We start from the raw sequence: 56245 nt of genomic DNA, 5'->3' as shown, positions 1-56245 counted from the left end.
CAGCGGCTCGCGATCGCGGTCGCGCTGATGCAGCCGCGCGACCTGCTGGTGCTCGACGAGCCGACCAACGGACTCGACCCGCAGGGCACCCGCGAGGTGCGTTCGCTGATTCGCGAACTCGCCAAGGACGGCACCACGATCTTCACGTCGACCCACCTGCTCACCGAGGTCGAGCAGCTCTGTACCCACGCGGCCGTGATGAGCCGCGGTCGCCTGCTTCGGCAGTCGACGATGACCGAGCTGCGGTCCGAGCTGCGCCCGCGCTTGATCGTGCGCACACCTGATCTCCAGCAGGCACAGCAGACACTGAGCCGACTCGGCGTCACCGACCTGAAGCTGAGCGAGGAGTTCGTCGACGGAGATCCCGGAGAGCTCCCGATCGAGAAGCTCGCCGCCGCCCTTGTCGGCGCCGATGTCCGCATCCACGGCTTCGGCCTGGAACGCCCAAGCCTGGAAGACGCCTTCGTAGCCCTCACCGGAGAAGGCTTCGATGTCGCCGAATAAGCCGCGCAGAGGGAGAAGCTGATGGCAACGGGTGAGCTCTCCGCCCGGGGGTGGCGAAGGAGCGGCTCCTTCCGGTGCTGCCTCCTCCGGTTGTGCGTGCAGGGGAGAAGTGATGACGGCGACCGAGCTGTGGCGGGGTGGAACTGATGGCGACTGAGGTGGTGGAGCGCGTTCCGGTCGGGCGGCCTAGTGCGGGGCGGCATACGGTGGCGTTGTTTGCTTCGGAGCTGCATCTGGTGTTTGGGCGGGCGCGGACGTGGGTGCTGCTCGCCGTACTGGCTGCGGTGCCGGTGCTGATCGGGGTTGCGATCAAGGTATCCGGGTCGTCCGGGGACGCTGAAGGGTTTCTCGGTCAGGTTGCCGGCAACGGGTTCTTCCTGGTGGTCGCGAGCCTCGCGCTCTCGCTGCCGTTCTTCCTGCCGACCGCCGTCACGGTGATCTCGGGGGAGTCCCTCGCCGGTGAAGCCAGCCTCGGCACCCTCCGCAACCTGATCACCGCACCCGCCGGACGATCACGCCTGCTCGCCGCGAAGATGGTCGCGCTCGCATCGTTCTGCCTTGCCGCGACCATGACGATCTGGATCTCCGGGCTGATCGTCGGCGTCGTCCTCTTCCCGGTCGGTGATGTCGTCCTGCTCTCCGGTACGACGGTGTCGCTCGCCGACGGACTGCTCCGTGCCCTCGGCATCGCGCTGCTGGTCGCGCTCTCGCTGCTCGGCCTCGCCGGGATCGGCCTCTTCGTCTCCTCGCTGACCTCGACGCCGCTAGCTGCGATGGCGGCGACCTTCTGCTCGTTCATCGTGTTCGGCATCCTCGGCGCGATCCCGCAGATCCACGTGATCCACCCCTGGCTGCTGATGTACGGCTGGACGTCCTTCGCCGACCTCCTCCGCGACCCGCCGTACTGGCACGAGATCGTCCGCAACCTGCTGATCCAAGCCGCCTACCTGGGCGTCTTCTACGCAGCAGCCTGGGCACGCCTAACCAGCCGAGACGTCAACGGCTAACCCTCAACACCGGTCAGTCAAGGCAACCGTTGCCCACCAGGCGGCCGAGTCCGCGTCTCGACGAGGCGGCTTAGCTCCCGCAGGCGGGGTCCGCCCCCTGCTATAGCGGGGGGCTAAGCATCAGACGAGGAGCGAACCCCCAAAGCCGGGCACGTTCGCTCGGCGGATCAGGACAATGGGCGGCTCGAGGAGAGGGGAACGAGGAAAGTTGGGGAGGTCGGGCGGCGGTTCACGGCGTCCGGCTCGTCTTGACCGACCGGCAGGGCTCGTCTTGACCGACCGGCATTGCGGCTAACCTGCCTCTTGTGCGCCCGGATCTGGTTTCTCTCCTGCGTTGCCCGGTCTGCGGTGACGGCTTGGCTCTGATAGCCCGTACGGCGAAGTGCTTGCGCGGGCATGCGTTCGATCTCGCCAAGCAGGGTTACCTAAACTTGTTGCCCTCTGCATCAACCGGCATCGAAGGCGACTCGGCCGCGATGCTCGAGGCGCGAGCGAACTTCTTGGCAGGCGGACACTACGCACCCATCCGCAATGCGCTGATAGCCCACACCCCGCATGCTGCTGTCCGCTTCGTGGAAGTAGGAGCGGGAACGGCGTACTACCTCGCCGGAGTGATCGCCGGAGGCGGAGCCGGGCTGGGGAGTGTGGGGGAGCGCGTCGGGGTAGCCCTCGACGTGTCGAGATATGCCGCGCGGCGGGCGGCGAAGGTTGGTGAGGGGATCGGGGCGGTGGTTTGTGATGCGTGGAAGGAATTGCCGCTGAGGGATGGGGTGGCTGATGTGGTGCTTGATGTGTTTGCGCCACGGAATGCGGTCGAGATGCGGCGGATACTCAAGCCCGGGGGGACTCTGCTGGTGGTCACGCCTAACCAGGGGCATCTCGCGGAGCTGATTCCCGTGCTGGGGATGGTGAAAGTCGACGAGGAGAAGGAGCGTCGGCTGCGGGAATCGCTGGCCGGGAACTTCGTGCAGACCGGCTCGGAGAAGGTCGAGGCAACTATGCGGCTCGATCACGACTCGGTCCAGCAATTGGTGGCGATGACGCCGAGTGCGCGGCACGTGCAACCGGCCGAGTTGACGGAGCGCATCGCAGTACTGGCTGATCCCGTCGATGTAACGCTGTCGGTGACGTTGTCGATCTGGCGGGCACTGGCCGGTGCCGACTCGAGTACGGCGCCGATCAGGAGGAATTAGGCCGCTGCGCTGGTGAGGTCGCGCGCGACGACGGTCGCGTGCTTCTCGGCCTCGGCGTGCGCCTCTTCTTCAGAGACCTTCGATGCGTCGATCAGTGTCTCCATGCCCGGAGTGACCGGTGCCAGGGTGAGCTCGGCGACCGCCTTGCGGATGTTCATGTTGAGGACCTCGCCGAAGATGCGCTCCAGGTACGGCGTGGCGTGGTCCCAGCCTTCCTTCGGCGTACCGGGGCTGTAGCCGCCGCCCCGGGCCAGCGTGAAGATGACCGGCTTGTCGCGCAGGATCTCGCCGGCCAGCAGTTCGCGGTCGGACAGCAGCAGGTCCATCCAGGTCTTCACGTGCTGCGAGATGCCGTAGTTGTACAGCGGGATGGCGAGCAGGACGGCGTCGGCGTCCCGGATCTCCTGGCTGAGTTCGGCGGCCAGCGCCCGGGCGGCGGCGACGTCGCCGTGCGAGGCATCGGGGATCGGCGGGAAGCCGAACTCGGCGTTGATCAGTGCGGGCCAGGCGTCACCCGGGAGCGGGTGGCGACCGAGATCACGCCGTACGACGATGCCGTCCGGGTGCTCCGCCTTCCAGGCGGCCTCGGCGCTGTCCGCGAGCGCGCGGCTGACAGATCCGTCGACCCGGATGCTGGCGTCGACGCGAAGAAGGGTGGTCATGTGGTGGTTCTCCAGAGTTTGTCGGGGCTGGCTCATATGAGCTGTCTCGAAGATAGTCTGTCGGGCAGAACATATTCAAGTCAGATCGTATTTTGGGTGGCATAGACCACGTAGACTGAATCCGTGACCAGTTCTCCGCCGGAGTCGGACCTCCGGAGCCGCCAGGCGCGCGGGATGTCGGTCGAGGACGACCTCGGCTGGGCGCTCGGCGTCGTCTTCCGGCGGTATGCGAAGCGGTCCGCGGAGGCGCTGGACGATCTACCGGGCGGCCCGCGCGGGTACCAGGTGCTCGCGACCGCGGCCGGTGAGGCGAAACGGCAGCTCGATCTGGCTGCGCAGCTGGGCGTCGACCGCACGGTGATGACGTACCTGCTGGACGATCTGGAGAAGGCGGGGCTGGTCGAGCGGCGGCCCGATCCGTCGGACCGGCGAGCACGTCTGATCGCGCCGACCGAGAAAGGTTTCGAGGCGCTTTGTGATCTCGAGCGGCGGCTGCAACTCGCCGAGGACGAGGTCCTCGGCGGCCTCGCGGAGGGCGAGCGGACGGTCTTCCGCACCCTGCTAGCGCGTCTCGCGGTGAAGGCGGACGCCGTCGAGCACGTGCCGAACGCCTGCAGCATCGCCGAAGGTCTCGACGCCTGACCAGCCGGCGCCCCGCAGCACGGGCGGAGCCGAGTCGGCGCCTGGAGTTCCGGGCGCTGACCAGCCGGCGCCCCGCAGCACGGGCCGAGCCGGGCCGGCGCCCGGAGTTCCGGGCTGAACGAGCCAGCGCCTCGTAGTACCGGTTAGTGCAGGGGGACGAAGCCGGATTCGTAGGCGAGGATCACTGCTTGGGTGCGGTCGCGGGCGCCCAGCTTGGACAGAGTGTTCGCGACGTGGGTCTTGATGGTCTGTACGCCGAGGATCAGCTCCGCGGCGATCTCGGCGTTGGACAGCCCCTTCGCCATCAGCCGCAGCACCTCCTGCTCCCGCTCGGTCAGCTGGTAGCGCTCGAGCCCGGTCGGCCGATGAGCCTGGGCTGAGGCGTGCGCCAGCGCGAGCGCCCGGATCGCCTCCGGGAACAGCAGCGACTCGCTGCTCGCGACGGTACGGATGGCGGCGATGATCTCGTCCGGGGGAGTCCGCTTCAGCAGGAATCCGGAGGCGCCGACCCGCAGCGCGTCGTACACGTAGTCGTCGTTCTCGAAGGTGGTGACGACCAGGACGCGGGGCGCCGGATCGACCCCGTCGAGCAGCAACCGGGTCGCCTGGATGCCGTCGACCGCGGGCATCCGGACATCCATCAGTACGACGTCCGGCCGGGTCCGGCGGACGACCGCGAGGACCTCGGCGCCGTCACCGGCCTCGCCGACCACGGTCAGGTCCGGCTCCGCGTCGATGATCGCGCGCAGCCCGCTGCGGATCAGCGGCTCGTCGTCGACCACGACCACCGATACGTCGTTCACGGTCATCCCTTCGTCGTGACGGCGACCGGCAGGGTCACCGCCAGCCGCCATTGGTCCCCGACCAGGCCCGCCTCGACGGACCCTCGTAGTACGGCGACCCTTTCACGGATACCGGCCAGCCCGGTGCCGCCGCCGGTCCGGGTGGACTGGCCGGCGCTCGCGCTGACCGGATTGGTGAGTTCGAGCAGCAGCCCGTTGGTGCCGAGGTTGATCGACAACGCGACCTCGAGCTGATCGGCCTGGCGGCCGGCGTGCCGGATCGCGTTGGTGAGGCCCTCCTGGACGATCCGGTAGGCCTCCCGGGAGACCGCGGCCGGGAGTTGCTCCAATCGTCCCTCGCGCTGAACCGTCACGGTGATGCCACCGGCGCGCGTCGATTCGACCAGCCGGGTGATGTCGCCGAGCGTCGCCTGTGGTGCCTTCTCCGCGCCGGGTCGACGATCCTCCCGCAACAGCCCGAGAACGTGGTCGAGGTCGGCGAGAGCGGCCCGCGCGGACGTCTCCATCGCCGCGAGAGCGTTCTCTGCGAAGGCGGGATCGGTGGCCAGCACGCGCCGGGCGGCGGCCGCCTGGATCGTCACGAGACTGAGTGCATGCCCGACGCTGTCGTGCAGCTCGCGGGCCAGACGGTTGCGCTCGGCAAGGGTCGCGGTCTGCCGTTCGAGCAGCTCGATTCGTTCGGCGGGCGTCGGACCGAGGACGCGCGGAGCGGTGTAGGCGAGCAGCGAACCGATTGCCGAGGACAACAACAGCAGCGCCAGGATCCCGGCGATCGCGGTCAGCGGCATCCAGTAGTCGGTCCAGCGCCCGTGCACCGTGTAATCGACGCCGGGGACGAGTTCGTGCGGCCCGACGTCGCGGAAAGGGGCCGAGAGCAACACGGCGCCGAGGCCGAACACAATGGTGCTGAGGACGCCGACGAGGCCGCCAGCGGCCAGATGCAGGCAGAACCAGGTGGCCGTCCGGCGGCGCTGCGGCCAGGTCCGCGCCGGGCTGAGCGGCCGTTCCTCGAAGGCGATCCCGAGCAACGACTCGACCGCGATGCCCTCCACCTCGCGGACGGCGGGCAGGGTGCCGAGCAGCACCGGCGGGACGACGACGATCAGGGCGATGATCACCCCCGCCGGTACGGCGGGCAGGTCGAGCTCGTCGAGCAGCGTGACCAGGGCGCTGTCGACCAGGATGAAGGCCAGCACCAGCGCGGCGCCGAGCAGCAGGTAGACCCACCGCAGATAGGTCGACCCCCGGATCAGCACGTTCACCACCCGACGATCTTCCCAAACCACCGGCCCGCCCGAATCCCTCTACCGGGGGAGAAAGGGGGAAGCGGGAGAGAGCGGTCTCATGACCCAGATCACAGTGCAGATGGGTTTACACAAATTTGTCCTGCTCCGGACACGAAGTGTCCGATCGGACGTCGCGATCTGCTGTCCGGACGGGTACGGTCTGTGGTCGGGGCGGGATGCCCGTCCGGTGCGGACAGGCATGGGGAACGGCTCCAGGACGGGCGGCAATCGGGCTCTGAGGGGAGCCGGAACGGTGTACGTAAAGACACTGTGAAGTCCCCGGGGGCCGATTGACCACCCTTCCATATTTGATGTTTGATCAAATATCGGAGAGGAGAAGTCCAGGATGAGGTTCAGGCGCTCTGCCGCCGCCATTGTGGCGGTACTCGCACTTGCTCTGGTGAGTGCGTGCAACAACGACAAAGCGGGCCAGAACGGGGACGAATCGCTTCAGAAGATCACCTATCTGACGTCATTCAACACTTTCGGCCGCGAGGCCTATGCGTATGTCGCCCTGGACAAGGGGTACTTCAAGGACGCCGGGTTCGACGTCACCATCAAGCCGGGCACCGGCACGGTCGACGTGCTGAAGCTCGTCGCCGGCGGCCAGGCCGACTACGGGATCGGTGACTTCACCGCGATCCTGCTGACGATGGGCAAGCAGAAGATGCCGGTCACCACCGTCGGCATGATCCACCAGCGCTCGATGGCGGCGATCGTCGCGCTCGAGGGCGGCAGCATCAAGGGTCCGAAGGACCTGCCCGGCAAGAAGATCGGTGACACTCCGGGCTCCACCAACACGGTGATGTTCCCGTTGTACGCCAAGGCGGCCGGGATCCAGGGCTACGAGACCACCAAGTTCGTGCCGTCGCCGCCCGCCTCGCTGCCACAGCTGCTGTCGGCCGGCACCGTGGACGGCATCGGCCAGTTCGTGGTCGGCGTCCCGACCGTCGAGAAGGCGGACTCCAAGCACCGCAAGGCGATCGTCATTCCGTACGGCGATGTGCTGAAGAAGCTGTACGGCAACGCGATCATCACCCGGTCGGACATGGCCAAGGATCACCCGGACCAGGTGAAGAAGTTCACCACCGCGCTGCTCAAGGGCCTGCAGGACACCATCGACGACCCCGAGGGCGCCGCGAAGATCCTGCAGAAGTATGTGCCGGAGCGCAAGGTCGAGGGGTCCGTCGCCGAGCTGAACCTGATGAAGCCGTACGTCAAGCCGGACGGTTTCAGCGGCCCGCTCGGTGCGGCGAGCTTCGAGCAGGTCGAGGGCATCATCAAGGACCTCGAGGACGCCAAGCAGATCGCTCCGGGCGCGGTCAACCCGTCCGACGTGGTCGACCGCGACCTGGCGCCGAAGGGCTGAAATGATCCGGCTGGACGGTGTGGGACAGGTCTTCGAGGGCCGCGGGGGAAAGATCCAGGCCCTCGAGGGAATCGACCTGCACGTCCAGGAGAACGAGTTCGTCACGTTGATCGGCCGGTCCGGGTGTGGCAAGTCCACCCTGCTCCGGCTGATCGCGGGACTGCTGCCGCCGACGTACGGCGGGGTCGAGGTGGCCGGCGAGGCCGTCAAGGGACCCCGCCGGGACGTGTCGTTCATGTTCCAGCGCCCGGCCCTGCTGCCGTGGCGCTCGGTGGTGTCGAACGTCCTGCTGCCGGTCGAGATCTCCGGCGGCAAGGACAAGAGCAGGGACAAGAAGGCGTACCGGGACCGGGCGCACGAACTGCTCGAAATGGTCGGGCTGTCCGGGTTCGAACGCCGGCTCCCGCACGAGTTGTCCGGGGGCATGCAGCAGCGGGTGTCGTTGTGCCGCTCGCTGATCCGTGACCCCAAGGTGATGTTGATGGACGAGCCGTTCTCGGCGCTCGACGCGCTGACCAGGACGGAGCTGTCCGAGGAGCTGCAGCGGATCCAGATGGAGCTGGCGACCACGATCGTGTTCGTCACCCACTCGATCGAGGAGGCCGTGCTGCTCGCCGACCGGGTGGTCGTGCTGAGCCCGCGGCCCGGCCGGCTGCGGGAGATCGTCGAGATCGACATCGCCCGGCCGCGCAGCCTCGGCCAGGACGCCCAGGTGGCCGACGTGGCCCGGATCAGCAGCCGGCTGCACAGCCTGCTGTCCGAGAAGGCACCCCTGCCGGACAGCGCGGAGAACGCGCCCCAGCTGTCCGGGAACGGGAGCCGCCCGCCGGCCGATGTCCCCGAGGGGCGGCGATGACGAAGAGATCCTGGCTGACCACCTCCCGGTCGGCGGCGATCCTTCTCCCGGTGGCCGGACTGATCGCCGCGATCGGTCTGTGGTGGCTGGCCGTGATCGTGTTCTCGATCGAGCCGTTCCTGCTGCCGACCCCCGGTCAGGTGGTGAGCAAGTTCTTGGAGCAGCCGGTCTATCTGCTCAAGCAGACCGGGGTGTCGTTCCTGGAGACCACCGGTGGCTTCCTGCTGGCGATCGCGGCCGGGCTGCCGATCGCCTTCCTGATCGTCCGTTCGGTGCTGGTCGAGCGGCTGCTCTACCCGTTGCTGCTGGCGGTGAACTCGATCCCGAAGATCGCGGTCGCGCCGCTGCTGGTGGTCTGGATGGGCTTCGGCTCCTGGCCGAAGGCCGTGATGGTGCTGCTGGTCTGCTTCTTCCCGATCGTCATCTCGACCGCCACCGGGATGAAGTCGACGCCGACCGAGCTGGTCGAGTTGCTCCGCTCGCTGAACGCCAGCAAGACGCAGGAGTTCTTCCGGCTGCGCTTCGTCTACGCGCTGCCGCAGATCTTCACCGGTCTCAAGGTCGCCATCTCGCTGGCGGTGATCGGTTCGGTGATCGCCGAGTTCGTCGGCGCGACCGGCGGCCTGGGCTACGTGATCCAGAGCTCCGGCTCGAGCGCCGACACCGCACTGGCGTTCGCCGGGATCACCCTGCTGAGCATCATGAGCGTGATCCTCTTCTACGCACTCGTCCTGCTGGAGCACTACCTGCTGCCGTGGGCCCGGGAGAACAGATGACCACCCAGGCCCCGGACGCCGATCGCCGCGTGCTCGTCCGGCCCGCTTGGCTGGAGGCGACCGTCTCGGCCGTCTTCACGGCGGTCGGGTTCGATCCCGGCGACTCGGCGAAGATCGCCGGTGCGCTGGTCGAGGCCGATCTGCGCGGCGTCAGCTCACACGGGGTGATGCTCGTCCCGATGTACGTCGAACGCCTGAACGCCGGCGGCGTCACCCGGGAACGCGATCTGGACATCGTCCACGACGCGGGGGCGGCGATGGTCGTCGACGCCCGCGGCGGGATGGGGCAACTGTCCAGCCCGCAGGCGATGGGACACGCGATCGAACGCTCCGGCCGGTACGGGATCGGCCTGGTCTCGGTGCGGAACGCGCACCACTTCGGTGCGGCCAGCCGGTGGGCGATGCAGGCCGCCCGGGCAGGCCGGCTCGGCATCGCGATGTCGAACACCACCCCGCTGATGCCGGCCCCCGGCGGTGCCGAGCGGATCGTCGGCAACAACCCGCTGGCGATCGCCGTACCGACCGATGCCGGACCGGAGATCGTGCTGGACATGGCCTTGTCGGCCGTTGCCCTGGGCAAGATCCGGCTCGCCTCGTCGGCCGGCCGGCCGATCCCGGAGACCTGGGCCACCGACTCGCAAGGGGTGCCGACCACCGATCCGGAGCAGGCGGTGCTCGGGATGCTGCTGCCGGCCGCCGGGCACAAGGGGTTCGGTCTGGCGTTGATGATCGACGTGCTGACCGGCGTACTGAGTGGTGGTGGCTGGGGCGATCAGGTGCGGCCGCTGTATCGCGAGCCGGGGCGGCCGAACGACTGCGCGCACATGTTCCTCGCGATCGACCCGGAACTGCTGGGCGGGATCGAGGGTTTCAAGGAGCGCTCGTCGGCGCTGGCGGCGCGGGTACGCCGGAGCGCTACCGCACCGGGGATCGACCGGCTGCATCTGCCCGGGGAGATCGAGGCCGAGCGCGCCGAGCACCAGCGGCGCAACGGCGTACTGATCGAGAAGTCGGGGCTGGACGGGCTGCTGGCGACCGCGCACGCGGTCGGCGCCGTCGTACCGGCCGGAGGGGTCCTGAACTGATGGCGAAGACACAACTGAGCACCGCCGCGCTGCACAGCCCGAACGGGGTGTTCTCGCAGGCGACCGTGATCGAGGCGACCGGGCGGCTGGTGTTCGTCTCCGGGATGACGGCGCGCCGGCCCGACGGCAGCATCGCCGGGGTCGGCGACGTCTCCGAGCAGACCCGGCAGGTCTGCGAGAACGTGCAGACCGCCGTCCGCGAGGCCGGTGGCAGCCTGGCCGACGTCTGCCGGGTGGACGTGTACGTGCGCAACATGGAGGACTTCGCCAAGATCCACGCGGTCCGGGCGCAGTACTTCAGCGAACCGTTGCCGGCCTCAACGATGGTCGAGGTCAGCAAGCTCGCGCATCCGGACTACCTGATCGAGATCAACGCGATTGCGGTGATCTCATGAACGAGTGGCTCTGAGATGCGCTGCGTGACGGTGGAGTACGCCGGGCGCGAGCGGCCCGGCGTACTGGACGGCGCTGACGTCATCCTGTTGCCGCAGGCCGATCTGGTCGCGGTGATCGAGGACGGGATCGGTGCTGTCGGCAACGAACGGGTGCCGCTGGCCGACGTGACGCTGCGGGCCCCGCTACGGCGGTTCCGGCGAGACATCTTGTGTACTGGGTGGAACTACTGGGACCACTTCGAGGAGAGCAAGGGCAAGCGCGACGGTCAGGACGTCGACCGGCCGGAGCACCCGACGTTCTTCACCAAGGGCCCGGACGTGGTGATCGGCCCGTACGACGAGATCGCGTACGACCCGGCGATCTCGGCCAAGTGGGACTACGAGGCCGAGCTGGCCCTGGTGATCGGCAAGACCGGCCGGAGCATCCCGGTCGCGGAAGCGCTCGATCATGTCTGGGGTTACACGCTGGCCAACGACATCTCGCAGCGCGATCTGCAGAGAGCGCACGGAGGTCAATGGCTGAAGGGCAAGAGCATCGACCAGACGATGCCACTCGGACCATGGATCGTGACGGCCGACGAGCTCGGTGATCCGCAGGATGTGCAGCTACAGTGCCTGCTCAATGGCGAGGTCATGCAGGACGCGTCGACCAAGCAGATGGCGTACGACGTGGCGACGCTGGTCAGCGAGCTCTCCTTCGGGATGACGCTGCGACCGGGCGACCTGTTGCTCACCGGGACGCCGGCCGGCATCGGGAACGCCCGCGAACCACAGGTGTTCCTGAAAGAGGGCGACGAAGTGATCACGCGCTCCGACAAGCTCGGTGAGTTGCGGAACACCCTTGTCTACCGGGAGCTCTCATGAGCAGCTCGCTGGAGTTGCTGCCCGGCGGTGGCCGAGGTGGTCGGCGTACGTTGGCCGAAACCGCAGCGGCCGAGTTGCATCAGCTGATCCTGTCCGGAGAGCTTCCCAGCGGTACGCCGCTCCGCTTGGTCGAGCTGGCGAATCGCCTGGAGATGAGCCAGATGCCGGTGCGCGAAGGGCTGCGCCGGCTGGAGGCGCTCGGCCTGGTCGACATCATTCCGCACCGGGGAGCCTGGGTCCGCGAGTTGTCGCTCGAGGATCTGCATGACACTCATGAGACCCGGCTGGCGCTCGAGAGCCTCGCAGTACGGGCTGCTGCTGAGCACTTCGGCGCGGATGACGAGCGGCAGGCGACGGTCGCTCTGGCGGATCATCTGCGGTTGTCGCGCAGCGAGGACTCGATCGGTGCGCGGCAGTCGCATGCGGACTTCCATTTCGCGATCTACCGGGCCGGTGGGTCGCAGTGGCTGGCCCGGGCGATCGAGCCGGTCTGGCAGAACAGTGAGCGATACCGGTTCAGCACCCGGCAGACCGCGGCCCAGATCGAGCGCAACCGGCAGGAGCACCAGGCGATTCTCGATGCCTGCGTCGCCCAGGATCCGGACGCGGCCGAGGCGGCTCTGCGTGAGCACCTGGCCGGCGCCGTTCAGCGCATCACCGAGACGATGACTGCCCGGCAGAAGGGGACGTCATGAAGGTGAGGTTCGACGCTTCCGGCGAGGTCGTGGTCGTCACCGGTGGCGCCGCCGGTATCGGCGCTGCGCTGGCAGCTGCTGTCGTTTCGTGTGGCGGGACTGCGGTTGTTTTCGACGTGCAGCCACCTCAGAATCCGGCAGTCGAGTACGTCGAGGTGGATGTCTCCGATCGGGAGGCCGTCTTTGGTGCTGTCGGCAAGGTGATCGAGCGCTTCGGGCGGATCGACGGGCTGGTCGCCGGGGCCGCGGTTCAGCCGCGGGCATCGGTACTGGAGATGGATCCGGCCGAGTGGTCCCGGACGCTTCAGGTGAACCTGGATGGCGTCGTCTGGGTCTGCCAGGCGGTGGTTCCGCAGCTGGTCGAGCAGCAGGCGGGCTCGGTGGTCGTGTTCACCTCGGGGATGGCGGCGACCGGGTTTCCCGGCGCCGCGGCGTACGCGGCCAGTAAGGCGGCCCTCGTCGCCTTCGCCAAGACGCTGGCCGCCGAGGTGGCCGGCCACCGGGTGCGGGTGAACGTGATCGCGCCGGGCGTGATCGACACGGATCAGTTCCGTACTGCGAACCTCGGTGCGGACCGCGAGCACTGGCAGGACACGATAGGGATCGGCGACCCCGAGGACGTGGTCGGCCCGCTGTTGTTCCTGCTGTCCGACGCCGCGGCGATGACCGGCTCCCAGCTGACCCGGGAACGGGCCTTCGCCCGGCTCGAAGAGTTCTAGGAGATCCCGAGTTGACCTCTGACCAGACCCAGCTTCCTGTCGCCGTCGTCGGCGCCGGGCCGATCGGCCTGACCACCGCGCTCGGTCTGGCCCACTACGGCGTGCCGTTCGTGCTGCTCGAGGAGGACGCCACGCTGTCGGCCGACACCAAGGCCGGTACGACGCTCACCCGGACCCTGGAGATCTGGAACCGGTACGGCTGCGTCGACGAGATCCTCGCGGCGGCCCTGCGGATCGACGAGATCGGCGACATCGACCGGGCGACGAACACACCGCGCGCCTCGGTTCAGCTGGCCGAGCTGGTGAACGACACCCAGTTCCCGTTCGTGATCAATCTGCCGCAGCAGACGATGGAGCCGATCCTGGCAGGCGCTCTGGAGCGAGCGGGTGGATCGGTGCTCACCTCACATCGCCTGGAGTCCTTCGAGGTGCTCGAGGACCGCGTGGTGCTGACAGTCGAGACGCCTGAAGGAACGCAGCAGCTTGAAGCGTCCCATCTGCTCGCATGTGACGGTGGTCGATCGAAGGTGCGTGACGCGCTCGGTGCGACGGTGTCCGGCGAGACGCTGCCCGAGCGGTACATGCTGATCGACGTCGTGGTCGACCTGGACGTCAACAACGCCCGCGACTATCCGTACCTCGCCTACTTCTCCGACCGGTCGGAGTGGATGGTCCTGATCCGACAGCCGGAGTGCTGGCGGTTCCTGTTCCCACTGGCTCAGGGAGCTGAACAGCCGGGGGACGAGGACCTGCTGGTGAAGGTGAAGCAGTTCATCGGTGAGGTGGACAAGATCTCGCTGCTGGGCACGGTCGTGTACAACGTGCATCACCGGGTGGCCGATCACTGGTCTGCTGAGCGCAAGGTGTTCCTGATGGGCGACGCGGCTCACCTGATCACTCCGATGTGGGCACTGGGTCTCAACACCGGGGCACTGGACGCCTCCAATCTCCCGTGGCGGCTTGCCTGGGTACTGCGGGGCTGGGCTTCTCCTGAGCTGTTGGACGGTTACGAGCAAGAGCAGCGGCCGGTAGCGATCAACGGGTCGGGGGAGATGGCCGAGGCGGCCCGCAAGTACATGTCGCACCAGCGGGGCGCCGTCACGGCTGCCGGGAGCGACTGGGCTACCGCTTACACACGCACGCTTCTCGGCGTACGGCTGGATGTTGACGGTGAAGGTGACTGGTCGATGGTGATGACCAGTGCTGAGCCACCTGCTGTCCGGGCGGGTGACAGGGCTCCTGACCTCGCACTGCACGGTCCGCTGGAGCGGGAGACGATTCACGGGCTGTGCCGCGACTCCTTCGTGGCGCTGTACTTCACCGATGTCCGGCGGCGTCCGGAGATCCCGGTGAACGACTCACCGGCGCTACGGCACTTCGCGGTCTCCCGATGGGATGCACCACTCGACTCCGGGCTGCGGGACAGGTCGCTGTTCGACCCGGGCAGCATCGCGACCAGCCGGTACGGCGTACCGGGGGAGACCGTCGTACTGATCCGGCCTGACGGGCATATTGCGGCAGTGGCCCCGATGCGTCCCGGTGTGGCCGAGGAGCTCTACAGTGGCATCACCGGCCGCCCAGTACCTCGGGAGGGCTGATGACTATGGACGAGCGTTTCCAAGAGATTCTGTTGCAGACGGATGACCTGCAGTGGGTGGAGAAGTCCCTTGCGGGGCTGTCCCACAAGATGCTCTGGCGGGATGAGAAGACCGAAGCGTCGATTGCTCTGGTGCGGTTCGAGCGGGGCACCGGGATCCCCTCGGCGCACAGTCATGCTTCAAACCAGTTCATGTTCTGTCTGTCCGGGCGATACGTGTATCTGCCGACCGGAACGACGCTGACCAAGGGAAGCTTCTACTGGAACCCCAAGGGATCCGTCCACGGGCCGACACTGGCCGAGGAAACCTCTGTCCTGCTGGAGATGTACGACGGACCGCACTACGCCGAGCGGCCTTCGTACTACGACAACGACGAGGACGCACGCTGACATGGCCGGCTGGGACGTGCATACGCACCTGATACCGCCCACTGTGCTGGCAGCGGTCGGCAGCTTCGGGCTGTCCATCGACGGGGACCAGCTAGTTGTCGACGGTCATGAGCGGCTGCCGCTGCGGAGGCTGGGCGATCCTGCCGCACTGTTGTCTTGGATCGACGAGCAACAGCTGGACGGTGCTGTGGTGTCCGTGCCTCCTGCACTCTTCCGGTACGACCTGGGTGTCGAGTGGGCCTCGCTGGTCAATGAAGGACTGCGCGAGTTGGCTGGGCCGCGCGTGCGGGTGCTCGGTCAGCTGCCGTTGCACGACCCTTCCGCTGCTGCAGTTGCCACATCGCTTGCTGCTGAGGGAGCCTTCAGCGGCTTCGCGCTCGGTACTGCGGGCTTCGCCGGGCTGGACGAGGTGTGGGAGGTGCTGGACGCGCTGGAGGCGTTCACCTTGATCCACCCGGGACACAGTCCCGACAAGAGACTGTCTGCGTACTACCTCTCGAACCTGCTCGGAAACCCTTATGAAACAGGGCTTGCGGCGGCTGAGCTGGTGTTCGCGGATGTCCCCGGGCGATTCCCGGGGATCAAGTTCTGCCTCTGCCACGGTGGCGGAGTGACGGCGGCGCTGGCCGGCCGTTGGCAGCGGGGGATCGATACGGCCCGGCCGGGGATCTCGGCGCCGTCCTTATCGGTCGCTGCAGCGTTGCGGCGGTTCTACGTCGACGACCTGGTGCACGACCCCGCCGTACTGGCTCTGCTGGAGTCGACATTCGGGGCCGATCGGGTGCTGGCGGGGAGCGACTGGCCGTTCCCGATGGGCAGCGATCAGGTCGATCCAGACCGGGCAAAGCTCGCGGAGCGGCTGACCAGGCCGCTCGGCCAGGGGGTGGCCGAAGGGTGAGAAGGACTTTTCGTCAGGACCGAGATGTGATCAGATATCAAATCGTAAGCGGGGGCACCGGTATGAGTGGGGTGGGTGGATGAGCGCGCAGAAGGGCATCGTGCTGCGCAGCTACGGGCCCGGCCAGCAGTTGAAGGCCGAGGAGACCGAGCTGGTCGCGGGACCTGGGGAAGCCTTGGTCGAGATGCGGGTGGCGGCCGTCACCTCGCTGGACCGGACCGTGCTGGCGGGCAAGCTGCCCCAGCAGCTGCAGGTTCCGTTCGTGCCCGGCTCAGAGGGTGCGGGCGTGGTGCTGAGTTCGGAGAAGTATCCGGCCGGCACCGAAGTGGTGATCCGTGGTGGCGGCGTCGGGGTCTCCCTGCCGGGCACCTGGGGACAGCTGGCCGTAGTACCGGATGGGTCTTTGCATGCGCTGCCGGAGGGGCTGGACCCTGCTGCGGCGGTGGCCATGCTGGCTGCCGCGTTGACCGCGCATACCGCAGTACGGCGGGTTGGTGCTGTCGTCGCCGGTGAGACCGTTGTGGTGACCGGTGCGACCGGGCTGGTTGGGCGGCTGTGTGTCGCTGTTGCGCGGGCAGCCGGGGCCGGGAAGGTGATCGGTCTGGCGCGTGCAGGGGAGTCCGTCGACAACCTGTCTGGGCTGGTTGACCAGATCGTGCGTGTGGACGAGCTGGGCCAGGTCGGACGCGAACTGCAGTGGTGCGACGCCGCGATCGACACAGTGGGTGGTCCTGTCACCAGCGGGGTGATGAGCCACATCACGCCGGGCGGGCGGGTCGTAGTACTGGGCTACACGGCAGGGGAGTTCGCCACACTCGACCTGCACCAGCTGATCGGCCGCGACCTGCGGGTGCTGCCGGTGAACATGCAGCGCACATCGATCGAGCCTGGAACCGTGGAGCAGGTGCTGGCTGACATTGCGCCTGCTGCTGTGCTACCAGAGATCCAGCTAGTCTCGGCGCTGGACGCAGAGGACGCACTGGACCTCCTCTCCGCAGCCACTGCCGACCGCCGCATCCTCCTAGACCTCGGAGTCTTGAGATGACTATTAGCATCCGGGTTGGCAGTTCTTTGGCGCTTGCGGCGCCCAGGCACGCACCTCGCGGCACCGGAGAAACATCCACGATGCTCCGCATCGAGGACGCTTCTCCGGCACCGCGATGCACGCACCTGACCACCGCAATCACTCAAATAACTGCCAACCCGGACGCTAGTGGGTGGGCAATCTGTTGTCGGAGTGCACGTGAATGCCAACTCCCCGCTACGGTTACCTCGCAGACGTGAGTGCCGCGCAGGAGAGAGGTAACCCGTACCCCATGACCCGACGACTCGAGCTCACGCCCGGGGGACCGAGCGGACGGCGGACTCTCGCGGAGGAGGCCGCCGCGGAGTTGCACGAGCTCATCCTGTCCGGCGAGCTGCCCAGCGGTACGGCGCTGCGGCTGGAGGAGCTGGCCAAGCGGCTGGACATGAGCCAGATGCCGATCCGGGAGGGCCTGCGCCGGATGCAGGCACTCGGGCTGGTCGAGATCGTGCCGCACAAGGGTGCCTGGGTCCGCGAACTGTCGATGGAGGACCTCCGCGACACCCACGAGACGCGGCTCGCTTTGGAGAGCCTCGCAGTACGGGCTGCTGCTACTCGCTTCGCTGAGTCGGACGCGCTGTTGGCTAGGTCGGCGTTGGCTGAGCACGTGCGACTGTCGAAGGCAGGCGACATCATTGCCTCGCGACAGGCGCATACGGAGTTCCACTTCGCGATCTACCGGGCGGGTGGGTCGCGGTGGCTGCCGCGGGCGATCGAGCCGGTCTGGCAGAACAGTGAGCGGTACCGGTTCGGCTCGCGGCAGACCAAGGCGCGGATCGAGCAGACCCGGCTGGAGCACCAGGCGATCCTGGATGCCTGTCAGGCGCACGACGAGGCCGGCGCCGAGGCTGCGCTTCGCCAGCACCTGGAAGGCGCGATGCAGCGCATCACCGAGACGATGGAACGCCGCTACAAGAAAGACTGACGGCTGTTTTGTCGAAAGTGTCGCTGTAGCTTCTACCTCTCTTCGTAAGGGTCACCTCGAAGAGCTGGAGAACTACAGTGAACGTCTTCCTGTCGATCGTCGTCGCCGCTGTTGCAGTGTTCGTGGTCAGTAGTGCTTGGTACGTCGTCTTTGCTGCGCCGCGAGCGGCCATGCTCGGTACTGCGCCTTCCGCTGACCGCCCGCCGGTGCGGAATGTCGTGCTGGAGTTGCTGCGGAGCGCATTGGTCGCGAGCGTGATTGCCGGCCTTGCGGCTCATCTGGCGATCAGCAGTGTTGCTCCGGCGTTGCTGCTGGGGCTTGTGCTGTTCGCCGGGTTCCCGTTCGTGTTGCTGACCGGCTCAGTGCTCTGGGACAAGGTGAACTGGCAACTGGCCGCGATTCACGGTGGCGACTGGCTGCTGAAGCTACTGGTGATCTCCCTGATCATCGGCCTCTTCCGCTGAGCCCGTACGCCGGGAGGCGCGCCTTCCGGCGTACGGGGGCTGACTAGTCGGCGAGGTGGGCGGGGAAGCCGCCGGTGGCGACCGGGCCCCAGCGTTTCGGGGTGATCCGGATCAGGCACTTGCCCTGCTTGCGCATCGCCTCGCGGTACTCGTCCCAGTCCGGGTGCTCGCCGGAGATCGACCGGAAGTAGTCGACCAGCGGCTCGACGGCGTCCGGCAACTCGATCACCTCGCCGTCGCCGTCGATCTGCACCCACGGCCCGTTCCAGTCGTCCGACAGCACCAGCACGCCGGCGCGTTCGTCGCGCTTCACGTTCTTGCTCTTGGCGCGTTCCGGGTACGACGAGATGACGATGCGGCCCTGCTCGTCGACCCCGCCGGAGACCGGTGAGACCTGCGGCGACCCGTCCGCACGCCGGGTGATCAGCAACATGTGATGACGCGGCCGGACGAACTCCAGCAGCGCCTCGGTGTCGACCTGAGTATTGGTGGCAATCGTCCTCGGCATACCACCGACCTTAGTGCCGCAGACCCGCGATCAGGAGGTCGACCAGTTGGCGGGCGTTGTAGTCGGGGTTGTTCGAGGCGCCGATGCAGAGGTTGCCGACACCGCGCATCAGGGTGACCGGCTGGAGGCCCGCCTTGATCTCGCCGGCAGCGACCGCGGCGTCGAGGAGCTGGCCGCAGACCGGGACGAGGCGGTCGAGGAAGTAGGCGTGCAAGGTCTGGAAGGCGGCGTTGTCGGACTGCAGCGCGCCGGCGAGACCGTGCTTGGTGACCAGGAAATCGACGAAGAGGTCGATCCACTCGGCCAGCGCCTTGTGGGGTGAGCTGTTGCCGGCCAGCAGGATCGGCCCGGCCTCGGCGCACGCCTCCACCTGGTGCCGGTAGACCGCGACGATCAGATCGGCCCGGGTCGGGAAGTGGCGGTAGATGGTGCCGACCCCGACGCCCGCCTTGGCGGCGATGTCGCGGACGGGCGCGTCGACGCCGGACGTCACGAAGGCCGCGGCGGCCGCGTCCAGCAGGGAGACCTCGTTGCGGCGCGCATCGGCCCGCTTCTTCGGCTGGTTGCCCATCACCCTCCCTTGCTAAACGGAACACGGTTCCGTATTGTTGCTTATCGGAACCTCGTTCCGCTTATCCCACAGTAGCAATCCCTTGAGGAGATAGTCATGCAGTACCGCACGCTCGGCCGCACCGGTGTCCAGGTCAGCACCCTCGCCCTCGGCGCGATGAACTTCGGCCCGATCGGTGACACGTCGCAAGAGGACGCGATCGCGATCGTCGATGCAGCTCTGGAGGCCGGCATCAACGTCATCGACACCGCCGACATGTACGGCGAGGGCGTCTCCGAGGAGATGGTCGGCAAGGCCATCGCCGGCCGCCGCGACGACCTGGTCCTGGCGACCAAGGCGACCCTGCCGATCGGGGAGGAGCGCAACCATCGGGGCAGCTCACGCCGCTGGCTGGTCACCGAACTGGACAACAGCCTGCGGCGACTCGGTGTCGATCACGTCGACCTCTACCAGATGCACCGCTGGGATCCGACGACCAGCGACGAGGAGACGCTGTCGGCCCTTACCGACCTGCAGCGGGCGGGAAAGATCCGGTACTTCGGGTCGTCCAGCTTCCCGGCGTACCGGATCGTGCAAGCGCAGTGGGCTGCCCGGGAGAACCATCTCAGCCGCTATGTCACTGAGCAGCCGGGGTACTCGATCCTGCAACGTGGTGTCGAGTCGCACGTGCTGCCGGTGACTGAGGAGTACGGGCTCGGCGTACTGGTGTGGAGTCCGCTGGCCTCGGGGTGGCTCTCGGGTGCGGTCCGGGCCGGTCAGGAGATCGCCACCAATCGCTCGGTGCGCCGGCCGGAGTGGTTCGATCTCACCGTCCCGTCCAACCAGGTTCGGCTGGACGCCGTCGAGCGGCTGGTGAAGGTCGCCGACCAAGCTGGATTGACTCTGATCCAGCTTGCGCTTGGATTCGTCACCGCGCACCCGGGTGTGACGAGCGCGATCATCGGTCCGCGCACGCTGGACCACCTGCACTCGCAGCTCGCCGCCGCGGACACCGTTCTGTCCGCCGATGTGCTGGACGCGATCGACGAGATCGTTGCTCCCGGCATCGATCTCTCACCGGAGCAGAAGTTCGACACCCCGCCGGCGATTCTCGACGCGTCGCTGCGGAGGCGCTGATGCCGAGCTTCGGGATCATGACCGCGCCGATGCAGGTGGACTATCCATCCGTACTAGGGGTCTGGCGCGAGGCGGACGCCGTACCGGAGATCGAGCACGCCTGGCTCTTCGACCACCTGATGCCGATCGGCGGCGATCCGGACGGCCCGATCTTCGAGGGCTGGACGCTGCTTTCTGCTCTAGCTGCTCAGACTTCGCGGCTGCGGGTCGGGCTCCTGGTGACCAGCAACCGCTTCCGGCCGCCGGCGATGCTGGCCAAGATGGCGGCGACCGTCGACATCGTCTCGGGCGGCCGCCTCGACTTCGGGATCGGCGTCGGCTCCCGGCCGAGCCATCCGCTGGCCCGCCGGGAGTACGAGGCCTACGGTCTGCCCTTCCACGACGTCGCCCATGCGGTGGGAAGCTTCGCCGAGGCTCTGACGGTGATCCGGCGTCTCTGGACCTCGCCGACGCCGTTCGATTTCCATGGCGAGTATCTGTCGCTGACCGGCGCCTTCTGCAACCCCAAACCCGCCCAGCCCCCACCGATCGTCATCGGCGGCCGCTCAGCCTCCGTACTACGAATCGCCGCCGAACACGCCGACATCTGGAACATCCCCGGCGGCGACCTCCCCGACGCCATCCAACGCAGCGCCCTCCTGGACCGCTACTGCACCGCCCGCAACCGCGACCCCGCCTCTATCGCCCGCTCCATCCACCTCCCGGTCTCCTACGACCACCCAGAAACCACCCGAACCGCCATCACCGAGGCCGTCTCCGCCGGGTTCACCCACGTAGTACTAGGCCTCCCCACCCCCTACCCACCCAACGTCGCCCAATGGGTCGCAGACGAACTAATCACCCCAACCAGCTAGCACCCCGGATCCACGGACCCAGCTATCCGAACCAATTCACGCACCCCCTTGCCGACCGCCGTACCGACGGACATGAGGTATCCACGAATCCACCCCTCGCCTCGGCCGACCTGAGCGTGACTCCGCCCTCCCGACCCCAACACCTCATGTCCGTCGGTACGCCTGTGAGTTGCTGCAAGGCCACCGGACGCCTTTCACTCCGGCTGGTTCGCACTCTCGAGGTGCTCGCCTCCGCTTGTGGTGCTCGCCTCCGCTTGTGGTGCTCAACCCCTTCCCATTGCAGGGGGCTAACCCCACCACCGGGAGCGAGGCCGCCTCTTCGCCGCCGCTCGGCAGCCGTCCCTCCGCGAACCAGCTCCCGTCGACCGGGCGGGGATGGGGGCCTGATCTCGCCTCTTCAGGGAGGTACGATTGACATGAGTCGAACAGGTGTTCGAACATGGGAGGGTGACGGGGACTGCTTCGGTGGAGGTGGCTGGGCGGGCGGCTGAGGTCAGCCGGGTGACCGCGCTGGATCAGGCGCGGGCGCTGCTGGCTCGCGCCAAGGAGCAGAAGGCCGCCCGGCTGGCCGAGGCGGAACTCCGGGAAGCTGAGCTTCGGGTGGTGCCGGCGCCGCGGACTACTGAGAGCAGGGTGCAGCAGGCGCTGGACACGGCGACTGTCGAGCGGGCGTTGCCGACTCTTCCGGCGGTGTCCGATCTTCTGGGTGGCAGTTTGAAGGGCGGTTCGGTGTACTCCGTGCGCGGGTCGACCGCGTTGGTGATGGCGATGATGGCGGGTCCGTCGGCGGAGGGCGCCTGGTGTGGGGTGGTGGGGCTGCCGTCGTTCGGGGCGGAGGCGGCCCGGGAGCTCGGGGTCGATGTCGAGCGGCTGGTGCTGGTGCCCGATCCGGAGCGGGACTGGCTGAGTGTGGTCGCGGCGCTGGCCGACGCGCTGACCGTGGTGGTGGTGCGGCCGCCGGGAGTGGTGACGCCGGGGGAGGCGTCCCGGTTGGCTGCCCGGTTGCGGACTCGCGGCGCGATGCTGATCGCGGTCGGGTCCTGGCCGGGGAGTGAAGCTCGACTTGAGGTTCAGGGCAACGTCTGGACCGGGCTGGGGGAAGGCGAGGGGTATCTCGCCGGCCGCCAGGCAACCGTCGCGGTCACCACCCGGGGAGCCGCCCGACAGCACCAGCTCTGGCTACCGGCCGTCGACGGCTCGATCCGCCCGGTCCGCCCACTCGAAGCGGTCCAGCCGCTCGACTCTGGTACGCCGCTCGAAGCGGTGCAGCCGCGCGACTCGGGAAGGCCGGGTGAGTTGGGGCACGACGAGCGGTGGGAGGCGGTGGGCTGATGAGCGGCGTACGGCGTACTGCTTCGGGGCAGGGGAGTTTGACTCGGACGATCGTGATCTGGGTGCCGGACTGGCCGGTGACCGCGGCAGCCACGGCCGCTGGGCATTCCCCGGACGGGCCGGTCGCAGTACTGGCCAAGGGCAAGGTGCTGGCTGCTTCGGCGGCTGCCCGGGCCGAAGGGGTGCGGCAGGGGCTGAAGGCGCGCGATGCCCAGTCGCGCTGCCCGGAGCTGGTGGTGCTGAAGTACGACCCGGTGATCGACGCGCGGGCCTTCGACCCGGTGATCAGCTGCCTGGAGGCGCTCACCCCGGGCGTCCAGGTGATCCGGCCGGGGATGTGTGCGCTGAAGGCCCGCGGACCGACCCGGTTCTACGGCACCGAGCAGGCTGCCGCGGAGAAGTTGCTCGACCGGCTGGAGACATTCGACGTATCGGGGAGCCGGGTCGGGATCGCCGACGGGCCGTTCGCCGCCGAGCAGGCGGCCCGGGCCAGCTCGCCGCGGACCAGGGTGCTGGTGATCCCGCCCGGTGGATCGGCGGAGTTCCTGGCGCCGATCTCGGTCGACACGCTCGGGCAGCCGGCGCTCACCGACCTGCTCCGGCGGCTCGGGTTGCGGTCGCTCGGAGCGTTCGCCCAGCTCCCGGCGACCGAAGTACTGACCAGGTTCGGGCCTGATGGTGCGTTCGCGCATCGGCTGGCCAGCGGGGCCGACGACCGGACGGTGGTCGCCCGGAAGGTGCCGCCCGAGCTGGCCCGGACGCTGGACTTCGAGCCGTCGGTGGACCGGGTCGACCAGGTCGCGTTCGCGGTCCGCGGGGTGGCCGACGAGCTGATCGGCCGGCTGACCGCACTCGGCCTGGTCTGCACCACGCTGCGGGTCGAGATCGGCACCGAGTCCGGCCGGATCCACGAACGGGACTGGCTGCATCCCCGCTGGTTCAGCGCCACCGACCTGGTCGACCGGGTCCGCTGGCAGCTGCAGGGCAGCGGGACGGCGACCAGCGAGCTGACCTCGCCGGTGGTGCGGATCCGGCTGATCCCGGAAGAGGCCGATCCGATCGGCGCCCATGTCGACGGGCTGTGGGGTGGTGGACCCGACGAGCGGATCCACCGGGCGCTGTCCCGGGTGCAGAGCATGCTCGGGCACGGCGGCGTCGTCTCGGTGGCGCTCGGTGGCGGCCGCGGGTTCCTGGAGCGGCAGACCCTGATTCCCTGGGGGGACCGGCCGGTTCCGAAGTATCCGGCCGACGCGCCCTGGCCGGGGGTCGCGATCTCGGCGAGCCCGAAGCTGTGGCCGATGCCGGTACCGACCACGGTCTACCCCGAACCGCTGCCGGCCGAGGTCTTCGACGCGGACGGGCGACTGGTCTCGGTGAGTGCCCGGATGCTGCTCTCCGGCGTACCGGCCCAGTTCCGGATCGTTGCTGAGGGCAAGGAATTCCAGGAGGTCGCCGGCTGGGCCGGACCGTGGCTCGCCGAGGAACGCTGGTGGGACCCGGAGGCGACTTCCCGGCAGGCCCGTTTCCAGTTCGTCGGTGCCGACGGCCGGGCCTGGCTCTTCACCCTCCGCCAGGCCCGGTGGTCGGTCGAAGCGGGCTACGACTGACCGGCGATCGTCAGGTGCGGATCCGGAAGGTACGACGGAGATCGGTGACCCACTCGGCCGGGATCTCCCACGGGATGAAGTGGCCGCCGCGATCGTGGGCGGTCAGGTTCACGTGGTTGTACCAGGCGGCGCGGTCGGTCTCGAGGAAGTTCTGCACTCGCTGATCGGTGCTGACGCCAGGCGGGTTCTCATGCGCCACGAAGGTGATGCCGGTCGGTGCTTCGATCACCGGCTGGCGGTCGTGCGACGGAGTCCACGGGTAGCGGTTGTTGTTGGCGTACGTGCGGATCGACGTACCGATCGCGTTGTTCACCCAGAAGATCATCGCGTGGGTGAGCAGGTCGTCCTTGCTGAAGACGGTCTCGATGTCGCCACCACAATCGCTCCAGCTCGTCCAGCGCTGCAGGATCCACGCCAGCAGGCCGGCGGGGGAGTCGGACAGCCCGAAGGACAGGGTGCTCGAGTCGAGGACATGGACAGCGAGATGTACTGCGAACCGCTTGTCGAACTCCAGGATCCTGGCGTGGATCTCCGGCGGAAGATTGTCAGGGATCGGCCTGCCGCCACTGAGGTCCCAGGCCCGGTCGCCGGTGAACAGGTCGAGTTTCAGGCCCGAGCCGATGTGAATGCCGTACAGCTCGTCGGCGTACTTGTGCCCGAGTTGCCCGGTCACCAGCGCGCCGACGTCGCACCCGGCGGCGGCGTACCGGCTGTGTCCCAGGGTCTTGGTCATCAAGGTGTGCCAGAGGTCGGCGACCTTCCAGAAGTTCATGTCAGGGTTGTCCGGCAGTGGGGTGGAGAATCCGAAGCCGGGGAACGACGGCACGATGACGTCGAACGCCTCGGCCGGATCACCGCCGTACGCCGCCGGATCGGCCAGCTGGTCGATCACCTTCGACCAGTGCCAGAACGTCCACGGCCAGCCGTGCGTGAGGATCAGCGGGGTCGGATGCGGGCCGACGCCGGGCTTGTGCAGGAAGTGGATCGGGACGCCGTCGACCTCGACCCTGTAGTGGTCGTAGGCGTTCATCGCGGCCTCGGCCTTGCGCCAGTCGTACTGCGTGCGCCAGTACTCGATCAGGCCTGCCATGGTGGCGCGGTTGACTCCGTAGTACGAGTCTTCATTGCCCACGTCCGTCGGGAAGCGGGTCAGCTCCAGCCGCTGCCGGAGATCATCCAGGACGCTGTCGGCGACATGGATCGGCGTCGGCTCCAAGGGAAATGCTTGATTCATAGGGCTCTCCTGCAGAGATTGTCTGTACTACGTATTGCTGGTCCGCTCCGTGTTGAGTTCGACCAGGCGGGTCAGGGCCGGTAGGGCTGCCGAGATGGCGGCGCGCTCGGCCGGGGTGAGCAGGGTGGCGAGGTCGGTGAGGATCGTGATTCGCTCGGTCTCCCGGCCGTGCGGGATCTCGGCGCCCTTCGGGGTGATGTGCACCAGGACCGCGCGGCCGTCGGAGGGGTCGGGGTGACGCTCCACCAGGCCCTCCTTCTCCAGCTTGGTGACGATCTGGGTGATCGCCGGCTGGGTGACTTGTTCGCTGGCGGCGAGTTCGGTGAGCCGCTTCGGGCCGTCGTGCGCCAGGGAGTGCAGCACCGACAGGGTCGTGAAGCTGTGCCGCTGGATCGACGGCAGCCGGATGTTCATCCGGGTGAAGGCACCGATGACGGCGGTCAGTTCGGTGATGCTCAGGTCGCCGGAGTCGGGCTGCATGGCAGAAGTGTATAAGAGATTTAATTAAATTACTTACGCATTTTCCTGTCGATCTGCTGGTCGGCCGTTCGTGTAGAGGGTGAAAGGTCGAGTTCGATGAAGGAGTGAGTGTGATGACTGAACCGAAGGTCCTGCTGAGTGGTCTGGGGATCCCCGAGTCGCCTCGGTGGCACGACGGCCGGCTGTGGTTCTGCAACTGGATCGGCCAGCAGATCGTGGCCGTCGACCCTGACGGCACGCCGGAATTCATCGCCGTTCCGGAACAGCAGCAGTTGATGGGGTGGTCCATCGACTGGCTGCCCGACGGCCGGCTGCTGACGACGGGCGACACGCTGCGGCGGCGGGAGGCGGACGGGTCGGTGGTTGTGCATGCCGACCAGCACGGGAACGAGATCGTCGTGGACAAGCGAGGCAACGCCTACGTCAACGGCGCGGACTTCAACTTCTCCGGTGGCGAGGAGCCCAAGCCTGGCTACATCAAGCTGGTCACACCGGACGGCCGGGTGCGCGAGGTCGCGGGCGACATCCAGTTTCCCAACGGGATGGTCATCACCCCTGACGATCGAACGCTCGTCATCTCCGAGTCGTTCGCCGGCCGGCTGACCGCGTTCGACATCGAGCCGGACGGTGGACTGTCGAACCGGCGGGTCTTCGCCGAAGATCTCGGTCCCGACGGCATCTGCCTCGATGCCGAGGGGGCCATCTGGGTCTCGACCGGCGGCTCCGCGGTCGTCCGTGTTGCCGAGGGTGGCAAGGTCCTGCAACGCGTCGAACTCGCCGAGAACCGGGCCCCGTTCGCGCTGGCGCTCGGTGGGCCGGATCGGCGAATGCTGTTCATCCTGACCGCTGAATGGCGTCCGGCGGACAGCATCGCCGACAACCTCGGCCGGCTGACCGACGGCCCTCGCACCGGCGAGGTTCTGTCCCTGCCGGTTTCCGTGCCTGGCGTGGGCCGACCTTGATTTGACTTGTTCGAACAGGTGTTCGAAGATTTGGGTATTGGCAGCTGATGCTCAGGAGGTGACCTGATGGGATGGGACAACCCGCCGATCCCGTGGTCCGAGCTGGAGCGGAAGCTGTCGGACCGGTCGCGGCCGCCTGCGCCTGCCGACGAGCTGTTCGAGGCCGACGGTGGTGACGGCCCGGCCTGGTCGCGGCACCGTCCGCCGTACGATCCGGATCCGGTCGACAAGCCACGCCGTCCCGACGGACCGGTGGTGCCGTATGCCGAGCTGCACTGTCATTCCTATTACAGCTTCCTGGACGGCGCCTCCTCGCCGGAGCACCTGGTGGAGGAGTCGATCCGGCTCGGCCTGCACGGGCTCGCGTTGACCGATCACGACGGGTTCTACGGCGTGGTCCGGCTCGCCGAGGCAGCCGCGGAGTACGGCGATCTGCAGACGGTGTTCGGCGCCGAGCTGTCGCTGGAGCTGACCAAGCCGCAGAACGGGATGGCCGACCCTGAAGGCAGTCATCTGCTGGTGCTGGCCGAGCAGAAGGAGGGGTATCACCGGCTGGCCGGCGCGATCACCGAGGCGCAGTTGCGAGGTGAGGAGAAGGGCCGCCCGGTCTATCTCTTGGAGGAGCTGGCCGCGATCGGGGAGGACAGCTGGCTGATCCTCACCGGTTGCCGCAAGGGCCTGGTCCGCCGGGCTCTGGAGCTGGGCGGTCAGGCAGACGGGCCGGCGGCCGCCGCGCGCGAGCTGGACCGGCTGACCGCGTTGTTCGGCAAGGACCGGGTGGTGGTGGAGCTGATCGACCACGGTCTTCCACTGGACACCACGCGCAATGCGGTGCTGGCCCGGCTGGCTGCGGAGAAGGGGCTCCCGGTCGTTGCCACCAACAACGTTCACTACGCGCAACCCCGGCGGCACAAGCTCGCCGCAGCGATCGCCGCGGTCCGGGCCCGGCGCAGCCTCGACGCGATGGACGGCTGGTTGCCGCCGGCCGGGACGGCACACCTGCGGTCGGGGGAGGAGATGCTCGCCCGGTTCCGCCGGTACGACGGCGCGGTGGCCCGCTCGGTGGAGCTCGCGAACCAGTTGGCGTTCAGTCTCCGGGCGGCCAAGCCCAGCCTGCCGCTTCAGGAGGTGCCACCGGGGTACGACGCGATGGAGTGGCTGAAGAAGCTCTGCCGCGACGGGGTGAAGAAGCGCTACTCGGACAAGCCCGCGGAGCTGATGGCCGAGGCGACGGCGCGGGTCGAGCGGGAGCTGGAGGTGATCGAGGCCCTCAAGTTCCCGGGGTACTTCCTGATCGTGCGCGACATCGTCATGTTCGCCAAACGCAAGGGGATCCTCTACCAGGGCAGGGGTTCGGCGGCGAACTCGGTGGTCTGCTACGCGCTGGAGATCACCGCGATCGATCCGGTGTTCTTCAACCTTCCGTTCGAGCGGTTCCTCTCCTCGGCTCGTGACGAGGAGCCGGACATCGACGTCGACTTCGACTCGGACCGGCGCGAGGAGGTGATCCAGTACGTCTACGGCAAGTACGGCCGGCGTAACGCTGCCCAGGTCGCCAACGTCATCACCTACCGCCCGAAGCTCGCCGTACGGGACATGGCCAAGGCGCTCGGGTTCAGTACCGGGCAGCAGGACGCGTGGTCCAAGCAGGTGGATGCGTGGGGAGCGGTGCGCAGCAGCGCCGATCACGACATCCCGGCGCCCGTGGTCGCGCTGGCCGAAGACCTGCTGAAGTTCCCGCGGCACCTCGGCATCCACTCCGGCGGGATGGTGCTGACCGACATCCCGGTCGGTCATGTGGTGCCGGTCGAGCACGCCCGGATGGAGAACCGGACCGTGCTGCAGTGGGACAAGGACGACTGCGCCTGGATGGGGCTGGTGAAGTTCGACCTGCTCGGGCTGGGGATGCTGGCCGCGCTGCAGTACGCGATGGATCTGGTCCGTCAGTTCCTCGGCGAGGACTGGAACCTGGACACGATCCCCAAGGAGGAGCCCGGCGTCTACGACCAGCTCTGCAAGGCGGACTCGGTCGGCGTGTTCCAGGTGGAGAGCCGGGCGCAGATGAGCACCCTGCCCCGGTTGCGGCCGCGCAGCTTCTACGACCTGGCGATCGAGGTGGCGCTGATCCGGCCCGGTCCGATCCAGGGCGGTGCGGTGCATCCGTTCATCCGCCGCAAGTTGGGGGAGGAGGACATCACCTACTTGCATCCCAAGCTGGAGCCGGTGTTGGCGCGCACGCTCGGGGTGCCGCTGTTCCAGGAGCAGCTGATGCAGATCGCGATGACGGTCGGCGGCTGCACCGGTGAGGACGCGGACCTGCTCCGGCGCGCGATGGGGTCCAAGCGCGGCGTGGAGAAGATCTCGTCGCTGCGCACCAAGCTGTACGACGGGATGGCGGCGAACGGGATCACCGGCGACGTGGCCGACCAGATCTACGAGAAGATCGAGGCGTTCGCGAACTTCGGTTTCGCCGAGTCCCACTCGATCAGCTTCGCCCTCCTCGTCTACGCCAGCACCTGGCTCCGCCTCCACTACCCAGCCGCCTTCCTGGCAGCCCTCCTCCGAGCCCAGCCGATGGGCTTCTACTCACCCCAGTCCCTGGTAGCCGACGCCCGCCGCCACGGCGTCACCGTCCACCGCCCCGACCTCCACCTCTCCCAACCCCACCCCACCCTCGAACCCCTCGACCCCACCCAGGTTGTTGCTACGGGCAATGAATCTTGTGTGGTGAAGATGCAGCCTCCGGTCGGGAAGTTCAATCCGAAGGTGCCGTTCGATTCGGATCTGCATCGGCGGGACGGACGGTTGGCGGTGCGGCTCGGGCTGGCGGGGGTGAAGTCGATCGGGGAGACGGTAGCGACGACCATCGTCGAGGAGCGGGAGAAGAACGGGGCGTACGCCGACATGGCGGATCTCGTCCGACGGACAGGACTGACCGCAGTACAGGTGGAAGCGCTGGCGACGGCGGGCGCGTTCGACTCGTTCGGGTTGTCCCGGCGGCAGGCGCTCTGGAACGCAGGCCGTGCTGCCGAGGAACGACCGGGGCACCTGTCCGGGGTGAGCAGTTCGGGTCCGCCGCCGATGCTGCCGGGGATGACCGAGGTGGAGACGACGATGGCCGACCTCTGGGCGACCGGGATCTCGCCGGACGACCACCCGATCCGGCACGTCCGGGCGATGCTCGACGAGCGCGGCATCCTGCGCGCGAACCAGCTGCCCACTGCCGAGGACGGCACCCGGGTGTACGTCGGGGGAGTCGTCACCCATCGCCAGCGCCCGGCGACCGCGGCCGGCGTCACCTTCCTCAACCTGGAAGACGAGACCGGCATGATCAACATCGTCTGCTCGAACGGCGTCTGGAACCGCTACCGCCGGATCGCCCGCGAATCCAGCGCGATGATCATCCGCGGCCGCCTCGAACGCTCCCAAGGCGTCACCAACCTCGTCGCCGACAAACTGGAACGCCTCCCCCTAGCCGCCAAAACCACCTCCCGCGACTTCCGCTGACCACACCGGCACTCGCGGATGACCTGCGCCGCGGAGGTGTTAGCTGAGGGCTGGGATCAAGACGAGGAGGAGGGCTACGGCGAGGATGACTCCGAGTACGCCGAGGAGTACGCCGAGGCCCTTTCGCTTCACCTTGGTGTGGCCGATGCTTCCGGTGGATGCGAACTGGTGATACGGCGAGGCGTAGAACACCGGCACTGCCTGGTTCGGCTGCACCGTGCAGTCGAGCGCAGCTTTGCCGTAGGTCATCATCCATCGCGAGCTGATGTCGATGTGCAGTGGTCCGGCAAAGACCGGGATGTCGTTCCGGCCGTACCGGACCGGAACCGGGTAGCCGTTCAGACGCACCGTCGGCGGAATCAGGTTGCTCGTCATCGAACTGCCCTGGATGGTCAGGTGCAGCATCCCCATCGGCACCTGCTGCTGGAACTGCTGCGGCGCCTGCGGCTGGTACTGCGACGGCGCCTGCGGCTGGAACTGCGACGGCTGCTGCTCGAAACTCATGGGGGCAACGATAGAGCTACCCAACGGTCACCTGGCGGTCGGCTTCACGGACCAGCGATCCACCGCTGCTCAAGCGCGAACCCAGGGGGTGTGACTCGGCAGTTCGCAGCCTGTCAGTAGTCGCGGTAGCTCTGGAGTTCACCCTTGCGGCCACGTGTTGGCGCGGGATCAGTTGATGTGGAGCACTGCTTTTCCGGAGATTTGGCGGGTGAGTAGGGCCTCGATTGCGGTCGGGGTTTCGCGCCAGGAGGATTCCAGTTCGACCTGGCCGTTCAGGCGGCCGCTGGCGAGCAGGGTGCACAGCCGGGCAAGGTCGGTGGCGACGCTGCCCGGCTCGTCGAAGTTGTTGAGGGTATAGACCCGGGCTCCTGGCGAGCGGGAGTACCACCCGGCCCGGAAGCTGACCGGAGCTTCCGGATCCTGGGTCGCGAGACTGACCACGACACCGTGCGGTGCGAGGTGTTCGATGGCCTGGCCGAAGACCGCACCTCCGACAGCTTCCACGATCAGGTCGAAGTCGCCCTCGATCCGCTCGCTGACCACGTCGGCGCCGAGCAACCCGGCCACCGGCGTACGGCGTACGAGGGCTGTGACTTGCGCGCCGGCCAGTTGGGCAAGCTGTACTGCGAATCGTCCGACCCCGCCCGTCGCGCCCGTGACCAGGACTCGCCTGGCCAGCAGGAGCCCGCCATGCTCCAGTGATCGCAACGCGGTCAGCGCGGCCGTCGGCAAGGTCGCGGCCTCTACGTCGGACACACCGTCCGGAATCACGGCCATCCACTGCGTCGAGATCGCCGCCAATTCCGCCCAGGCACCTCGTCGCCGTACCAGGCCCACGACCCTGGTCCCGACCGCCGGACCACTTCCGTCCGCCGCAGCCTTCACGATGACGCCGGCCACGTCCCACCCGGTGATCGATCCGTCCGGCAGTTTCGCGAGATCGAGCACCTCGCCCTGGTTCAACGAGAACGCTCGGACCTGGACCACGGCCTGATCCGGAAGGGGCACCGGCTCATCGACAGTGGTCAGGCGGACGGTCGAGTCTGACTTCGTGAGAGCGAGCACCTCTCACACAGTACTGCCGAGTGAACGAGGAACTCGGGGTGAAGGAGGAGCCAGCAGTGGGCGAGGAACTCAGGGTGAGGAGGAACTCGGGGTGGAGGAGGAGGCCGCAGTGGACGAGGAACTCGGGGTGAGGAGGAACCCGGAGTGGACGAGGGTCGCACGGCCGTCCGGCGGGTCGGGGCACGTAGCCTGGCGGGTGTGGAGGATCTGGCGGGGCAGGTCAGGCTCTGGGTGCAGAAGTGGCGTTGGTACGAGCGGAATTCGTTGCCGTGGAACCGGGGCCGGATTCACTGGGAGTTGTTGCGGCGTGGGGCGTTCGCGCGCTGGCCGTTGCAGGGGAACGTGCTGGAGGCGCTGCGGGACGGCCGGCTCGAGGTCGGGGCGAACACGCTGTTCGAGCCCAATGTGTGGATCACGGTGGGGGACGAGGCCAAGGTGCGGATCGGCGAGGGGACGTTCCTGAACGTCGCAGTGATGGTGGCCGCGCTCGAGCTGGTCGAGATCGGCTCGCACTGCATGCTCGCCAACGGGTGTTTCGTGACGGATGCCAACCACCGGTTCAACGATCCGGACCGGCCGGTGCCGTGGCAGGGCTTCGACTCCAAAGGACCGACGCGGATCGGCGACAACGTCTGGCTGGGAGCCAATGTCGTCGTCACCAGCGGGGTGACGATCGGCGAGCGATGCGTGATCGGAGCCAACAGCGTCGTCACGCAGGACATCCCGCCGTACTCCGTCGCAGCCGGCGCCCCGGCCAAGGTCCTCCGAACCGTCACGTACCCGGCAACAGATCTCCCTGGCTGATCCAAAGTCGTTGCCTCAGGCATCCAGGGCCGAATCGCCTAGGCGACGGTTGGCCGGGTCATCAGGGGTGACCGTAGGTGCAGGGTGAGGTCGGGGCCGGTCAGTGGCACGGTGCACCACGTTGCGGTGGCCGTTCCTGTGGTGGCATCGATGGCCACGCGGACTCGGTGCGGGGTGGTGATGACGTAGAGGTCGGCAATGAATTTGTTGTCCTGCCAGGCGCCATTCGCGACGGCGGGGCGGCCGAGGGGCGAACTCTCACGCCATTCGCCGTAGCCCACGTCGAGGGTGAGGTCGGCCCCGAGCTGTAGGTGCCACCCGTCGTGCGCGGAGTCGCCGGCGATGGGCTCGAGGGCCACAGGGGTGCCATCAGGGAGCACGGAATTGTCGGCGGAGGCGTCGAGGGTGGCCTTGACGGGGAGGGCTGGCGCGGCGGATGGAGTGGCGTCGGCCGGGTCGGTGGGCGTGGCGGGGTCGGCGACCGCGGGGCTGTGGGCGACCGCGAGGGTGGGCGCGGCTGAGTCGGTTGGGGTGGGGGCGCCTGGGGTCAGCGGGATGGCGAGGTGGTGGAGGCGGGTGGTGAGGAGGTGGTCGTCTTCGGGGGTGTCGGGGTGGTCCAGGCCGGGGAGGAGGAAGTCCCAGAAGGCGCCGGGGATGGGTTGGCGTTCGTCCAGGGCTGAGGTCACGACGATGACGAGGTCGTGGTCGGGGACTACCAGGCATTGCTGGCCGAAGGCGCCGTTGGCGAAGAAGCCGTGGCGCGAGCGCCAGAACTGATAGCCGTATCCGCACAGGAAGTCAGGAGCGGCCCAGGCGTCGTCGAGTTGCAGGGTTTCGATGTGCCGGCTGGTGGCGAGTTCGATCCATTCGCGCGGGATCAGCTGGCGGTCGCCCCAGACACCACCGCGGAGCAGTAGCTGGCCGAAGGCGGCGACAGCCTCGGTCCTGAGGTGCAGCCCGTGGAATCCGAAGGCGGCACCGCTTCCGACCCGGTCCCATTCGGCGCCTTCGATGCCCATCGGCTGGAAGAGCCGCTCGTCGAGGAATTCCGGAAGACCGCGGCCGGTAACCCTTTCCACCATCCGGGCCAGGATGAATGTGGTCGCGTTGTCGTAGGTGTGCCGGGTTCCCTCGGGTTCGCTGAACGGTACCCGCAGGAAGCCTTTCACCAGGTCGTCCGGTTCGAGTTGCCATGCGTCTTCGAGGCTGTCCGTAGCGTGCCCGACGGTCATGGAGAGCAGGTGATGCACGGTGAGACGGCGTCCCTGCTCCGAGATGTCGGCCGGAACATGGTCAGGCAGTACGTCGACCACCCGGTCGTCCAGCGAGAGCAGTCCGTCGGCGATCGTGAGCCCTACGGCGATCGAGGTGAACGATTTGGTCATGGAGTAGAGAAGGTGCGGGCGGTCCGCGGAGTACGGCGCCCACCAGCCTTCGGCGACGACGTGACCGTGGCGTACGACCATGATCGAGTGAATCTCGACAGACTCCGCCTCGAGCCAGTCCAGCAAACTGACGATCGCCCGGGACGACACCCCCGATGCAGCCGGTGTCGAACGAGGCAGCAGCGCACGCTGAGCAGACATCCACAAAACGTAACAACCCCTGCAATCCATTTACGGCACGAGCAGCTCAGCCACGAAGAGGAAAGGCGCGAATGATCACGGCCGTCGGGGTCGAGGTCGTGCTCGAGCCCGGGGGTGTGCTTGGGGTAGGCGAGGGATGGGTTCTGGCGAAGTCGCGGAGCGTGCGTTGGAGGCGGGCGTGCAGTTCGGAGAGGTCACCTTCGGTCAGAGAGAGGACCTCGCTGAAGGCGAAGTCCTCATCTTCGGAGTCTCGGGTGGTCAGCCAGGTGGCGTAGGCGACATCTTCCAGTTCCCTGTTGAGCGTTGCTTGCGAGGTCGAGACCCGGCGCCAGGGCTTTCCACGGCCGGGGATCTCCGGGACCGGTTCGATCAACCCGTAGTGCTCGAGCCGGCGGAGGTGGAAGGAACAAGCTCCCGTGCTCTCGCCGAGCTCCCGCGCCGCGATGGTTGAGGTGGTCGTTCCATCCCGATCGATCAGTGTGAGTAAGGCGTCGCGCAGCGGATGTCCATGAACGGCCTCGCGTCGACCGGATACTCCGGGCTGGTCGGAGTTGGCCTGGTCTGGGTGGTCGCGCATGGGGATGAGCATAGCCGGACTTTGCAAAGAGTGGCTTTGCAAATACATTCTCTGCGTGACTACGTTTGTTCTGGGGCGCCCCAGTCCGCCGGTGGCCGAGGTGTCCGAGCAGGTTCTTCGCGGAATGCCCCGGAGGATTACTGAGTACGGCGAAGAGATTCTGCACAGGCCGTGCCGGGCGGTGGAGGAGTTCGGGGCTGCGCGGTGGGCCGGGCTGATCGACGACATGTTCACCACGATGTGGATTGCCGAAGGATGCGGTCTGGCGGCGAACCAGGTTGATGTCGATGCCCGGCTGTTCGTCTATGACCTGATCGATGAGTACGGCGATCGGCATCTGGGACATGTGTTCAACCCGCGGATCCAACTGCTGTCCGGGCTGGCGGGGGAGCAGGATGGTAGTGAGGGATGTCTGTCGGTTCCGGGCGCCAACGAGCAGTTGGTCCGTCCGGCTCGGGTGAACCTGCACGGGTCCGATCTAGAGGGTGCGCCGGTCGCGCTCCAGGCGTCCGGGTACTTCGCTCGCTGCTTGGTGCACGAGACGCAGCACCTGGACGGGACCCTGTATGTCGACCATCTTGATCCGTCGGCGAGAGATCACGCGCTGGCAGTCTCGGCCTCGCGGCGGAGCGCCGTTCTCGCCCGCCGAACGGCCCGACAACACGAACTCGGCAAGTAGGCAGCCAAACAACACCCAGCTCGGGAGTAGGCCTGTTCAGCTGCTGGCGAGTTGGTGGTGGATGAGGGCGGCAACCTTGGTGGGGTGACTGAGGTGGGGGGAGTGGCTGGTATCCCAGGTTTGTGAGGTCGAGCAGCGGGCGGCGAAGCGAGTGGCTAGCAGGGCAGGAAGGGCTAGGTCGTTGCTGCCGCTCAGGTAGGTCGCCGACATCGAGTAGCTAGTCGGCGAGCAGGACGAGGCCGGTCATGCCGGAGGCTACGCTCGGGGCGATGAGTCTGCAGGTGAATTACGAGCAAGCGGTTCAGTATCGGATGGGCGTCAATCGTCTGCTCGAACGCCTGCCGGCGGGTTCCTACCTTGAGGCAGCGCGCTTCGGGTTGCAGGACACGGCGCCTCGGGATGCGTTGCTCGGGATGCATGCGCGGGTTGAGGACTGCGAGCCGGATGCTTGGGCGCATCCTGGTCTGATCCAGACGTACGGGCCTCGCGGCGCGGTTTATGTTCTGCCTGAAGGTGACCTGGGGATCTTCACGGTCGGGCGGTTGCCGTTGGACGAGGACAGGCGGCGCGAGATCGAGAAGGTCGCCGACGAGGTCAGCCGGTACCTTGGTGGCGAGGAACGCCGTGGCGGACATCCAGACCTCCGTACTGCGTGCGCAAGCGGTCGGCTGATCCTGCGTTGGACGACTAGTGCCCTGTATGCCCGGGAAGTCCCGCGACCTGAGGTCGACTTCGCAGAAGCGCATCGGGAACTCTGCCGGCGCCATGTCGAGGCGTTCGGGCCGACGACCCCGGAAGCCTTCGCCTGGTGGAGCGCGCTGTCGCCAGGAGATGCCCGCGCGGTGTGGAATCAAATTTCCGGTGAGCTTCTCCAAGTCGACCTCGAAGGACGCCCGGCCTGGATCCTCGCCCGCAACGAGCCCGCACTTCGCAGTACGGAGGCTGCCTTCCGTAGTACGAAACCTGGGGTTCGGTTGTTGGTGGCGTCGGATTTGCGGGTCTTTGGACAGGACAAGTACGGGTTGTTCGTCGGGCCTGGTGTGAAGCGGCGACCGTCGCGGTACGACACGTTCCACCCGAATGGAGTGGTCGTCCACGGTGAGATGGTCGGCGCCTGGGGCCGACGTGGTGGGCGGGTCGATGTACGACTCGGTACGCCGCTGTCCGCCGAAGCCAAGGCAGCCGTGACAGCGGAAGCACTCTCGATGCCGATCCCAGGGCAAGCACTTTCGGTCGAGATCACCGAGCCCTGACCGCAACCTGCCAGCTCAACGAATCTGACCCGCTGAGGGGGTGATGATCAGAAAACTGATCGGCTGGGGGAGAGGGAGCAAATGGGCGTCGTTGTACGGGATCTGGTGCCAGCGTTTCTGGAGTTCTGGGCCAAGGCAGTGCAGGAGCCGGAGCGGCAGCTGGAATTGTGGGACGAGTACGTCGCCGCCAGTCCCGACGTGCTGAACGACGCCGAGCGCAACGGAATCACCGTTGATCCACAGCAGGTGCTGGCCGGCTACGGCGGGCGGGAAGACCTGATCCGGGCGAACGCGCCCAGAGCCACCGAATGGATCACCTCGGCGTTCGACCTGGTCGCCCCGGCGCTAGCAGCAGCGGACGTCGAGCTTCACGCTGTCGCCATGGTGGGACTCGGTACGTCGAACGGCTGGGTCAGCGTGGTGGACGGGAGCTACACCTTGTTCCTCGCGGTCGAGCAGATCGCCGACCTCGACGGAGCGCGCATCCTGGCGGCGCACGAGCTCGCCCATGCACTCCAGTTGCCGCTACCTGAGCGACCCTGGCCGGAGGACGGCACGCTGGGAGAGACCGTGTACGCCGAAGGCTTTGCGACGGCGCTCACTCTCGAATTGTTACCGCAGTACGGACTCGCGGAGCACCTCTGGTTCGGGACCGGGTACGAGAACTGGCTCGCCGAAGCCGAACGGGCGCTGCCCGAGGCGACCGCCGGGATCCTCGCCGAGCTGGAGTCCGCGGAGCACGACGTACTCAGGCGCTATCTGCAGTTCATCAAGGACGGCGACCTGCCGACCCGGATCGGTTACCTGGTCGGCACCCGCGCGGTCCAGCGGCTCCGCGAGACCTACACCTGGCCGGAGCTAGCCCGATGGAGCACGACAAGGGCAACCGACGAACTGCGCGCGGTTCTTGACCAGAAAAGTGATCAAGGCGCCACTCGCGACGGATAGTTTCCTAGCCCGAAGCCCGGGACTCCAGATAGCGCTGTTCGGGAAGGCTGAGCGTGAGCCGGGCCGCCAGCCGATAGGCCTCCCGCGCCGCTTCCTTCTCACCGGCCAGTTCCAGCAGATGAGCCCGTACTGCGGCCAGCCGGTGATGGGATGCCAACGCGGGATCGGCTGCCGTCAACTGCTCGAGTCCCACCTGCGGACCGTGCACCATGGCGACGGCCACGATCCTGTTCAAACTGACCATCGGACCGGGTGCGAGCGTCTCCAGCAACTCGTAGAGCACCAGGATCTGCCGCCAGTCGGTGTCCTCGGCCCGGGCCGCCTCGTCGTGCACCGCGGCGATGGCGGCCTGGAGCTGATAAGGACCGACAGGTGCCGTACGCAACGTTCTGCTGATCAACTCGGTGCCCTCGGCAACTGCCTCGGCATTCCACAGTCGCCGGTCCTGCGAAGGCAACGGAACCAGCAACCCGTCCGGCGAGACCCGGGCCGGCCGACGCGCATCCGTCAGCAGCATCAAGGCGAGCAACCCCGCGACCTCGCCCTCCGCAGGAAGCCGCTCGAACAGCTGCCGCGTCAGCCGGATCGCCTCGGCGCTCAGCTCGACCCGATGCAGCGATTCGCCGGAGCTCGCGGTGTAGCCCTCGTTGAAGATCAGATAGAGCACATGCAGTACTGCGGCCAGCCGGTCGGGCAGTTCCTCGGACGACGGCATCCGGAACTCGGCACCACTCGAGGACGCCTTGATCTTCGCCTTCGCCCGACTGATCCGCTGCCCGATCGTCGACTCCGGGACGAGAAAGGCGCGCGCGATCTCACCGGTCGTAAGACCACCGACAGCTCGTAACGTCAGCGCGATCTGCGAAGGGGCAGTGAGCGCCGGGTGGCAACAGAGGAACAGCAGCGTCAAGGTGTCATCGACATCGGAGGCCGTTGAGACCGGCTCCATCAAGGCAACAGTTTCTTCGCGACGCAGCCGCGCCGCTTCGCTCCGGAGCATCTCGATCCGCCGCCGCGAGGCCACGGTGATCAGCCAGCCACGCGGGTTCTCGGGCAACCCGTCGGCCGGCCATTGCTGCGACGCCGCTAGCAGGGCTTCCTGTACGGCGTCCTCGCACGTGTCGAACCCGCCGTACCGGCGTACCAGCGGACCGAGGATCTGCGGGGCCAGTTCGCGCAACAGGGATTCGAGGTCGGCGGTCATCAGAGCAGTGAACTCAGGTCCCGGATCGGGCGTACCTCGACGATGCTGAACTCCGCCTCGGGGATCTGCGGCACGATTTCGATCGCCCGTTCCATGCTGTCGCAGTCGACCAGGTAGAAGCCGGCCAGCTGCTCCTTCACCTCCGCGAACGGCCCGTCGGTGGTCATCACGTTGCCGTTCCGCACCAGCACCTGCTTGGTCGCGGCCGGATCACCGAGCGAGTCCGAGGCAAGTAGTTCGCCGCTGGCGGTCAGCGCCTCATGCAGCCCGGCGTACCCACTCATCGCCTCCCGCTGCTGTTCCTCACTCATCCCGTCCCATACCTGCCGGGACTCGGGATTGCCGTAGATCAGAATCAGGAACTTCATCGCACCCCTCCCTCGTCGCCACCACCATAGAACCGGCCCAGGTCTCGATCGGGTTTCTCCGGAGTGGCCCGGGCAGAAGCTGGTGGAGGGCCCAAGTACAGTAACGACCGGGACAGGGGCGATGGAGAGTAGAGGGAGGGTCGCGTGCCGGACTTGGAAGTGTCCGACCGGGTACTGACGATCCCGAACGCACTCAGCTTCGCGCGGTTGCTGGGCGTGCCACTCTTTCTCTGGCTGATTCTCGGCCCGAAGGAGGACGGCTGGGCGTTGCTCGTGCTGGCCATCTCCGGTTTCACCGACTGGGCCGACGGCCAGATCGCCCGCCGGATGAACCAGACCACGCGGCTCGGGCAGATGCTCGACCCGGTCGCCGACCGGCTCTACATCTTCGCGACCGTGCTCGGCCTGGCGTTGCGCGACATCATCCCGTGGTGGCTGGCGATCGCGCTGCCGTTGCGGGACCTGCTGCTGACATTCACCTTGCCGGCCCTGCATCGCCGCGGCTTCAACGCACTGCCCGTGCACTTCCTGGGCAAGTCCGCGACTTTCTGCCTCCTGTATGCGTTCCCACTGCTCTTGCTGGGCGACGGTGACAGCACGCTGAACCTGCTGGCCCGCGTCTTCGGCTGGGCCTTCGCAATCTGGGGTACGGCGCTGTACTACTGGGCCGGCGCCTTGTACTTCGCGCAGCTGCGTCACCTCATTCAGACGGTGAAGCCGATCAGCGGGTCGGCCGGGTCGTGACTCAGTCCCCACCCGAACAGCAGCAAACTCCACAGCGTCGGGTCGACGCGTCGATGTCGCTGCTGAACAACCTGATGGCGCACCCGCTCGACGAAGGGTACGCCGTCGCCGCGCGCACCAGGCAGACCCAGCGGAACAGGTCGCGGCACCGCATCATCCTGGTGATCGCTCTCGCCGTACTGGGTGTTCTGCTCGGTACGGCGGCATCACAGAACTACCGCAGTGCGCCCGAGGCGGAGAAGCAGCGCAAGGAACTGATCACCCGGATCAACCAGGCCGACACGCGACTGACCGCTCTCCGGGGCCAGCAGACCAAGCTTGCGGACGAAGTACGGGGCCTGCAGGCGGGTGGACTGAGCAACACCAGTTCGGGTGCCGCGTTGCAGAAGCAGTTGGATGCTCTGGAGTTGCAGGCCGGTGCGACTGCGTTGACCGGGCCCGGGTTGAAGGCTGTCGTCGACGACGCGAAGGACGCCAACGACAAAGAGGGCCGGCTGCTCGACGTCGACCTGCAGCAGCTGGTGAACGGCTTGTGGACCGCGGGTGCCGAGGCGATCTCGGTCAACGGGCACCGGCTTACCTCGCTGACCGCGATCCGGGGCGCCGGCAGCGCGATCACCGTCGGCTACAGCTCGCTGACCCCGCCGTACACGGTGCTCGCGATCGGTGAGACGGCGAAGATGCCGGCCCGGTTCGCGCAGAGCTCCGGCGGCCAGTGGGTGCAGTACCTGGTCAGCAATTTCCATGTCCGGATGACCATCACGACGGAGGATTCCTTGCTGGTGCCAGCCGATACGACCATCGCGCTGCGGTACGCGAAGGTGAGTGGACCGAAATGATCGCCGTCCTCGGTCTGGTGATCGGCGTGGTGGTCGGCCTGATCGTCGCGCCCGACGTCCCGGAGTGGGCGCAGCCCTATCTGCCGATCGCCGTGGTGGCCGCGCTGGACGCGGTGTTCGGCGCCCTGCGGGCGTTCCTGGACGGGATCTTCGACGACAAGGTGTTCGTCGTCTCGTTCATCTCCAACGTGCTGATCGCGGCGCTGATCGTCTACCTCGGCGACCAGCTCGGCGTCGGCTCCCAGCTGTCGACCGGTGTGGTCGTCGTCCTCGGGATCCGGATCTTCACCAACATGGCCGCGATCCGGCGGCACGTCTTCCGGGCCTGAGATGAGTAGCGAAGAGCCCAAGCCGCCGGCCGCGCCGCTGCCGGAGAAGCCGACGCCGATGCCGAAGACGAAGCTGCCGAACCTGGCGCTGCGCCGGTTGCGGGCCGGCTTCAAGCCGTCCCGCGGCCAGGCGATCGTCGCCGTCGTGCTGGCCCTGGTGGCCTGTATGGCGGTCGTCCAGGTCCGGGTGAACCGGGCCGACGACGGCTACCAGAACGCCCGCCGCGAGGACCTGATCGCGATCCTGGACGGGCTGGGGCAGAACACCCGCCGGCTGGAGAGCGAGATCACCGAACTGGAGGCGCGCAAGAACAGCCTGGCCTCCAGCGCCGACAAGGCGCAGACCGCCCGAGAGCAGGCCGAGCAGCAGGTGCGCGTGCTCGGCATCCTGGCCGGCACGATGCGGGCCCAGGGACCGGGTGTCCGGATCACTCTCAACGACCCGGACGGCAAGATGCAGTCGAGCAACCTGCTCGACGCGATCGAGGAACTGCGCGACGCCGGTGCGGAGGCGATCCAGATCAACGGGTCGGTCCGGGTGGTCGCGAGTACCGATCTGACCGACGACGCCCCGGGCGTCAAGGTCGACGGGGAGAAGGTCAGCTCGCCGTACGTGATCGAGGCGATCGGCGAGTCGCACAACCTGGCCGAGGCAGCCAACTTCCCCGGCGGTCTGGTCAGTGAGGTGACCGGCCCGCAGATCGGCGGGACCGCGGAGGTGACCGAGCTGCCCCTGGTCCAGATCACCGCCTTGCACGCCGCCGACGAGCATCGTTACGCTCGCCCGGCGCCCAGCCCTACCAAGTGACTTTCCCCACCCTTGAGCGAAAGAGGACGAAGGTGTACCCCGAAGACCTGAAGTACACGGCCGAACACGAATGGGTGAAGGCCGGCGAAGGCCCGGTGCGGGTCGGCATCACCGACTTCGCGCAGGACGCCCTGGGCGACATCGTGTACGTGCAGCTGCCCGAGGTCGGCACCGCGGTGCGGGCCGGCGACTCCTGCGGTGAGCTGGAGTCCACCAAGAGCGTGAGCGACCTGTTCGCCCCCGTGAACGGCACCGTGCGGGCCGTCAACGAGGCGCTGGCCGACCAGCCCGACCTGGTCAACACCGACCCGTACGGCGAGGGCTGGCTGCTCGACATCGAGGTCGACGACGACGAAGAGGTGGCGGCCCTGATGGACGCCGACACCTACCAGGGACAGCTCGACCAGAGCTGATAGGTTGTCCGGACCTCAACCGCTGGTCGAGGGTTGAGGTCACCGGCCGCGCTCGCTTGAGCCGGTCGGTCACACTTGTCATACGGGGTCTACTAGACGTCGCCGGACCACCGGCGATCGGGAGGATCACAGCATGCCGTTCTGCAACCAGTGCGGGCACGAGAACTCCGAGGGCAGCCGGTTCTGCTCGCAGTGCGGAACGATGCTCCCTGGCGCGGACCGGCCGGTGCCTGCTCCCGGTGTGACCGACACCGCGATGCTGACCCCGTTCAGCATCGAGCCGGAGACCGAGCGGTTCGAGCAGGGCGAGCAGCTGTCGCCCGACGACGAGGCCGCGGTCGGCGCACTGCCGGCCGGCTCCGCACTGCTGATCGTGCAGCGCGGGCCGAACGCGGGCAGCCGGTTCCTGCTCGACGTCGACGTGGTGACGGCCGGCCGGCACCCCGACAGCGACATCTTCCTCGACGACGTCACCGTCTCCCGCCGGCACGCGGAGTTCCGCCGCGACCCGCTGGGCGTCAAGGTGCGCGACGTCGGCAGCCTGAACGGCACCTACGTCAACCGCGACCGGATCGACGAGGTCCAGCTGTCGAACGGCGACGAGGTACAGATCGGCAAGTACCGCCTGGTGTACTACGCCAGTGGCCAAGCCTGATCCGTCGGCTGGTGGCAGCAGCATCGGTGAGGTGCTGCGAATCCTGCAGGCCGAGTTCGCCGACGTCACCATCTCCAAACTCCGCTTCCTCGAAGCCGAGGGGCTGGTGGCGCCGGCCCGGACGGCGTCCGGGTACCGCAAGTTCAGCGCGGCCGACATCGAGCGGCTGCGCTACGTGCTGAGCGCGCAACGCGACCAGTACCTGCCGTTGCGGGTGATCAAGGAACACCTCGGCGCGATGGATCGCGGGCTACGGCCGGCGATCGGCGGACCGCCGGTGGCGCCGTCGGATCTGCCCGGTCCGCCGGAATTGCCCGGCGCCGAGGAGTTCGGTGTCTACGGCACCGAGTTGAAGCTGACCCGCGAGGAGCTGCGGGTTGCCGCGGGCATCAGCCCGGAGCTGCTCGACGAGTTGGAGAGCCACCACCTGGTGGTGGCCCGGGGCAACCACTACGACGGCGACGCGATCCTGGTCGCGAAGACGGCCGCCGAGTTCGCGCAGTACGGGATCGAGCCGCGGCATCTACGGCCGTTCCGTACGGCGGCCGATCGCGAGGTCGGCCTGATCGAACAGGTGATGAGTCACCGGCGCGACGACAAGACCCAGGAGCTGGCGGCGCTCGCTGTCCGGTTGCACGCGGCCCTGGTTCGGTCCCGGCTCACCCGGTAGGGCAGCCCGGGCCTTCCCCGCAGAGTAGGCTTGTGTTGTGCGCGAAGTCGACGTGGTCGGAGTACGGGTGGAGATGCCCTCGAGTCAGCCGATCGTGCTGCTCCGGGAGGTCGGCGGCGAGCGGTACCTGCCGATCTGGATCGGCGCGGCCGAGGCGAGTGCGATCGCCTTCGCCCAGCAGGGGATGGAGCCGCCGAGGCCGCTGACCCACGATCTGTTCGCGGAGACGATCCGGGTGCTCGGGCACACCCTCAGCCAGGTCCGGATCGTGAACCTGACCGACGGCGTCTTCGAGGCGATCATCGTCTTCGACGACAAGACCGAGATCTCGGCCCGGCCGTCGGACTCGATCGCGCTGGCGCTGCGGACCGGTACGCCGGTGTTCTGCACCGAGGAGATCCTCGCCGAGGCGGGCATCCCGGTCCCCGACAGCGAGACCGATGACGACGAGGTCGTCGAGGAAGAGGAAGTGGAACGCTTCCGCGAATTCCTCGACCACGTCACCCCCGAAGACTTCGACAAGAGCTGACCCCCGGCCGGACGGCCGCTCCGTTCCGCCGGGCAGTCCCTCGGTACGGCGGAGTTCCGCCGGGTTCCGAGGAGTTCCACGGAGTTCCGCGGAGGTGAGCCTGGTTCCGCGACGCTCGGCGCAGGCCCGCCTGGTTCGTGGTGTGGCCGGCGGTGGGCCGGCGTGATTCGGCTCGCCGGAGGTTGGCCTGGTGGGCGGTGTCCGCAGCACCCCAACCCCACCTCACCCGAGCCCAGCCTGCAAAGACGTGCACGACCCGACCCGCATCCAGCCCGAAGGTGCTCCTGGTGGGCGGTCTCCGCTGCGGGATTGTGCTAGTCGTGCCGGTGGGTATCAAGGGCGCCTTCGGCGTCCCTGCGGGATCTTCGACCCTTGACACCCACCGTCTCGACCAGGGAAAGACGCAGCTACGCGAATCCCGCCAGACGTGTGAGCCAGGGCGCGTTGATCGCTGAGGTGGGGCCGCGGGTTGGTGGGGGGCGCTGGGGTGTTGATCGCCAAGGTGTGCCGGGGGGTTGCTGGTGGCTCGGGGTGCTGGTCGCCGGGTGGGCCGGTTGGGGGCGGTTGAAGGGTGGGGGAAGCCCGTCGGAGTGGAGGGAGCTGTACCGACGGACATGAGGTGTCGGTGCTGGGCGGGAAGGGGCACGCTCAAGTGGGGCTGGGTGGGGCCGGTTTTGGGGGATACATCATGTCGGTCGGTACGCCGATGTCGGCGGTTGCGCGCGAACCCGTCCCGTTCGCTGCGTCCCGGACACTCCCGGATACTCCCGGACACTCGGCGGTCGGTCTCGCCGCCAACTCGTCCGTCGGGCAGGCCGGAGCGTGTGCTTACCTCCTCCTGTGCTGGTTCCCCCATTGCTAGAGCAGTGGGGGAACCACGCCGGGAGGAGGTAAGCACGCTGTTGGTGCACCCCGAGCGACCCGGGGGAACTTGGTCGGTGGCGGTGGCGGTGGTGGCGGTCGGCGGGGTCGGTGGTGCGGAGGCGTTCCCGGGAGGCGGCCGAATGTGGCCGGGTTGCCGGGGCCGGATGCAGGGGTGGCGCAGGGGGCGGTGTGAGGTGGTGGGGCGGGGGGTTGGTGGTGTGGTGGGGTGGTTACGGTGGGTGAGGTTGTGGGGGGTGGTACAAGGGCGGGGAGGTAACGATTCGAGTTGGGGGCGCGACACGCTCTCGGCTCGGAGCGGTTGTCGTTGACCGGTCCTGAGCGACGGCTTACCTTGAAGGAGTCGTGGAGTGTTGTAACTCCACGGATGTGATCCGTTCCAGTCGGTACCCAGGGAGGCTCAGGCGTGACACGCACCGGCGACACTGATCTGACGGCGCAGTCGACGTCCGAAGCACACGCCGAGGCGGCGGTCAGCGCCGGCGTCCAGGGTCTGCTCTTCGAGGACGACCTCAAGCCGATGCCGGACGACGTCGGCTTCCGCGGCCCGACCGCCTGTGCCGCGGCCGGGATCACCTACCGGCAGCTGGACTACTGGGCGCGGACCGGGCTGGTCTCGCCGTCCGTGCGCCCGGCCACCGGCTCCGGCACGCAACGGCTCTACGGTTTCCGCGACGTGCTGTTGCTGAAGGTGATCAAGCGGCTGCTCGACGCCGGCATCTCACTGCAGCAGATCCGCAGCGCCATCGCCCATCTGAGCAAGCGTGGCATCGATGACCTGACCCAGATCACGCTGATGAGCGATGGTGCCTCGGTGTACATGTGCACCTCGCCGGACGAGGTCATCGACCTGCTGGCCGGCGGCCAGGGGGTCTTCGGGATCGCCCTCGGTGGGGTCTGGCGTGAGGTCGAGGGCTCGCTGTCCGAGCTGCCGACCGAGCGGCTCGACGCGCACTCCGACGACGCCGACGGCCACGCGAACGACGAGCTCGCTGCCCGTCGCCGCGCCCGGATGACCGGCTGAGGTAGGCTCGACCCCAGCCGTACACAGCACTCGGGAGAGTCCCGGGCCTCACCGCCCGGGCGCCGAAGGGGCAATTCCTCCCCGGAACCTCTCAGGCCCATGGACCGAGTGCCTTAGGCGACTCTGAAGCGTGCGCTGCGTGACAGAGGGGGAGGCCACCGGCAATTGTCAGCAACGGAGCCTCTTCAATGACTGAACAATCCCTTCCGCAGGTGTCGGCGACGTTCGCCGACCGGCACATCGGGCCGCGTCCGGACGAGGTCGCCCGGATGGTGCAGGCCCTCGGGTACGCCGATGTCGACGCGCTCGTGGACGCCGCCGTCCCCGCGTCGATCCGGACCACCGAGCCGCTCCGGCTGCCCGAGCCGGCCTCCGAGGTGGACGCGCTGACCGAGCTGCGCCAGCTCGCCGCGCGCAACAACGTGGCGACCTCGATGATCGGACAGGGGTACTACGGCACCTTCACCCCGTCGGTGATCGTCCGCCGGCTGGTCGAGAACCCGGCCTGGTACACCGCCTACACGCCGTACCAGCCGGAGATCTCGCAGGGCCGGCTCGAGGCACTGCTGAACTTCCAGACCGTGGTCTCCGACCTGACCGGCCTGCCGACCGCGAACGCGTCGCTGCTGGACGAGGGCACCGCGGCCGCCGAGGCGATGACGCTGGCGCACCGGTCGAACCGCAAGAGCAAGAGCAACCGCTTCCTGGTCGACGCCGACACGTTCGCGCAGACGATCGCGGTCGTCCAGACCCGCGCCGAGGCGCTCGACATCGAGGTCGTCGTCGCCGACACCACCGACGGGTTGCCGGAGGGCGACTTCTTCGGCTTCCTCGTGCAGTACCCGGGTTCGGGCGGCGTCGTACGGGATCTCAAGCCGTTGATCGAGGCAGCGCACGCTCGCGAGACGCTGGTCGCGGTCGCATCCGATCTGCTGGCACTGACGCTGCTCGGAGCGCCGGGGGAGGCCGGGGCGGACATCGTCGTCGGGTCGTCGCAGCGCTTCGGCGTCTCGCTCTTCTACGGCGGTCCGCACGCCGGCTTCATGTCGGTGCGGGCCGGCCTCGAGCGCTCGCTGCCCGGCCGGCTCGTCGGCGTCTCGGTCGACGCGGACGGCGCACCGGCGTACCGGCTTGCACTGCAGACGCGTGAGCAGCACATCCGTCGCGAGAAGGCGACGTCGAACATCTGTACCGCGCAGGTGCTGCTCGCCGTCGTCGCTTCCATGTACGCCGTGTATCACGGCCCCGAGGGCCTCAAGGCGATCGCCGAGCGCGTCCACACCCACGCCGACAGCCTCGCCGCGTCGCTCAGGGCCGGCGGCGTCGAGGTCGTGCACGACCAGTTCTTCGACACTGTCCTGGCGAGGGTTCCGGGGCGCGCGGCCGACGTCGTCGACGCCGCCCGGCAGACCGGGATCTGGCTGCGGCTCGTCGACGCGGACCACGTCGGCATCTCCTGCGACGAGAAGACCGACGCGACCGCCCTCGGCCGGGTGTGCCGCGCCTTCGGAGTCCAGTACGACGGAACACTGGCCGGCCCTGCTTGGCAGCAGGCCGTGGTCCGGACGAGCGACTACCTGACCCACCCGGTGTTCAACACGCACCGGTCGGAGACGGCGATGCTGCGATACCTGCGCAAGCTGTCCGACTACGACTACGCGCTCGACCGCGGGATGATCCCGCTCGGCTCCTGCACGATGAAGCTGAACGCGACCACCGAGATGGAAGCGGTCACCTGGCCGGAGTTCGCCGACATGCACCCGCTCGCGCCGATCGAGGACGCGGCCGGGTACGTGACGCTGATCGGTCAGCTCGAGCGCTGGCTGGCCGAGGTGACCGGCTACGCGAAGGTCTCGCTGCAGCCGAACGCGGGCAGCCAGGGTGAGCTCGCCGGTCTGCTCGCGATCCGTTCGTACCACCGGGCCCAGGGCAACGAGGACCGCAACGTCTGCCTGATCCCGTCCAGCGCGCACGGCACCAACGCCGCGTCCGCCGTGATGGCCGGGATGCGCGTGGTCGTTGTCAAGGGCAACGATGACGGAACGATCGACCTGGCGGACCTGCGGGCCAAGGCCGACGAGCACGCCGACAAGCTCGCGGCGATCATGATCACCTACCCGTCCACGCACGGCGTGTACGAGGAGAGCGTGACCGAGGTCTGCCAGATCGTCCACGACCACGGCGGCCAGGTGTACGTCGACGGCGCGAACCTGAACGCCCTGCTGGGTCTGGCGAAGCCGGGTGAGTTCGGCGGCGACGTCAGCCACCTGAACCTGCACAAGACGTTCTGCATCCCGCACGGTGGCGGCGGCCCCGGCGTCGGTCCGGTCGCGGTGGCGGCCCACCTGGCGCCGTACCTGCCGAACCACCCGCTGCTGGACCAGGCCGGTCCGGAGACCGGTGTGGGTCCGATCAGCGCCGCGCCGTTCGGTTCGGCCGGCGTGCTGGCGATCTCCTGGGCCTACATCCGGATGATGGGTGCCGAGGGCCTGACGGCTGCGACCAAGTCCGCGGTGCTGACGGCGAACTACGTCGCCAAGCGACTGGAGGGCGCGTTCCCGGTGCTCTACACCGGCGAGAACGGGCTGGTCGCGCACGAGTGCATCCTCGATCTGCGGCCGATGACGAAGGAGACCGGGATCACCGTCGACGACGTCGCGAAGCGGCTGATCGACTACGGCTTCCACGCGCCGACGATGTCGTTCCCGGTCGCGGGCACGCTGATGGTCGAGCCGACCGAATCCGAGGATCTCGGTGAGCTGGACCGCTTCTGCGACGCGATGATCGCGATCAAGCACGAGATCGACCGGGTCGCGGCGGGGGAGTGGCCGGCCGGCGACAACCCGCTGGTGAACGCGCCGCACACCGCGTCCTCGGTGATCAACGACAAGTGGGAGCACGCCTACACCCGCGAGGAGGCCGCCTTCCCGCAGTCGGTCGACCGCACCGCGAAGTACTGGCCGCCGGTACGCCGTATCGACGGCGCCTACGGCGACCGCAACCTGATCTGCTCCTGCCCGTCCCCGGAGGCCTTCGAGTAAGGCACCTTGCCCGTTTCACGAGGCCGTCTGCCGGTGTCCGGCAGGCGGCCTCTTCTTGTCCGGGTGGATTTCCCGGATCTTCCCGGTTGAGGTCCCTGTCGTCCTGATACCTGCCGACCGCAAGGTGGTGAGCAGGAACAGTCCAGCTATCAGGAGGAACAGTGTCCACAGCACTTCTCGACGACTTCGACCTCGACATCCGTCTCGCGGCGCTCGAAGCGAACGCCGTCCCCAAAGCCGTCACCGTGCACACGAGCCGGCCGTGGACGGACTCCCAGTGCTGTAGCGACGCCTGCTGCGACCAGTAGATCGGAGAACAGCGTGCCTACCGCAACCATCGACGACTTCGACCTCGACATCCGCCTCGAGGCGATCGACCCGCATCGGGTGTCCGCGCCGAAGATGGGCACCAGCAACCCGCATTCGGAACCGTGCTGCAGCGACTGGACCTGCCCGATCGACTGCAAGCCAACCGTCGATTGCTGATTGAGAGGAAGAACATGCTTACGGCAACTATTGATGAGTTCGAGCTTGATATTCGGCTGCAGGACGTACGTGCGGACGAACTGCGGGGGGAGAAGTATCCGCAGCCGACCATGCCCATCGTCTGCCACACCTCGACGTTCTGTGCCGACTTCTGACGTAGCCGGCGCCGGCTGGCAGCCGGTGCTGACCGGAGAGCTCGCTCGGTCCGCGACCGAGCGAGCTCTCGAGGTCGCGGCCCGGCTGCGCGGCCAGGAGGATGCCGAACCGGGACTCGACGGTTCCGCCGGCAAGGCCGTCCTGTTCGGCCAGTTGGACCGGATCGCCCCGGGCGAGGGGTGGGACCGGCACGCGCACGAGGCACTCGCGGCTGCCGTCCGCGGGATCGAGAGCACCGGGCGGAATCATCCTGGTCTGTTCATCGGGCATACCGGAGTCGCGGCCGCGGCCGCCTACCTGTCCCGGGAGGGCAGCCGGTACGGCGGTTTGCTGGCGACCCTGGACGCCCAGATCGCAGCAGTCGTGGCGGAGCAGTCCGACCGGTTCGTCGAGGAGCCGGCCCGCCGGCCGTTCGAGGCGTTCGACCTCATCTACGGACTCGCGGGCACGAACCGCTACCTCTTGGAGCGCGACCAGCCGCAGTTGGCCGGCCTGGTGGCGTTGTGCGACTCCGGCCCGGACGAGCCGAACTGGTTCACGCCGCCGGAGGCGATCCGCGCGGAGACCGCCATCGCCGAGTGGTACGACGGCGGCGTCTACAACTGTGGTCTCGCCCACGGCATCCCGGGCCCGTTGGCCGTCCTGGCGATCGCCTTCAGCCGCGGGTACGCCGTACCCAGGCAAGCAGAAGCGATCGCCCGAGTAGCCGAGTGGCTGATCGCCCAGCGGGCTGACGACGAGTGGGGCGTGAACTGGACGTCCTGCGTGACACCCGGCGGCCCGCCGGAGATCCCCGCCCACAGTGGATGGTGTTACGGAAGCCCCGGCGTGGCGTATTCGCTGTGGCTGGCCGGTACAGCGATCGACGATGCCAAGCTGCGCGACCTCTCGACCGAGGCGATGGCAGCGGTGTACCGCCGGCCGTGGCCGGTGCGGCAGATCGGGGACTCGCCCGGACTCTGTCACGGCGTCGCCGGGCTGCTGCAGATCACGCTCCGGTACGCGAATCAGACCGGCGAGCCCGCCTTCCTCGAGGCGGCCGGCGAGTTGACCGAGCGGCTGCTCGAGCTGTACCGGCCTGAGATCCCCACCGGCTACTACTCGCACAGCAAGTCGAACGGTTCGGTCCGCGAGCACCCCGGACTGCTGGATGGCGCGTCCGGCGTTGCGCTGGCGCTGCTGGCCGCAAGCACCCGGACCGAGCCGGTCTGGGATCACCTGTTGCTGTTGAGCTGAGGGGAAGCGGAATGTATCGGCCGTTGGACTGGGTCATGGTGCGTACGCCGTTGTTACCGGTCGAGGCCTTCCTGGATCCGCCGACGGCCACCGCGCCGGGCACCGAACTGCCGGCCGACTTGCGCATCCAGCGTGCGCTGGCCGTCGGCGCCGGCGACCTGTTCCGTGCGCTGGCCAAGCCACCGGCCGCTGAGAAGGCACGGCGCCGGATGCACAGCAGCTTGCTGCGCTATCTGATCCGGATGTCGACCCGGCCGACGCCGTACGGGACCTTCGCCGGCGTTGCGGTGGCGCACTGGGACACGACGACCAACTTGTCGATGACCGCCGAACCGGCACGGATCCGGACGCGTCCGGACATGGGCTGGCTGATCGAACTCGTCGCCGAGCTGGAGCAGCGTCCGGAGGTGCGCGCCGAGCTGCGCTGGTACACGAACCCGGCCGCCAGCCTGCATGCGGACCGGCTGTTCCTGACCGAGCGCGCCGTCCTGACCGATCCGGCCGAAGCTGCCCGGGGCGTGAACCTGCGCGCCACCCCGGTCGTGCGAGCTGCCCTCGCCGCCGCCCGCACCCCTGTTCCGTACGGCGAACTGCTCGGCGCACTCGCCGCCGACGGTGCACCACGGGACAAGGTCGCGGGTCTGCTGGAACAGCTCTGGGAACAGACCGTCCTGCTGACCGATCTGCGCCCACCGGTCACGATCGCCGACCCCGCCAGGTACGTCGCCCGGAAGCTGACCGAGATACCCGCCGCTCGCGCCGAGGCCGCCGCACTCACCGAGTTGCTGGACGACATCGCCGGATGGGATCAGCTGGACCTCGATCACGCGGCGGCGGAGTACCCGAAACTCGTTGCCAGGGCCAAGGGATTGCAGGACACCAGCACGCAGTTCCAGACCGACATGGCGATCCCGCTCGAGGGACGGATCACCCGTGAGGTGGCGGTGGAATCGGCCCGGCTGGCCGAGTTGCTCCTCCAGTTGTCGCCGTCCGCGGGCGTTGCGTCGTCCCTGGACGGGTACCGGAAGCTCTTCGAGGAGCGCTACGGGCGGGACCGCGAAGTGCCGCTGCTCGAGCTCCTCGACCCGGAGCTGGGCCTCGGGGTCCCGCAGCGGCCGGAGCGCCGCGAGCCGTCCGACCAGCAGAAGCTGCGGGACCGGACGCTGGTCGACCTCGCGATCGGCGCGATCAAGGACGGTCGATCAGTCGTGGAGCTGGACGAGGCGACCTTGGACAAGCTGACCCTCGCCCCTTCGCGACCGGCCGATTCGCTGGACCTGTCGGTCTTCGTGCTGGCCGGCTCCGCAGCGGACCTGGATGCCGGCGACTTCCGGCTCGTGGTCGGGCCGAACCTCGGTGGCGGCGCGGCCGGCCGGGTGCTCGGCCGGTTCGCCGATCTGGTCGGCACCGAGCCGCTGCGGGCGGCGGCTGATGCCGAGGCCACGGTGAATCCGGAGGTGCTGCGGGCCGAGGTGAGCTATCTCGCGCGTCAGGTGCGGGCGGCCAACGTCACCATCCGGCCCCTCGTCCGCGAACGCGAGATCGCCCTGACGACCACCCCCGGCGAGCACCAGCTGCCACCCGACGAGCTGGTCGTCGGCCTGAGCGACGGTCGCTTCGTCATTCGCTGTGCGGGTGATGGTCGTGAGGTCGTGCCCTGCGCCGGCCACATGCTGAACACTCTGAGTGCCCCGGAGATCGTCCGCTTCCTGGAGCAGGTCTACCACGACGGCCGGTTGGCGAACGTCGCGTTCAGCTGGGGGTCCGCGGCCGACTTCGCGTTCCTGCCGCGGGTGCAACGCGGCCGGTTGGTGTTGTCTCCCGCGATGTGGCGGCTGGAGCCGGCGGACCTCGTGGAGTTCCCGGCCTGGCGCGAGCGTTGGCAGGTTCCGCGGTATGTCTACCTGGCCGACAGGGACAACCGCTTGCTCCTGGACCTCGAAAATCCCATGCATGTCGATCAGCTGCGCGACCAGGTCCGGGAGCGAGCGCTGTTGCACGAGGCACTGCCGGCGCCTCGCGATGCCTGGCTGAGTGGGCCGGACGGGAGCTATCTCAGCGAGCTCGTCGTACCGCTGGTGCTCGATGAACCTGCACCGCAGCCGGCCCGGCGTGCTGTGCCGGTACGTCGTACCGACACAGTACGACGGCTCCGGCCGCCGGGCAGCGATTGGTTGTTCGCCAAGCTGTACCACCTGCCGGCGTACGAGGACGATCTGATCGCGCACGCGATCCGTGACTTCGGGGCGCAGGCCCGGGTTGATGGTACGGCGGACTCCTGGTTCTTCATGCGGTACGTCGATCCGGATCCGCATCTGCGGGTGCGCTGGCACGGGGACCCGGCAGTACTGACCGAGAAGCTGGCGCCGCGGTTGCTGAGTTGGGGTGCCGAGCTGGTCGGCGCCGGGTATTGCAAGCGCTTCGGACTCGACACCTACGACCAGGAGGTCGAGCGGTACGGCGGGCCGGCCGGGATGGAGCTGGCCGAGCGTCTCTTCCACGCCGACAGCGAATTGGTCGCGGACTTGCTGCAGGTGCGTCGCAGCCTCGACATGTCACTGCTCGGCGTTTACACGGTCGACGCCTTGCTGGCGGCGCTCGGGTTCGACGAGGTGGAGCGAGAGAGGGTCTGCCGCACCGGCGTACAGGATCGCAGGGCGACCGCACAGGAGTTCCGGGAGCAGCAGAACGCTCTGCGCGCCGTACTCGGTGACAAGTCCTGGCTGCCCGACCATGCACGGTCCACGGTGGCGGTGTGGTCCGACAGAATCGCGGCCATTGCGGGGGAGCTGGCGAAGGCCGAACTGAGCACTACCAGAGAAGACCTCGCGCAGAGCTTCGTTCACATGCATTGCAACCGGCTGCTCGGCTGTGGACATCCCCCGGAGCAACGGGTACGGGGGCTACTCGTCCGCGCCCGGGAGAGTCTGACCCGAGCGCCGTGGCGGGAGCAGTGACGCGGCCGCTGGTCGGCGTCGATGACGTGACCGCCCCTGACTGGCTGGTGATCAGCCAGCAGGCGGCAACAAGCGGGCTCCGTACGACGCTGCGCTCTCAGCCGGCGGCGATCGGGCTGGTCACCTCGCTGGCGTGGCGAGCATCTCGCCGGTTGACCCTGGCGGTTCTTCTGCTGCAGCTCGCTGCCGGGTGTGCGGCGGCGCTCGGCTTGCTGGCGACTGCTGATGTGCTGACCGAGCTGCTCGCGGGCGGACCCACTCCGGAGCGCCTCACCGCGTCGCTTCCGGCGGTCGCCCAGTTGGTCGTTCTGCTAGCCACCCGGGCGCTGCTCGAAGCCTTGAGTGGAGCTGCGCAGGCGGCATTGCGGCCGCGAGTCGAGCAGGCCGCTCAGCGCGAACTGCACCTGACAGTCGCCGAGGTAGCTCTGATCGCGTTCGAGGACAGCGAGTACGTCGACCTGTTGCGGCAGGGCAAGGAGCGCGGTGTCCGCAGCATCGAGACGAGTGTCCGGGTGATCGCAGACCTCGCGAAGGCGTTGATCCACCTGGTGGCCGCGGTGGTGACCGCCGGGTTGCTGCATCCGCTGCTGGCGCCGTTGGTGCTGCTCAGCGTCGTACCAGAAGTGTGGGCCTCTGCGCGGGCCGTGCGGTTGCAGTACGGCTCATTCCTGCGGATGGTGACGCGGCGCCGCCGGCAGACGATTGCCAGCGACCTGCTCACCAGCCGGTCGACCGCCGCCGAGATGCGTGCCTGTACTGCCGGACCTGCCTTGCTGACCGAGTATCTCCGGATCAGCTCGCAACTCACGGCCGAGGCGCAGCGGGTCGAGCTGGCCAAGTCGGGTGTTCAGCTCGCCGGCCGGGCGGTGGCCGGTCTCGGTACCGGCATCGGGTTCGCTGTGCTCGGCCTGCTGCTGTACGTCGGTGCGCTGCCGCTCGCGTTGGCGGGAACAGCGGTGATGGCGATGCGGCTCGCCGGGACGGCGTTGTCCACCACGATGGCCGGCGTCAGCCTGATCTACGAGAACTCGATGTACATCGATCTCTACACGACCCTCCTGAAGCAGACTCGTCACTACACTCTGCCGACTACCCGAGCTGCCGCGCCGCGCGACCCGCGCCGGATCACCCTGGAGGCGGTCAGTTTCAGCTATCCAGGTCAGTCCGAGCCGGCGCTGCACGACCTCGACCTAGTGATCCGCAAAGGCCAGACGGTGGCTCTCGTCGGCGAGAACGGTTCGGGCAAGAGCACGTTGGCCAAGCTGCTCACCGGCTTGTACGCCCCGACCGCAGGCCGGGTGTGCTGGAACGGCGTCGACCTCGCGACCGTCGATCCGCGAACTGTGCACGACCGGGTCGCCATCGTCGCGCAGGACCCGGCGCGCTGGCCGATGACGGCGTACGACAACGTCCGGATCGGCCGTCTCGATCGCGAATCTCCCGACGGCCTGCAGCGGGCCTTGGCGGGCTCCGGCGCCGACGCGGTGATCGAGGACCTCCCGGCCGGCGGGGACACGGTGCTGTCCCGGCAGTTCCGGACCGGGCGCGACCTGTCCGGCGGCCAGTGGCAGCGGATCGCCCTGGCGCGCGGCCTGTACCGGGACGCGCCGATCCTGGTCGCCGACGAGCCGACGGCAGCCATGGACGCGCGGGCCGAACAGGCGGCGTTCGCGTCGTTGCAGCGGCTCGGTTCCGGCGACCGTACGACGATCCTGATCACGCACCGGCTGGTCAACGTCCGGCATGCCGATCTCATCGTCGTCCTCGACCATGGCCGGATCGTCGAGCAAGGGAGTCACCACCAGTTGCTGGCGCGCGGCGGTGTCTATTCCACGTTGTACGAGCTGCAGGCCTCGGCGTACCTCAGCACAGGCCCCCGCGACGAGCCAGCCCAGCGGCTTCGGCCCGCGAACTGACCTGGAGTTTGCCGAAGATCGCGGACAGGTGATTGCTGATCGTCTTGGGTGCCAGCCCGAGCCGCCGCGCGATCGCCGGGTTCGGCATCCCCGTGGCGACCAGCTCCAGCACGTCGCGCTCGCGGCTGGTCAGCCCGGCGATCCGCGCGCCGTCCGGTACGACGCAGCCGACCAGCCCACCGAGCCG

At 67.9% G+C, this 56245-nt stretch carries 58 protein-coding genes and 1 riboswitch (1 of these 59 cut by a window edge); of the genes, 44 read left to right on the top strand and 14 right to left on the bottom strand.

Features of this window, described 5'->3' with window-relative positions; all coding sequences use genetic code 11:
* The 3 genes from ABZ004_RS22280 to ABZ004_RS22270 form a co-directional block, all read left to right on the top strand.
* Positions 1 to 504, top strand: the 3' portion of a protein-coding gene (locus tag ABZ004_RS22280; RefSeq protein WP_355682287.1) for an ABC transporter ATP-binding protein. The gene continues 360 nt to the left of window position 1, outside the view; 504 of the gene's 864 nt are visible here — the last part of the coding sequence; the start codon falls outside the window, past its left edge; it ends in the stop codon at positions 502 to 504.
* Between the two features lie 146 nt (positions 505 to 650).
* On the top strand, positions 651 to 1511 hold the full coding sequence (locus tag ABZ004_RS22275) for an ABC transporter permease (protein WP_355682285.1): 861 nt from the start codon (positions 651 to 653) through the stop codon (positions 1509 to 1511).
* 305 nt (positions 1512 to 1816) lie between these two features.
* Complete coding sequence (locus tag ABZ004_RS22270; protein WP_355682283.1) at positions 1817 to 2704, top strand: putative RNA methyltransferase; 888 nt, start codon at positions 1817 to 1819, stop codon at positions 2702 to 2704.
* Here ABZ004_RS22270 and ABZ004_RS22265 read toward each other — a convergent pair.
* Entirely contained in the window at positions 2701 to 3366 is a 666-nt protein-coding gene (locus ABZ004_RS22265; protein ID WP_355682281.1) for an NAD(P)H-dependent oxidoreductase, read from the bottom strand. The two genes, ABZ004_RS22270 and ABZ004_RS22265, sit on opposite strands and share 4 nt — an antisense overlap.
* A gap of 123 nt (positions 3367 to 3489) precedes the next feature.
* On the opposite strand from ABZ004_RS22265, the gene ABZ004_RS22260 reads away from it, so the two are divergent.
* Entirely contained in the window at positions 3490 to 4008 is a 519-nt protein-coding gene (locus ABZ004_RS22260; RefSeq protein ID WP_355682279.1) for a MarR family transcriptional regulator, read from the top strand.
* 143 nt (positions 4009 to 4151) lie between these two features.
* Here ABZ004_RS22260 and ABZ004_RS22255 read toward each other — a convergent pair whose 3' ends face one another.
* Positions 4152 to 4817, bottom strand: coding sequence for a response regulator transcription factor (locus tag ABZ004_RS22255; protein ID WP_355682277.1), 666 nt, complete (start codon positions 4815 to 4817; stop codon positions 4152 to 4154).
* A complete protein-coding gene (locus ABZ004_RS22250; protein WP_355682275.1) occupies positions 4814 to 6073 on the bottom strand; it encodes a histidine kinase in 1260 nt (419 codons plus the stop codon). The genes ABZ004_RS22255 and ABZ004_RS22250 overlap by 4 nt, the downstream gene beginning before the upstream one ends.
* A 370-nt stretch (positions 6074 to 6443) precedes the next feature.
* On the opposite strand from ABZ004_RS22250, the gene ABZ004_RS22245 reads away from it, so the two are divergent.
* The 14 genes from ABZ004_RS22245 to ABZ004_RS22180 all read left to right on the top strand — a co-directional run bounded on the left by ABZ004_RS22245 (position 6444) and on the right by ABZ004_RS22180 (position 18214).
* Positions 6444 to 7466: an ABC transporter substrate-binding protein gene (locus tag ABZ004_RS22245; protein WP_355682273.1), complete on the top strand. Its 1023-nt coding sequence runs from the start codon at positions 6444 to 6446 to the stop codon at positions 7464 to 7466.
* 1 nt (position 7467) lies between these two features.
* Positions 7468 to 8322, top strand: a complete 855-nt coding sequence (locus ABZ004_RS22240) for an ABC transporter ATP-binding protein (protein WP_355682271.1) — start codon at positions 7468 to 7470, stop codon at positions 8320 to 8322.
* Positions 8319 to 9098: an ABC transporter permease gene (locus ABZ004_RS22235; protein WP_355682269.1), complete on the top strand. Its 780-nt coding sequence runs from the start codon at positions 8319 to 8321 to the stop codon at positions 9096 to 9098. The genes ABZ004_RS22240 and ABZ004_RS22235 overlap by 4 nt, the downstream gene beginning before the upstream one ends.
* Positions 9095 to 10183: an Ldh family oxidoreductase gene (locus tag ABZ004_RS22230; protein ID WP_355682267.1), complete on the top strand. Its 1089-nt coding sequence runs from the start codon at positions 9095 to 9097 to the stop codon at positions 10181 to 10183. Before ABZ004_RS22235 ends, ABZ004_RS22230 begins: the two co-directional genes overlap by 4 nt.
* Positions 10183 to 10578, top strand: a complete 396-nt coding sequence (locus tag ABZ004_RS22225; protein ID WP_355682266.1) for a RidA family protein — start codon at positions 10183 to 10185, stop codon at positions 10576 to 10578. Before ABZ004_RS22230 ends, ABZ004_RS22225 begins: the two co-directional genes overlap by 1 nt.
* 15 nt (positions 10579 to 10593) lie before the next feature.
* A complete protein-coding gene (locus ABZ004_RS22220) occupies positions 10594 to 11442 on the top strand; it encodes a fumarylacetoacetate hydrolase family protein (RefSeq protein ID WP_355682264.1) in 849 nt (282 codons plus the stop codon).
* Complete coding sequence (locus ABZ004_RS22215) at positions 11439 to 12137, top strand: GntR family transcriptional regulator (RefSeq protein ID WP_355682262.1); 699 nt, start codon at positions 11439 to 11441, stop codon at positions 12135 to 12137. Before ABZ004_RS22220 ends, ABZ004_RS22215 begins: the two co-directional genes overlap by 4 nt.
* On the top strand, positions 12134 to 12856 hold the full coding sequence (locus tag ABZ004_RS22210) for an SDR family oxidoreductase (protein ID WP_355682260.1): 723 nt from the start codon (positions 12134 to 12136) through the stop codon (positions 12854 to 12856). Before ABZ004_RS22215 ends, ABZ004_RS22210 begins: the two co-directional genes overlap by 4 nt.
* Positions 12857 to 12867: 11 nt before the next feature.
* The gene (locus ABZ004_RS22205) at positions 12868 to 14454 is read left to right on the top strand and encodes an FAD-dependent monooxygenase (protein WP_355682258.1); all 1587 of its coding nucleotides are present in this window, start codon (positions 12868 to 12870) and stop codon (positions 14452 to 14454) included.
* On the top strand, positions 14454 to 14843 hold the full coding sequence (locus ABZ004_RS22200) for a cupin domain-containing protein (RefSeq protein WP_355682257.1): 390 nt from the start codon (positions 14454 to 14456) through the stop codon (positions 14841 to 14843). The genes ABZ004_RS22205 and ABZ004_RS22200 overlap by 1 nt, the downstream gene beginning before the upstream one ends.
* A 1-nt stretch (position 14844) precedes the next feature.
* Positions 14845 to 15741: an amidohydrolase family protein gene (locus ABZ004_RS22195; protein WP_355682255.1), complete on the top strand. Its 897-nt coding sequence runs from the start codon at positions 14845 to 14847 to the stop codon at positions 15739 to 15741.
* 79 nt (positions 15742 to 15820) lie between these two features.
* On the top strand, positions 15821 to 16786 hold the full coding sequence (locus ABZ004_RS22190; protein WP_355682253.1) for a zinc-binding alcohol dehydrogenase family protein: 966 nt from the start codon (positions 15821 to 15823) through the stop codon (positions 16784 to 16786).
* Between the two features lie 271 nt (positions 16787 to 17057).
* Positions 17058 to 17750, top strand: a complete 693-nt coding sequence (locus ABZ004_RS22185) for a GntR family transcriptional regulator (protein ID WP_355682251.1) — start codon at positions 17058 to 17060, stop codon at positions 17748 to 17750.
* A 77-nt stretch (positions 17751 to 17827) separates the two neighbouring features.
* Entirely contained in the window at positions 17828 to 18214 is a 387-nt protein-coding gene (locus ABZ004_RS22180; protein ID WP_355682249.1) for a DUF1761 domain-containing protein, read from the top strand.
* 43 nt (positions 18215 to 18257) lie between these two features.
* On the opposite strand, the gene ABZ004_RS22175 is transcribed toward ABZ004_RS22180, so the two are convergent.
* Positions 18258 to 18722 (bottom strand): PPOX class F420-dependent oxidoreductase, encoded by a 465-nt coding sequence (locus ABZ004_RS22175; protein WP_355682247.1) that lies wholly within the window; start codon positions 18720 to 18722, stop codon positions 18258 to 18260.
* Between the two features lie 10 nt (positions 18723 to 18732).
* Positions 18733 to 19293: a TetR/AcrR family transcriptional regulator gene (locus tag ABZ004_RS22170; RefSeq protein WP_355682245.1), complete on the bottom strand. Its 561-nt coding sequence runs from the start codon at positions 19291 to 19293 to the stop codon at positions 18733 to 18735.
* 96 nt (positions 19294 to 19389) lie between these two features.
* On the opposite strand from ABZ004_RS22170, the gene ABZ004_RS22165 reads away from it, so the two are divergent.
* The 4 genes from ABZ004_RS22165 (at position 19390) to ABZ004_RS22150 (ending at position 24202) form a co-directional block, all read left to right on the top strand.
* Positions 19390 to 20409: an aldo/keto reductase gene (locus tag ABZ004_RS22165; RefSeq protein WP_355682243.1), complete on the top strand. Its 1020-nt coding sequence runs from the start codon at positions 19390 to 19392 to the stop codon at positions 20407 to 20409.
* Positions 20409 to 21263: an LLM class flavin-dependent oxidoreductase gene (locus tag ABZ004_RS22160; RefSeq protein ID WP_355682241.1), complete on the top strand. Its 855-nt coding sequence runs from the start codon at positions 20409 to 20411 to the stop codon at positions 21261 to 21263. The genes ABZ004_RS22165 and ABZ004_RS22160 overlap by 1 nt, the downstream gene beginning before the upstream one ends.
* A gap of 447 nt (positions 21264 to 21710) precedes the next feature.
* Positions 21711 to 22595, top strand: coding sequence for a hypothetical protein (locus ABZ004_RS22155; protein WP_355682240.1), 885 nt, complete (start codon positions 21711 to 21713; stop codon positions 22593 to 22595).
* Complete coding sequence (locus tag ABZ004_RS22150) at positions 22595 to 24202, top strand: DNA polymerase Y family protein (RefSeq protein WP_355682238.1); 1608 nt, start codon at positions 22595 to 22597, stop codon at positions 24200 to 24202. Before ABZ004_RS22155 ends, ABZ004_RS22150 begins: the two co-directional genes overlap by 1 nt.
* A gap of 10 nt (positions 24203 to 24212) precedes the next feature.
* Here the strand turns inward: ABZ004_RS22150 and ABZ004_RS22145 are convergent, their stop codons facing one another.
* Positions 24213 to 25436 (bottom strand): epoxide hydrolase family protein, encoded by a 1224-nt coding sequence (locus ABZ004_RS22145; protein WP_355682237.1) that lies wholly within the window; start codon positions 25434 to 25436, stop codon positions 24213 to 24215.
* Positions 25437 to 25463: 27 nt separating this feature from the next.
* The gene (locus tag ABZ004_RS22140) at positions 25464 to 25916 is read right to left on the bottom strand and encodes a MarR family transcriptional regulator (RefSeq protein ID WP_355682236.1); all 453 of its coding nucleotides are present in this window, start codon (positions 25914 to 25916) and stop codon (positions 25464 to 25466) included.
* Between the two features lie 113 nt (positions 25917 to 26029).
* Between ABZ004_RS22140 and ABZ004_RS22135 the strand changes: the two genes are divergently transcribed.
* A complete protein-coding gene (locus ABZ004_RS22135; RefSeq protein WP_355682235.1) occupies positions 26030 to 26878 on the top strand; it encodes an SMP-30/gluconolactonase/LRE family protein in 849 nt (282 codons plus the stop codon).
* A 66-nt stretch (positions 26879 to 26944) separates the two neighbouring features.
* Positions 26945 to 30385, top strand: coding sequence for an error-prone DNA polymerase (locus ABZ004_RS22130; protein ID WP_355682233.1), 3441 nt, complete (start codon positions 26945 to 26947; stop codon positions 30383 to 30385).
* 39 nt (positions 30386 to 30424) lie between these two features.
* On the opposite strand, the gene ABZ004_RS22125 is transcribed toward ABZ004_RS22130, so the two are convergent.
* Both ABZ004_RS22125 and ABZ004_RS22120 read right to left on the bottom strand, forming a co-directional pair.
* Entirely contained in the window at positions 30425 to 30889 is a 465-nt protein-coding gene (locus ABZ004_RS22125; protein WP_355682231.1) for a hypothetical protein, read from the bottom strand.
* 168 nt (positions 30890 to 31057) lie between these two features.
* Positions 31058 to 31954, bottom strand: a complete 897-nt coding sequence (locus tag ABZ004_RS22120; RefSeq protein WP_355682230.1) for a zinc-binding dehydrogenase — start codon at positions 31952 to 31954, stop codon at positions 31058 to 31060.
* A 198-nt stretch (positions 31955 to 32152) separates the two neighbouring features.
* On the opposite strand from ABZ004_RS22120, the gene ABZ004_RS22115 reads away from it, so the two are divergent.
* On the top strand, positions 32153 to 32758 hold the full coding sequence (locus tag ABZ004_RS22115) for an acyltransferase (protein WP_355682228.1): 606 nt from the start codon (positions 32153 to 32155) through the stop codon (positions 32756 to 32758).
* 38 nt (positions 32759 to 32796) lie between these two features.
* Here ABZ004_RS22115 and ABZ004_RS22110 read toward each other — a convergent pair whose 3' ends face one another.
* Positions 32797 to 34344 (bottom strand): serine hydrolase, encoded by a 1548-nt coding sequence (locus ABZ004_RS22110; RefSeq protein WP_355682226.1) that lies wholly within the window; start codon positions 34342 to 34344, stop codon positions 32797 to 32799.
* A gap of 46 nt (positions 34345 to 34390) precedes the next feature.
* A complete protein-coding gene (locus tag ABZ004_RS22105; RefSeq protein WP_355682224.1) occupies positions 34391 to 34921 on the bottom strand; it encodes a helix-turn-helix domain-containing protein in 531 nt (176 codons plus the stop codon).
* Between the two features lie 55 nt (positions 34922 to 34976).
* On the opposite strand from ABZ004_RS22105, the gene def reads away from it, so the two are divergent.
* The 3 genes from def to ABZ004_RS22090 all read left to right on the top strand — a co-directional run bounded on the left by def (position 34977) and on the right by ABZ004_RS22090 (position 37801).
* Entirely contained in the window at positions 34977 to 35600 is a 624-nt protein-coding gene (gene def / locus ABZ004_RS22100) for a peptide deformylase (RefSeq protein ID WP_355682223.1), read from the top strand.
* A 269-nt stretch (positions 35601 to 35869) separates the two neighbouring features.
* Complete coding sequence (locus ABZ004_RS22095; protein ID WP_355682221.1) at positions 35870 to 36853, top strand: crosslink repair DNA glycosylase YcaQ family protein; 984 nt, start codon at positions 35870 to 35872, stop codon at positions 36851 to 36853.
* A gap of 81 nt (positions 36854 to 36934) precedes the next feature.
* Positions 36935 to 37801 carry a hypothetical protein gene (locus ABZ004_RS22090; RefSeq protein WP_355682219.1) on the top strand — a complete coding sequence of 289 codons (867 nt, stop codon included), beginning with the start codon at positions 36935 to 36937 and terminating at the stop codon, positions 37799 to 37801.
* Positions 37802 to 37805: 4 nt separating this feature from the next.
* On the opposite strand, the gene ABZ004_RS22085 is transcribed toward ABZ004_RS22090, so the two are convergent.
* Together ABZ004_RS22085 and ABZ004_RS22080 are read right to left on the bottom strand one after the other, a co-directional pair.
* Complete coding sequence (locus tag ABZ004_RS22085; protein WP_355682217.1) at positions 37806 to 39005, bottom strand: DUF6596 domain-containing protein; 1200 nt, start codon at positions 39003 to 39005, stop codon at positions 37806 to 37808.
* Positions 39005 to 39373, bottom strand: coding sequence for a YciI family protein (locus tag ABZ004_RS22080; protein WP_355682216.1), 369 nt, complete (start codon positions 39371 to 39373; stop codon positions 39005 to 39007). The genes ABZ004_RS22085 and ABZ004_RS22080 overlap by 1 nt, the downstream gene beginning before the upstream one ends.
* Before the next feature lie 144 nt (positions 39374 to 39517).
* Between ABZ004_RS22080 and ABZ004_RS22075 the strand changes: the two genes are divergently transcribed.
* The 16 genes from ABZ004_RS22075 (at position 39518) to ABZ004_RS22000 (ending at position 56058) form a co-directional block, all read left to right on the top strand.
* Entirely contained in the window at positions 39518 to 40117 is a 600-nt protein-coding gene (locus tag ABZ004_RS22075) for a CDP-alcohol phosphatidyltransferase family protein (RefSeq protein ID WP_355682214.1), read from the top strand.
* Positions 40114 to 40956: a DUF881 domain-containing protein gene (locus ABZ004_RS22070; RefSeq protein WP_355682212.1), complete on the top strand. Its 843-nt coding sequence runs from the start codon at positions 40114 to 40116 to the stop codon at positions 40954 to 40956. The genes ABZ004_RS22075 and ABZ004_RS22070 overlap by 4 nt, the downstream gene beginning before the upstream one ends.
* Positions 40953 to 41285: a small basic family protein gene (locus ABZ004_RS22065; protein WP_112241039.1), complete on the top strand. Its 333-nt coding sequence runs from the start codon at positions 40953 to 40955 to the stop codon at positions 41283 to 41285. The genes ABZ004_RS22070 and ABZ004_RS22065 overlap by 4 nt, the downstream gene beginning before the upstream one ends.
* A gap of 1 nt (position 41286) precedes the next feature.
* Positions 41287 to 42093, top strand: coding sequence for a DUF881 domain-containing protein (locus ABZ004_RS22060; RefSeq protein ID WP_355682210.1), 807 nt, complete (start codon positions 41287 to 41289; stop codon positions 42091 to 42093).
* A gap of 32 nt (positions 42094 to 42125) precedes the next feature.
* Positions 42126 to 42506, top strand: coding sequence for a glycine cleavage system protein GcvH (gene gcvH / locus ABZ004_RS22055; protein ID WP_355682208.1), 381 nt, complete (start codon positions 42126 to 42128; stop codon positions 42504 to 42506).
* 133 nt (positions 42507 to 42639) lie between these two features.
* Positions 42640 to 43161, top strand: a complete 522-nt coding sequence (locus ABZ004_RS22050) for an FHA domain-containing protein (protein WP_355682206.1) — start codon at positions 42640 to 42642, stop codon at positions 43159 to 43161.
* Positions 43148 to 43831 (top strand): MerR family transcriptional regulator, encoded by a 684-nt coding sequence (locus ABZ004_RS22045; protein ID WP_355682204.1) that lies wholly within the window; start codon positions 43148 to 43150, stop codon positions 43829 to 43831. The genes ABZ004_RS22050 and ABZ004_RS22045 overlap by 14 nt, the downstream gene beginning before the upstream one ends.
* A gap of 37 nt (positions 43832 to 43868) precedes the next feature.
* A complete protein-coding gene (locus ABZ004_RS22040; protein ID WP_133976560.1) occupies positions 43869 to 44360 on the top strand; it encodes a bifunctional nuclease family protein in 492 nt (163 codons plus the stop codon).
* Positions 44361 to 45762: 1402 nt separating this feature from the next.
* Positions 45763 to 46266 carry a MerR family transcriptional regulator gene (locus ABZ004_RS22035; protein WP_355682462.1) on the top strand — a complete coding sequence of 168 codons (504 nt, stop codon included), beginning with the start codon at positions 45763 to 45765 and terminating at the stop codon, positions 46264 to 46266.
* Between the two features lie 21 nt (positions 46267 to 46287).
* Positions 46288 to 46383, top strand: a riboswitch (glycine riboswitch).
* A gap of 71 nt (positions 46384 to 46454) precedes the next feature.
* The gene (gene gcvP / locus ABZ004_RS22030; RefSeq protein WP_355682202.1) at positions 46455 to 49307 is read left to right on the top strand and encodes an aminomethyl-transferring glycine dehydrogenase; all 2853 of its coding nucleotides are present in this window, start codon (positions 46455 to 46457) and stop codon (positions 49305 to 49307) included.
* A 161-nt stretch (positions 49308 to 49468) separates the two neighbouring features.
* Positions 49469 to 49615, top strand: coding sequence for a hypothetical protein (locus ABZ004_RS22025; RefSeq protein WP_355682200.1), 147 nt, complete (start codon positions 49469 to 49471; stop codon positions 49613 to 49615).
* Between the two features lie 13 nt (positions 49616 to 49628).
* The gene (locus ABZ004_RS22020; protein ID WP_355682198.1) at positions 49629 to 49793 is read left to right on the top strand and encodes a hypothetical protein; all 165 of its coding nucleotides are present in this window, start codon (positions 49629 to 49631) and stop codon (positions 49791 to 49793) included.
* Between the two features lie 14 nt (positions 49794 to 49807).
* Positions 49808 to 49948: a hypothetical protein gene (locus tag ABZ004_RS22015; RefSeq protein WP_355682197.1), complete on the top strand. Its 141-nt coding sequence runs from the start codon at positions 49808 to 49810 to the stop codon at positions 49946 to 49948.
* Positions 49935 to 51185 (top strand): lanthionine synthetase C family protein, encoded by a 1251-nt coding sequence (locus ABZ004_RS22010; RefSeq protein ID WP_355682195.1) that lies wholly within the window; start codon positions 49935 to 49937, stop codon positions 51183 to 51185. The genes ABZ004_RS22015 and ABZ004_RS22010 overlap by 14 nt, the downstream gene beginning before the upstream one ends.
* 11 nt (positions 51186 to 51196) lie before the next feature.
* A complete protein-coding gene (locus ABZ004_RS22005; RefSeq protein ID WP_355682193.1) occupies positions 51197 to 54142 on the top strand; it encodes a lantibiotic dehydratase in 2946 nt (981 codons plus the stop codon).
* Positions 54139 to 56058 carry an ABC transporter ATP-binding protein gene (locus ABZ004_RS22000; protein WP_355682191.1) on the top strand — a complete coding sequence of 640 codons (1920 nt, stop codon included), beginning with the start codon at positions 54139 to 54141 and terminating at the stop codon, positions 56056 to 56058. Before ABZ004_RS22005 ends, ABZ004_RS22000 begins: the two co-directional genes overlap by 4 nt.
* Here the strand turns inward: ABZ004_RS22000 and ABZ004_RS21995 are convergent.
* The coding region (locus ABZ004_RS21995) for a LuxR C-terminal-related transcriptional regulator (protein WP_355682189.1) at positions 56006 to 56245 on the bottom strand (240 nt) is incomplete at its 5' end. The genes ABZ004_RS22000 and ABZ004_RS21995 overlap by 53 nt on opposite strands.

The organism is Kribbella sp. NPDC006257, from assembly GCF_040613535.1.
Taxonomy (GTDB): Bacteria; Actinomycetota; Actinomycetes; order Propionibacteriales; family Kribbellaceae; genus Kribbella.
Note: the sequence above shows the minus strand (reverse complement) of the source record. Positions and strands in the feature narration are given on the sequence as shown.

Coding starts and splice junctions, on each gene's coding strand:
- ABZ004_RS22275 (WP_355682285.1), top strand. CDS start 651: ATGGCGACTGAGGTGGTGGAGCGCGTTCCGGTCGGGCGGCCTAGTGCG.
- ABZ004_RS22265 (WP_355682281.1), bottom strand. CDS start 3,366: ATGACCACCCTTCTTCGCGTCGACGCCAGCATCCGGGTCGACGGATCT.
- ABZ004_RS22255 (WP_355682277.1), bottom strand. CDS start 4,817: ATGACCGTGAACGACGTATCGGTGGTCGTGGTCGACGACGAGCCGCTG.
- ABZ004_RS22245 (WP_355682273.1), top strand. CDS start 6,444: ATGAGGTTCAGGCGCTCTGCCGCCGCCATTGTGGCGGTACTCGCACTT.
- ABZ004_RS22240 (WP_355682271.1), top strand. CDS start 7,468: ATGATCCGGCTGGACGGTGTGGGACAGGTCTTCGAGGGCCGCGGGGGA.
- ABZ004_RS22235 (WP_355682269.1), top strand. CDS start 8,319: ATGACGAAGAGATCCTGGCTGACCACCTCCCGGTCGGCGGCGATCCTT.
- ABZ004_RS22230 (WP_355682267.1), top strand. CDS start 9,095: ATGACCACCCAGGCCCCGGACGCCGATCGCCGCGTGCTCGTCCGGCCC.
- ABZ004_RS22225 (WP_355682266.1), top strand. CDS start 10,183: ATGGCGAAGACACAACTGAGCACCGCCGCGCTGCACAGCCCGAACGGG.
- ABZ004_RS22220 (WP_355682264.1), top strand. CDS start 10,594: ATGCGCTGCGTGACGGTGGAGTACGCCGGGCGCGAGCGGCCCGGCGTA.
- ABZ004_RS22215 (WP_355682262.1), top strand. CDS start 11,439: ATGAGCAGCTCGCTGGAGTTGCTGCCCGGCGGTGGCCGAGGTGGTCGG.
- ABZ004_RS22210 (WP_355682260.1), top strand. CDS start 12,134: ATGAAGGTGAGGTTCGACGCTTCCGGCGAGGTCGTGGTCGTCACCGGT.
- ABZ004_RS22200 (WP_355682257.1), top strand. CDS start 14,454: ATGACTATGGACGAGCGTTTCCAAGAGATTCTGTTGCAGACGGATGAC.
- ABZ004_RS22195 (WP_355682255.1), top strand. CDS start 14,845: ATGGCCGGCTGGGACGTGCATACGCACCTGATACCGCCCACTGTGCTG.
- ABZ004_RS22190 (WP_355682253.1), top strand. CDS start 15,821: ATGAGCGCGCAGAAGGGCATCGTGCTGCGCAGCTACGGGCCCGGCCAG.
- ABZ004_RS22185 (WP_355682251.1), top strand. CDS start 17,058: ATGACCCGACGACTCGAGCTCACGCCCGGGGGACCGAGCGGACGGCGG.
- ABZ004_RS22175 (WP_355682247.1), bottom strand. CDS start 18,722: ATGCCGAGGACGATTGCCACCAATACTCAGGTCGACACCGAGGCGCTG.
- ABZ004_RS22170 (WP_355682245.1), bottom strand. CDS start 19,293: ATGGGCAACCAGCCGAAGAAGCGGGCCGATGCGCGCCGCAACGAGGTC.
- ABZ004_RS22165 (WP_355682243.1), top strand. CDS start 19,390: ATGCAGTACCGCACGCTCGGCCGCACCGGTGTCCAGGTCAGCACCCTC.
- ABZ004_RS22160 (WP_355682241.1), top strand. CDS start 20,409: ATGCCGAGCTTCGGGATCATGACCGCGCCGATGCAGGTGGACTATCCA.
- ABZ004_RS22150 (WP_355682238.1), top strand. CDS start 22,595: ATGAGCGGCGTACGGCGTACTGCTTCGGGGCAGGGGAGTTTGACTCGG.
- ABZ004_RS22145 (WP_355682237.1), bottom strand. CDS start 25,436: ATGAATCAAGCATTTCCCTTGGAGCCGACGCCGATCCATGTCGCCGAC.
- ABZ004_RS22140 (WP_355682236.1), bottom strand. CDS start 25,916: ATGCAGCCCGACTCCGGCGACCTGAGCATCACCGAACTGACCGCCGTC.
- ABZ004_RS22135 (WP_355682235.1), top strand. CDS start 26,030: ATGACTGAACCGAAGGTCCTGCTGAGTGGTCTGGGGATCCCCGAGTCG.
- ABZ004_RS22130 (WP_355682233.1), top strand. CDS start 26,945: ATGGGATGGGACAACCCGCCGATCCCGTGGTCCGAGCTGGAGCGGAAG.
- ABZ004_RS22125 (WP_355682231.1), bottom strand. CDS start 30,889: ATGAGTTTCGAGCAGCAGCCGTCGCAGTTCCAGCCGCAGGCGCCGTCG.
- ABZ004_RS22110 (WP_355682226.1), bottom strand. CDS start 34,344: ATGTCTGCTCAGCGTGCGCTGCTGCCTCGTTCGACACCGGCTGCATCG.
- ABZ004_RS22105 (WP_355682224.1), bottom strand. CDS start 34,921: ATGCGCGACCACCCAGACCAGGCCAACTCCGACCAGCCCGGAGTATCC.
- ABZ004_RS22095 (WP_355682221.1), top strand. CDS start 35,870: ATGAGTCTGCAGGTGAATTACGAGCAAGCGGTTCAGTATCGGATGGGC.
- ABZ004_RS22090 (WP_355682219.1), top strand. CDS start 36,935: ATGGGCGTCGTTGTACGGGATCTGGTGCCAGCGTTTCTGGAGTTCTGG.
- ABZ004_RS22085 (WP_355682217.1), bottom strand. CDS start 39,005: ATGACCGCCGACCTCGAATCCCTGTTGCGCGAACTGGCCCCGCAGATC.
- ABZ004_RS22080 (WP_355682216.1), bottom strand. CDS start 39,373: ATGAAGTTCCTGATTCTGATCTACGGCAATCCCGAGTCCCGGCAGGTA.
- ABZ004_RS22065 (WP_112241039.1), top strand. CDS start 40,953: ATGATCGCCGTCCTCGGTCTGGTGATCGGCGTGGTGGTCGGCCTGATC.
- ABZ004_RS22060 (WP_355682210.1), top strand. CDS start 41,287: ATGAGTAGCGAAGAGCCCAAGCCGCCGGCCGCGCCGCTGCCGGAGAAG.
- ABZ004_RS22050 (WP_355682206.1), top strand. CDS start 42,640: ATGCCGTTCTGCAACCAGTGCGGGCACGAGAACTCCGAGGGCAGCCGG.
- ABZ004_RS22035 (WP_355682462.1), top strand. CDS start 45,763: ATGCCGGACGACGTCGGCTTCCGCGGCCCGACCGCCTGTGCCGCGGCC.
- gcvP (WP_355682202.1), top strand. CDS start 46,455: ATGACTGAACAATCCCTTCCGCAGGTGTCGGCGACGTTCGCCGACCGG.
- ABZ004_RS22015 (WP_355682197.1), top strand. CDS start 49,808: ATGCTTACGGCAACTATTGATGAGTTCGAGCTTGATATTCGGCTGCAG.
- ABZ004_RS22005 (WP_355682193.1), top strand. CDS start 51,197: ATGTATCGGCCGTTGGACTGGGTCATGGTGCGTACGCCGTTGTTACCG.